The sequence below is a fragment of the Caulobacter sp. 602-2 genome (assembly GCF_011043625.1).
In the GTDB taxonomy this organism is placed as follows: Bacteria; Pseudomonadota; Alphaproteobacteria; order Caulobacterales; family Caulobacteraceae; genus Caulobacter.
Genome location: NZ_JAAKGT010000001.1, coordinates 900,151 through 957,821 on the forward strand (window position 1 = coordinate 900,151; position 57,671 = coordinate 957,821).

General features: G+C 70.0%; 46 protein-coding genes (2 of these 46 only partly in view). 19 read left to right on the top strand and 27 right to left on the bottom strand.

Features of this window, described 5'->3' with window-relative positions; translation table 11 throughout:
• From G5B46_RS04105 to G5B46_RS04150, 10 genes are all read left to right on the top strand, one after another.
• Positions 1–191, top strand: partial view of an acyl-CoA dehydrogenase family protein gene (locus G5B46_RS04105; protein WP_346764867.1) — the final stretch only. The gene continues 985 nt to the left of window position 1, outside the view; the window shows 191 of its 1,176 coding nt (coding positions 986–1,176); its start codon lies off the left edge, out of view; the stop codon is at positions 189–191.
• Positions 188–1,138 carry a D-isomer specific 2-hydroxyacid dehydrogenase family protein gene (locus tag G5B46_RS04110; protein WP_165256286.1) on the top strand — a complete coding sequence of 317 codons (951 nt, stop codon included), beginning with the start codon at positions 188–190 and terminating at the stop codon, positions 1,136–1,138. Before G5B46_RS04105 ends, G5B46_RS04110 begins: the two co-directional genes overlap by 4 nt.
• Positions 1,139–1,156: 18 nt before the next feature.
• Complete coding sequence (locus G5B46_RS04115; RefSeq protein WP_165256288.1) at positions 1,157–1,996, top strand: class II aldolase/adducin family protein; 840 nt, start codon at positions 1,157–1,159, stop codon at positions 1,994–1,996.
• On the top strand, positions 1,996–3,009 hold the full coding sequence (locus G5B46_RS04120) for an ABC transporter substrate-binding protein (protein WP_165256290.1): 1,014 nt from the start codon (positions 1,996–1,998) through the stop codon (positions 3,007–3,009). Before G5B46_RS04115 ends, G5B46_RS04120 begins: the two co-directional genes overlap by 1 nt.
• A gap of 132 nt (positions 3,010–3,141) precedes the next feature.
• Entirely contained in the window at positions 3,142–5,325 is a 2,184-nt protein-coding gene (locus G5B46_RS04125) for a TonB-dependent receptor (RefSeq protein WP_165256292.1), read from the top strand.
• A 4-nt stretch (positions 5,326–5,329) separates the two neighbouring features.
• Entirely contained in the window at positions 5,330–5,944 is a 615-nt protein-coding gene (locus G5B46_RS04130; protein WP_165256294.1) for a cysteine dioxygenase, read from the top strand.
• Complete coding sequence (locus G5B46_RS04135) at positions 5,941–7,521, top strand: rhodanese-like domain-containing protein (RefSeq protein WP_165256296.1); 1,581 nt, start codon at positions 5,941–5,943, stop codon at positions 7,519–7,521. Before G5B46_RS04130 ends, G5B46_RS04135 begins: the two co-directional genes overlap by 4 nt.
• Before the next feature lie 9 nt (positions 7,522–7,530).
• Positions 7,531–8,178 (top strand): glutathione S-transferase family protein, encoded by a 648-nt coding sequence (locus G5B46_RS04140; protein ID WP_165256298.1) that lies wholly within the window; start codon positions 7,531–7,533, stop codon positions 8,176–8,178.
• Between the two features lie 32 nt (positions 8,179–8,210).
• On the top strand, positions 8,211–9,305 hold the full coding sequence (locus G5B46_RS04145) for an LLM class flavin-dependent oxidoreductase (RefSeq protein ID WP_165256300.1): 1,095 nt from the start codon (positions 8,211–8,213) through the stop codon (positions 9,303–9,305).
• 4 nt (positions 9,306–9,309) lie between these two features.
• On the top strand, positions 9,310–9,813 hold the full coding sequence (locus tag G5B46_RS04150) for a flavin reductase family protein (RefSeq protein ID WP_165256302.1): 504 nt from the start codon (positions 9,310–9,312) through the stop codon (positions 9,811–9,813).
• A gap of 149 nt (positions 9,814–9,962) precedes the next feature.
• Here the strand turns inward: G5B46_RS04150 and ribH are convergent, their stop codons facing one another.
• The 4 genes from ribH to ribD are packed head-to-tail and all read right to left on the bottom strand — an operon-like array spanning position 9,963 to position 13,182.
• The gene (gene ribH, locus G5B46_RS04155) at positions 9,963–10,415 is read right to left on the bottom strand and encodes a 6,7-dimethyl-8-ribityllumazine synthase (protein ID WP_165256304.1); all 453 of its coding nucleotides are present in this window, start codon (positions 10,413–10,415) and stop codon (positions 9,963–9,965) included.
• 14 nt (positions 10,416–10,429) lie between these two features.
• The gene (ribB, locus tag G5B46_RS04160; RefSeq protein ID WP_165256306.1) at positions 10,430–11,620 is read right to left on the bottom strand and encodes a 3,4-dihydroxy-2-butanone-4-phosphate synthase; all 1,191 of its coding nucleotides are present in this window, start codon (positions 11,618–11,620) and stop codon (positions 10,430–10,432) included.
• Positions 11,587–12,210, bottom strand: coding sequence for a riboflavin synthase (locus tag G5B46_RS04165; RefSeq protein WP_165256308.1), 624 nt, complete (start codon positions 12,208–12,210; stop codon positions 11,587–11,589). The genes ribB and G5B46_RS04165 overlap by 34 nt, the downstream gene beginning before the upstream one ends.
• 9 nt (positions 12,211–12,219) lie before the next feature.
• On the bottom strand, positions 12,220–13,182 hold the full coding sequence (gene ribD / locus G5B46_RS04170; protein ID WP_165256310.1) for a bifunctional diaminohydroxyphosphoribosylaminopyrimidine deaminase/5-amino-6-(5-phosphoribosylamino)uracil reductase RibD: 963 nt from the start codon (positions 13,180–13,182) through the stop codon (positions 12,220–12,222).
• A 144-nt stretch (positions 13,183–13,326) separates the two neighbouring features.
• On the opposite strand from ribD, the gene G5B46_RS04175 reads away from it, so the two are divergent.
• Both G5B46_RS04175 and G5B46_RS04180 read left to right on the top strand, forming a co-directional pair.
• Positions 13,327–14,001 (top strand): GntR family transcriptional regulator, encoded by a 675-nt coding sequence (locus G5B46_RS04175; RefSeq protein ID WP_165256312.1) that lies wholly within the window; start codon positions 13,327–13,329, stop codon positions 13,999–14,001.
• Positions 14,002–14,102: 101 nt separating this feature from the next.
• Positions 14,103–16,151, top strand: a complete 2,049-nt coding sequence (locus G5B46_RS04180) for a TonB-dependent receptor (protein ID WP_165256314.1) — start codon at positions 14,103–14,105, stop codon at positions 16,149–16,151.
• 344 nt (positions 16,152–16,495) lie between these two features.
• Here the strand turns inward: G5B46_RS04180 and G5B46_RS04185 are convergent, their stop codons facing one another.
• From G5B46_RS04185 to G5B46_RS04205, 5 genes are all read right to left on the bottom strand, one after another.
• The gene (locus G5B46_RS04185; protein WP_165256316.1) at positions 16,496–18,796 is read right to left on the bottom strand and encodes a family 20 glycosylhydrolase; all 2,301 of its coding nucleotides are present in this window, start codon (positions 18,794–18,796) and stop codon (positions 16,496–16,498) included.
• 23 nt (positions 18,797–18,819) lie between these two features.
• Positions 18,820–19,449, bottom strand: a complete 630-nt coding sequence (locus tag G5B46_RS04190) for a DUF1349 domain-containing protein (RefSeq protein ID WP_165256318.1) — start codon at positions 19,447–19,449, stop codon at positions 18,820–18,822.
• The gene (locus G5B46_RS04195; protein ID WP_165256320.1) at positions 19,439–20,767 is read right to left on the bottom strand and encodes a gluconate:H+ symporter; all 1,329 of its coding nucleotides are present in this window, start codon (positions 20,765–20,767) and stop codon (positions 19,439–19,441) included. Before G5B46_RS04195 ends, G5B46_RS04190 begins: the two co-directional genes overlap by 11 nt.
• 223 nt (positions 20,768–20,990) lie before the next feature.
• The gene (locus G5B46_RS04200; protein WP_240903299.1) at positions 20,991–23,912 is read right to left on the bottom strand and encodes a TonB-dependent receptor; all 2,922 of its coding nucleotides are present in this window, start codon (positions 23,910–23,912) and stop codon (positions 20,991–20,993) included.
• A 558-nt stretch (positions 23,913–24,470) separates the two neighbouring features.
• Complete coding sequence (locus G5B46_RS04205; protein WP_165256324.1) at positions 24,471–25,409, bottom strand: MurR/RpiR family transcriptional regulator; 939 nt, start codon at positions 25,407–25,409, stop codon at positions 24,471–24,473.
• Positions 25,410–25,592: 183 nt separating this feature from the next.
• Here G5B46_RS04205 and G5B46_RS04210 point away from each other — a divergent pair, with 183 nt between their 5' ends.
• From G5B46_RS04210 to G5B46_RS04220, 3 genes are read left to right on the top strand one after another with little or no spacing between them, the layout of a single operon-like run.
• A complete protein-coding gene (locus G5B46_RS04210) occupies positions 25,593–25,982 on the top strand; it encodes a RidA family protein (protein ID WP_165256326.1) in 390 nt (129 codons plus the stop codon).
• A 5-nt stretch (positions 25,983–25,987) separates the two neighbouring features.
• A complete protein-coding gene (locus tag G5B46_RS04215) occupies positions 25,988–27,271 on the top strand; it encodes an amino acid deaminase (protein ID WP_165256328.1) in 1,284 nt (427 codons plus the stop codon).
• A gap of 33 nt (positions 27,272–27,304) precedes the next feature.
• Positions 27,305–28,756: a D-aminoacylase gene (locus G5B46_RS04220; protein WP_165256330.1), complete on the top strand. Its 1,452-nt coding sequence runs from the start codon at positions 27,305–27,307 to the stop codon at positions 28,754–28,756.
• An 18-nt stretch (positions 28,757–28,774) separates the two neighbouring features.
• Here the strand turns inward: G5B46_RS04220 and G5B46_RS04225 are convergent, their stop codons facing one another.
• The 13 genes from G5B46_RS04225 to G5B46_RS04285 form a co-directional block, all read right to left on the bottom strand.
• Positions 28,775–29,659, bottom strand: a complete 885-nt coding sequence (locus G5B46_RS04225; protein ID WP_165256332.1) for an RDD family protein — start codon at positions 29,657–29,659, stop codon at positions 28,775–28,777.
• Entirely contained in the window at positions 29,656–30,663 is a 1,008-nt protein-coding gene (locus G5B46_RS04230) for a stage II sporulation protein M (RefSeq protein WP_165256334.1), read from the bottom strand. Before G5B46_RS04230 ends, G5B46_RS04225 begins: the two co-directional genes overlap by 4 nt.
• Entirely contained in the window at positions 30,660–31,973 is a 1,314-nt protein-coding gene (locus G5B46_RS04235; protein WP_165256336.1) for a DUF58 domain-containing protein, read from the bottom strand. The genes G5B46_RS04230 and G5B46_RS04235 overlap by 4 nt, the downstream gene beginning before the upstream one ends.
• Positions 31,970–32,926: a MoxR family ATPase gene (locus G5B46_RS04240; RefSeq protein ID WP_165256338.1), complete on the bottom strand. Its 957-nt coding sequence runs from the start codon at positions 32,924–32,926 to the stop codon at positions 31,970–31,972. Before G5B46_RS04240 ends, G5B46_RS04235 begins: the two co-directional genes overlap by 4 nt.
• A complete protein-coding gene (locus tag G5B46_RS04245) occupies positions 32,913–34,136 on the bottom strand; it encodes a hypothetical protein (RefSeq protein WP_165256340.1) in 1,224 nt (407 codons plus the stop codon). Before G5B46_RS04245 ends, G5B46_RS04240 begins: the two co-directional genes overlap by 14 nt.
• Complete coding sequence (locus G5B46_RS04250; RefSeq protein ID WP_165256342.1) at positions 34,133–34,759, bottom strand: DUF4129 domain-containing protein; 627 nt, start codon at positions 34,757–34,759, stop codon at positions 34,133–34,135. The genes G5B46_RS04245 and G5B46_RS04250 overlap by 4 nt, the downstream gene beginning before the upstream one ends.
• A gap of 135 nt (positions 34,760–34,894) precedes the next feature.
• A complete protein-coding gene (locus G5B46_RS04255) occupies positions 34,895–35,671 on the bottom strand; it encodes an energy transducer TonB (RefSeq protein WP_165256344.1) in 777 nt (258 codons plus the stop codon).
• Complete coding sequence (locus tag G5B46_RS04260; RefSeq protein WP_165256346.1) at positions 35,671–37,167, bottom strand: surface lipoprotein assembly modifier; 1,497 nt, start codon at positions 37,165–37,167, stop codon at positions 35,671–35,673. Before G5B46_RS04260 ends, G5B46_RS04255 begins: the two co-directional genes overlap by 1 nt.
• Before the next feature lie 46 nt (positions 37,168–37,213).
• Positions 37,214–37,978 carry a Slam-dependent surface lipoprotein gene (locus G5B46_RS04265; RefSeq protein WP_165256348.1) on the bottom strand — a complete coding sequence of 255 codons (765 nt, stop codon included), beginning with the start codon at positions 37,976–37,978 and terminating at the stop codon, positions 37,214–37,216.
• Between the two features lie 112 nt (positions 37,979–38,090).
• Complete coding sequence (locus G5B46_RS04270; RefSeq protein ID WP_165256350.1) at positions 38,091–41,066, bottom strand: TonB-dependent receptor; 2,976 nt, start codon at positions 41,064–41,066, stop codon at positions 38,091–38,093.
• Positions 41,067–41,205: 139 nt separating this feature from the next.
• Positions 41,206–42,177 (bottom strand): FecR domain-containing protein, encoded by a 972-nt coding sequence (locus G5B46_RS04275; RefSeq protein ID WP_165256352.1) that lies wholly within the window; start codon positions 42,175–42,177, stop codon positions 41,206–41,208.
• 58 nt (positions 42,178–42,235) lie between these two features.
• Entirely contained in the window at positions 42,236–42,781 is a 546-nt protein-coding gene (locus tag G5B46_RS04280; RefSeq protein WP_165256354.1) for an RNA polymerase sigma factor, read from the bottom strand.
• Between the two features lie 259 nt (positions 42,782–43,040).
• Positions 43,041–43,952, bottom strand: coding sequence for an aldo/keto reductase (locus tag G5B46_RS04285; RefSeq protein ID WP_205691444.1), 912 nt, complete (start codon positions 43,950–43,952; stop codon positions 43,041–43,043).
• Between the two features lie 214 nt (positions 43,953–44,166).
• On the opposite strand from G5B46_RS04285, the gene G5B46_RS04290 reads away from it, so the two are divergent.
• Positions 44,167–45,378, top strand: coding sequence for a dipeptidase (locus tag G5B46_RS04290; RefSeq protein ID WP_165256356.1), 1,212 nt, complete (start codon positions 44,167–44,169; stop codon positions 45,376–45,378).
• A gap of 122 nt (positions 45,379–45,500) precedes the next feature.
• Here G5B46_RS04290 and G5B46_RS04295 read toward each other — a convergent pair whose 3' ends face one another.
• Positions 45,501–46,817 (bottom strand): PLP-dependent transferase, encoded by a 1,317-nt coding sequence (locus G5B46_RS04295; protein ID WP_165256358.1) that lies wholly within the window; start codon positions 46,815–46,817, stop codon positions 45,501–45,503.
• A 148-nt stretch (positions 46,818–46,965) separates the two neighbouring features.
• On the bottom strand, positions 46,966–48,822 hold the full coding sequence (gene ilvD, locus G5B46_RS04300) for a dihydroxy-acid dehydratase (protein WP_165256360.1): 1,857 nt from the start codon (positions 48,820–48,822) through the stop codon (positions 46,966–46,968).
• Between the two features lie 96 nt (positions 48,823–48,918).
• Here ilvD and G5B46_RS04305 point away from each other — a divergent pair, with 96 nt between their 5' ends.
• Entirely contained in the window at positions 48,919–49,815 is an 897-nt protein-coding gene (locus G5B46_RS04305) for a LysR family transcriptional regulator (protein WP_165256362.1), read from the top strand.
• 29 nt (positions 49,816–49,844) lie between these two features.
• On the opposite strand, the gene G5B46_RS04310 is transcribed toward G5B46_RS04305, so the two are convergent.
• The gene (locus G5B46_RS04310) at positions 49,845–52,649 is read right to left on the bottom strand and encodes a TonB-dependent receptor (RefSeq protein WP_165256364.1); all 2,805 of its coding nucleotides are present in this window, start codon (positions 52,647–52,649) and stop codon (positions 49,845–49,847) included.
• Positions 52,650–52,919: 270 nt separating this feature from the next.
• On the opposite strand from G5B46_RS04310, the gene rhaT reads away from it, so the two are divergent.
• A complete protein-coding gene (rhaT, locus tag G5B46_RS04315; protein ID WP_240903300.1) occupies positions 52,920–53,987 on the top strand; it encodes an L-rhamnose/proton symporter RhaT in 1,068 nt (355 codons plus the stop codon).
• Between the two features lie 29 nt (positions 53,988–54,016).
• Here the strand turns inward: rhaT and G5B46_RS04320 are convergent, their stop codons facing one another.
• A complete protein-coding gene (locus tag G5B46_RS04320) occupies positions 54,017–54,703 on the bottom strand; it encodes a DOPA 4,5-dioxygenase family protein (protein ID WP_165256366.1) in 687 nt (228 codons plus the stop codon).
• A gap of 230 nt (positions 54,704–54,933) precedes the next feature.
• On the opposite strand from G5B46_RS04320, the gene G5B46_RS04325 reads away from it, so the two are divergent.
• Positions 54,934–56,445 (top strand): DHA2 family efflux MFS transporter permease subunit, encoded by a 1,512-nt coding sequence (locus tag G5B46_RS04325; protein WP_205691445.1) that lies wholly within the window; start codon positions 54,934–54,936, stop codon positions 56,443–56,445.
• Here the strand turns inward: G5B46_RS04325 and G5B46_RS04330 are convergent.
• On the bottom strand, positions 56,442–57,671 hold the 3' portion of the coding sequence (locus tag G5B46_RS04330) for an MFS transporter (protein ID WP_165256368.1). It continues 12 nt past the right edge of the window; the window shows 1,230 of its 1,242 coding nt (coding positions 13–1,242); its start codon lies off the right edge, out of view; it ends in the stop codon at positions 56,442–56,444. The genes G5B46_RS04325 and G5B46_RS04330 overlap by 4 nt on opposite strands.

A 57,671-nucleotide genomic window follows, 5' to 3' on the forward strand; every position in this document is an offset into this window, starting at 1 on the left:
TCACCGAGAACGCCATCACGGTCGTCGAGAAGGCGCTGAAGCTGACCGGCAATCCGGGCCTGACGCGCAACAATCCGCTGGAGCGTCATCACCGCGACGTGCTGTGCGGCCGGGTGCACACGCCCCAGGCCGACGTGGTGCTGACGGGCGCCGGCAGGACGGCCTTCGCCGGACGCGAGGGCGCGCAATGAGCCGTCTCGTCGTCGCCAGCCAACTGCCCGAGGTGTTCAACAGCGTCTTCGCCCAGCATGCGGTGGACGCCGAGATCATCGCCGTGCCGCCGGGCCTGACCACGCCGCTGCCGCCCTCGGCCAAGGTTCTGGTCGCCGCGCCCTTCCGCAAGGCTGGCGGCGTGCTGCCCAAGACCCCGCCGCCGGGCTGGCCGTTCGACGTGCGCTGGGTGCAGCTGGTGTCGGTGGGCATCGACTTCTATCCGGACTGGCTGTTCGACGGCCCGGTGGTGACCTCGGCGCGGGGCTCTTCGGCGGTGGCGCTGGCCGAGTTCGCGCTGGCCTCGATCCTCGCCGAGGCCAAGCGCCTGCCCGAGATCTGGATCGACAAGGCCGAGCGCTGGACGCCCCAGCCCTTGAAGCTGATCTCGGGCACGACGCTTGGCCTGGTGGGCTTCGGCGCCATCGGCGAGGCCCTGGCCCCGCGCGCCCAGGCGCTGGGCCTGAACGTCATCGCCACCCGCCGCTCGGACAAACCGATCCCGGTTCCCGGCGTCGAGCGCGTGGCCGACCTGAAGACCCTGTTTTCCCGCAGCGACCACGTGGTGCTGGCCGCCCCGGCGACGCCGGAGACGCAGCGCCTGATCGGCCGCGAGGTGCTGGCCCACGCCAAGCCCGGCCTGCACCTGATCAATATCGCCCGCGGCGCGCTGATCGACGACGACGCCCTGCTGGCGGCGCTGGACGACGGCCGAGTGGCTCGCGCCAGCCTGGACGTGACCTTCCCCGAACCGCTGACCGACGGGCACCCGTTCTACGGCCACCCCAAGGTGCGGCTGTCGCCGCACACCTCGGTGCACACGCCCGACACCCGCATCAACCTGGCGACCCAGTTCGCCGAGAACCTCGCCCGCTTTCGCGCCGGCGCGCCCCTGGCCGACATCGTCGACCTGTCGCGCGGCTACTGACCACAAGGACCCTTCGCGATGACCGCGATCCCTTCACCGCGCGGCTTCGCCGCCGCCCCGCACCCCGCCAAGATCGAAAGCGTGCTGCCGCCGTTCGGCTCGCGCGAGATCCCCCAGCAGCCGACGATCGAGCTGGAGCGGCTCTATCGCAAGCAGCGCCTCGCCGCCGGCTACCGGCTGTTCGGCCGCTACGGCTTCGACATGGGCGGGGCGGGCCACATCACCGCCCGCGATCCCGAGCTGACCGACCACTTCTGGGTCAACCCGCTGGGCGTGCACTTCTCGCGCATCAAGGTTTCGGACCTGATGCTGGTCAGTCACGAGGGCGAGATCGTGCAGCCGCCAGAGAAGGCCCCGGCCCGCCTGAACCGCGCCGCCTTCGCCATCCACTCGCAGCTGCACGAGGCCCGCCCCGACGTGGTGGCCGCCGCGCACTCGCACTCGCTGTACGGCAAGGCCTGGTCGGCGCTGGGCCGGCTGCTGGACCCGCTGACCCAGGACTCGGCGGCCTTCTACGACGACCACGCCCTGTTCGAGGAGTTTTCGGGCGTGGTGCTCGACACCAGCGAGGGCCAGAAGATCGCCAGGGCGCTGGGCCCCAAGAAGGCGGTGATCCTGCAGAACCACGGCATCCTGACCGTCGGCCAGTCGGTGGAGGCCGCCGTCTGGCGCTATCTCGCCCTGGAGAACGCCTGCCAGGCGCAGCTGCTGGCCGAGGCCGCCGGCCCGACCAAGCCGATGCCGCCGGAAGTCGCCAAACACACCGCCGGCCAGGTGGGCACCGAACTGGGCGGCCTGTGGTCGTTCCAGCCCTACTGGGACATCGTCACCGAAGAAGAGCCGGACCTGTTCGACTGATGGCCGGCATTTCGCTTTCCCGCCGCGACCTGATGTCGGGCGGTCTTTCGATCGCGGGCCTGTCGCTGGCGGGCCTGACCACCGTGAACCTGGCGGCCTGCTCGCCCAAGGGCGGCGACAAGGCCGGCTCGCTGGCCGACCTGACCCTGCGCGTGGCGACCTATCGCGGCAATCCCGAGAGCTTCTTCAGCGAAGCCGGCATCGCCGACCCGCCCTACAAGCTGGCCCGCACCCAGTTCGCCGGCGGCAACCTGATCGCCGAGGCGATCAACGCCCGGGCTCTGGACTTCGGCGGCATGAGCGAGATCCCGCCGATCTTCGTCGCCGCCCAGCCGGGCAACCAGGTGCGCATCGTCGGCGTGCTGCAGGGCGACGTGAACAACCAGGTCGTGCTCGTGCCCAAGGGCTCGAGCGCCCGCGACTTCAAGGACCTGAAGGGCAAGCGCATCGGCTACGTGAAGGCCACGACCTCGCACTACATCCTGCTGCGCCTGCTGCAGGAGGCGGGCCTGGCCTGGAGCGACATCACGCCGGTGGCGCTGAGCCCGCAGGACGGCCTGGCCGCCTTCCAGAGCGGGGCGCTGGACGCCTGGGTGATCTACGGCGTCATCGTCTACCAGGCCCGCGAGGCCGGGGCGCGGGTGCTGCGCACGGCGCTGGGGATCCTGTCGGGCAACTACCTGATCACGGCGGCCAAGGAGGCGCTGGACGATCCCGTGCGGTTCCAGGCGCTGGGCGACTATGTCGGGCGCTACAAGCGGGTGTTCGACTGGATCAACGCCGACGGCGAGCGCTGGGCGCTGGCCCGGGCCAAGGTCACCGGCGTCAAGGCCGAGTACTACGCCCAGGAGTTCCGCGAGAAGTCCTCGCCCAGTCTGCTCGGGCCGATCAGCCAGGCGGCCATCGCTTCGCAGCAGGCCGTGGCCGACACCTTCGCCGCCGCCAAGATCATTCCCGCGCGGGTCGACGTGCGCCCGCTGTGGGATGATCGCCTCTCATCGTTTCTGAAATAATGACAAGCAACGCAAATATATCCGATGACTTCGGACGATATGAGCAGAGCTATCCGCTGGATCATTTTATATTCGTTGAGATAAGCGCCTTCACGAAGACAAATCCCCATCGAACAAGTCGGGGATAGATCCGTGCAGACCTTCAAGCTTCAACTTCTCGCCTTCACTTCGGGCCTCGCTGTCGCCGGCGGGGCCTTGGCGGCCGAACCGGCGCCGGCCGCCAATACCGACGACAGCGGGTCGGCCGCCGTCGAGCAGGTGATCGTCACCGCCGAGCGCCGCGCCACCGACCTGCAGAAGACCGCCATCGCCATCTCGGCCTTCGGCCCGCAGGTGCTGGCCGACCGCAAGGTCGACAACATCCGCGACCTGGCCGGCCAGATCCCGAACCTGTCGATCAGCCGCGTCACCATCAGCCACACCACCCAGACCTATGCGCTGCGGGGCGTCGGCGAGGCCGATCCGATCCAGGAGCCGGTGCTGGCCGTCTATGTCGACGACGTCTACGTGCCTCGCCAGATCGGCTCGATGATCGAGTTCAACGACCTGGAGCGCATCGAGGTGCTGCGCGGCCCGCAGGGCACGCTGTACGGCCGCAATTCCAGCGCCGGCGCGCTGCGGATCATCACCCGCGATCCGGGCCAGGACTTCCGCGCCAAGGCCGAGGTTGGCCTAGGCAGCTACGGCGCCGTCGACGTGCGCGCCCTGGTCGAAGGCCCGATCGTCGAGGGCAAGCTGGCCGGCAGCCTGTCCTACATCCACCACAAGCGCGACGGGGTGACCTTCGACCCGACGCTGAACCACGACGTCAACCGCATCGACCTAGACGCCTACCGGGCCAAGCTGCGCTGGACGCCGACCGAAAAGCTGGACGTCCTCTTCACGCTGAACGCCCTGCGCGACCGCAGCGACACCCGCAGCTACATCCCGGTCAGGCAGCCGGGCGGCGGTTTCGACAAGCGCCGGTCCTATTCCGAGGTCGAGCCGACGCAGGACCTGGACCAGATCAGCGGCTCGATCCGCGTGCAGTACGCGCTGAACGACAACCTCAAGATCAAGTCGATCACGGCCTACGGCGGCTTCAACCTCAATCCCGTCAACTACGACAACGACGGCGAGGCGGCGCTGATCCAGAAGAACCTGATCCACTACAACGACCAGTACGTCACCCAGGAAGTCCAACTGAACGGCGACTATGGCCGCCTGACCTTCACCAGCGGGCTGTTCTACCTGCACGAACGCTTCTTCGTGGAGCGCGACGGCTACAGCCGCCGCAACGCGCAAGGCACCGATCCGACGGTGACGCCCGGCAACTACAACTTCGCCCGCGCCCACAACGTCACCAATACCGACGCCTACGCCCTGTTCGGCGAGGCGACCTATGCGGTGACCGATCGCTTCAGCCTGACCGGCGGCCTGCGCTGGACCAACGAGGAGAAGGAATTCACCTTCGACAACAAGGTGCTGAACCTGGCGGGCCAGGTGATCGGCCAATCGATCGCGGGTCGGGCCGACAAGACCTGGTCGGCGATCACGCCCAAGCTGACCGCGCAGTACCAGTGGACCCCGGACGTCTCGCAGTACGTCAGCTACTCCAAGGGCTTCAAGTCGGGCGGCTTCGACAACCGCGCCACGCGGCTCGATCTGGCCACCCTGCCCTTCGCGCCCGAGGACGTGACCACCTTCGAGGCCGGCCTGAAGACCCAAGCCTTCGACCGTCGCCTGCGGGCCAACCTGGCGGCCTTCTACAACGACTACCAGGACCTGCAGGTGTCGTTCTACGACCCGGCCTATGTGGGCAGCCGCCGCGGCAACGCCGGCCAGGCCCACACCTACGGCGTCGAACTGGAAACCGAGGCGCGGCCGACCGAGCGGGTGGGCCTGAACTTCAACGTCGGCTGGCTGTACGCGGTCTATGACGACTACAAGGGCGCCGGCGGCGCGGGCGTGAACGCCGACGGCAACCGCCTGCTCAACTCCCCGCGCTGGAACCTGTCGGGCGGCGTCACCTGGGACGTGCCGGTGCAGATCCCGGGCGCGGTGCGCGTCGGCCTCGACGCCCAATGGCAGAGCGGCGTGGTCAGCAGCGCCACCCCGGCGGCAGGCGGCCAGAACAACATCCCGTCGCAAGGCTTCCTGAACGGCACGATCACCTGGACCGCGCCCGACCCGCACTGGGCCGTCCAGCTGTCGGCGCGCAACATCCTCGACAGCGACAAGCCGGTGAGCTCGACCTACACGCCGTCGACTGGGGTCTACTACCTGAACTTCCCCGATCCGCGGACCTGGCTGGTCACGCTGAAGTACGCGCTGTGACGTCATGAGCAGCGCGCCCAATCTTTCCCGCCTGGCCCAGTTCGTCGGAGACCTCGGCGCCCTGCTCGACCGCACGGGCGACGAGGCGCAGATCCTGCGCGAAGGCCAGGCCCTGCTGGCCGGCCTGATCGCTCAAGACGACTGGCTGCCGCCGGCCTACGCCGAGCCGAACCCGGCCCGCTACCAGCAGTACCTGCTGCATTGCGACAGCCGCGAGCGGTTCAGCGTGGTCAGCTTCGTCTGGGGCCCGGGCCAGGCCACGCCCGTGCACGACCACACGGTCTGGGGCCTGGTGGGCGTACTGCGCGGGGCCGAGCTGTCGCAGCCCTATCGCCGCGACGGACAGGCCCTGGTTCCCGACGGCCCGCTCCACCGGCTGGAACGCGGCCAGGTCGAGGCCGTCTCGCCGACGGTGGGCGACGTGCACCAGGTCACCAACGCCTTCGACGACCAGGCCTCGATCAGCATCCACGTCTACGGGGCCAATATCGGCGCGGTCCGCCGCGCCACCTACGACGCCGAGGGACGCGGGAAGCCCTTCGTCTCCGGCTACTCCAACGACACCCTCCCCAACCTGTGGGACCGGTCCCGGCCGGTCCCCGTCGAGGCCGCGCCATGACCTTGCCCGTCGTCACGCCCCGCGAGGTCCGCCAGGACCTGATCGCCCGCCGCGAGATCGCCCTTCTGGACCTGCGCGAGGAAGACCCCTTCGCCAAGGCTCACCCGCTGTTCGCCTCGCAACTGCCGCTCAGCCGGCTGGAGGTCGAGATCCTCGACCGCGTGCCGCGCAAGGAGACGCGGATCGTGCTGTACGACGACGGCGAAGGCCTGGTCTCGCCGGCCGGCAAGCGGCTGGCGGCGCTGGGCTACGGCAACGTCCGGGCGCTGGCGGGCGGCCTGCAGGGCTGGCGCGACGCCGGTTACGAGCTGTTCCAGGACGTGAACTCCTACAGCAAGGCGTTCGGCGAACTGGTCGAGGCGCGGCGGCACACCCCCTCCCTGCCCGCCCAGGAGGTGCAGGCCCGCATCGACGCCAAGGCCGATCAGGTGATCCTCGACGCCCGCCGGTTCGAGGAATACGCCACCATGAGCATCCCGGGCGGCGTCAGCACGCCGGGCGCGGAACTGGTGCTGCGAGCACGCGAGTTGGCACCGGATCCCGCCACCACGATCATCGTCAACTGCGCGGGCCGCACCCGCAGCCTGATCGGCGCCCAGTCGCTGGTGAACGCCGGCGTGCCCAACCCGGTCTTCGCCCTGCGCAACGGCACCATCGGCTGGACCCTGGCCCAGCAGAGCCTGGAGACCGGCCAGAGCCGCAGGTTCCCCGACGTCTCCAACCAGACGCTGGAGGAGGCCCGCGCCAAGGCCCGCGACGTGGCCTATCGCGCCGGCGTGCGCCGCATCGACGCCGAGGGGCTGGCCGACCTCTCCACCGACCGCAAGCGCACGCTCTATCGCTTCGACGTGCGCACGCCCGACGAGTACGCCAATGGCCACCTGCCCGGCTTCCGCAGCGCGCCCGGCGGCCAGTTGGTGCAGGAGACCGACGTCTTCGCCCCTGTGCGCGGCGGCCGCATCGTGCTGGCCGACGAGCTGGGGCCGCGCGCCGACATGACCGCCTCGTGGCTGGCCCAGCTGGGCTGGGAGGTCTACGTGCTGGAAGGCGGCTTCGAGGGCGAGCTGGAGGTCGGCGCCTGGACGCCGGCCCAGCCGCCGCACCTGCCGGTGGTCGAGACTATCCTGCCGCGCGCCCTGTCCGAAGCCCTGGCCGATGAGGCGGTCGTAGTGCTGGACCTCGCCTCAAGCCCCGTCCATCGCAAGGGGCACGTGCCCGGCGCCTGGTTCGCCATCCGCGCCCAGCTGGCCGAAGCGCTGGAGCGGATCCCCGAAGACAAGCCGATCGTCCTGACCTCACCGGACGGGGTGCTGGCGCGCCTGGCCGCGCCGGAGCTGGAAGAGATCACCGACCGGCCCGTGCGCGTGCTCGACGGCGGGACCGCCGCCTGGATCGCCGCCGGCCGGGCGCTGGAGACGAGCCTCGCCCGCGCCGCCAGCGATCCGACCGACGTCTACAAGCGCCCCTACGAGGGCACTGACAACGCCGCCGAGGCCATGCAGGCCTATCTCGACTGGGAGTTCGGCCTGGTCGACCAGCTGGCCCGCGACGGCAGCCACGGCTTCTTCGTGATCTGAGGCCCCGCCATGACCCTCACCCTCTACATCGCTCCCGGCAGTTCCTCGCTGGCCCCGCTCGTGGCCCTGGAGGAGATCGGCGTCGCCTACGAGGTGCGCCGGCTGGACCTGGCGGCCGGCGACCAGCGCAAGCCGGAGTACCTGCGGGTCAATCCCAAGGGCCGCATCCCCACCCTGCTGGTCGGCGAGGAGCCGGTCACCGAGGTGCTGGCGATCCTGACCTTCCTGGCCCACCGCTACCCGCACAGCGAGCTCCTACCGCTGCTGGAGCCGCTGAAGCTGGCCCACGCCTATGAGGTGATGAGCTGGTTCGCCAGCACGGTGCACGTGGCCTTCGCCCAGATCGCCCGGCCAGAGCGCTATGCCGACGACGAAGCGGTCAAGGCCGCGCTGGCCACGCCCGGCGAGGCCCGCTTCGCCCGCACCCTGGCGGACATCGAGCGCTTGGCCCAGGCGCCCGGCCCCTGGCTCCTGGGCGAGCATTTCAGCGCTGTCGACGCCTACGCCCTGGTGATCTGGCGCTGGGCCGAGCGCCGCCAGATCGACCTTTCGACCTATCCCGCCTGGAGCGCCAAGGCCGCCCGCGCCTTCGCCCGCCCGTCCGTCGTGCGCGCCCTGCGCAAGGAGACGGCCCAGGCGCCGACCCACGCCCACTGACCCCTTTTCATCCGCACATCGAGGACCATCCCATGAGCGTCGAATTCATCGGTATCATCCACACCCAGAACGTCTCGGAGATCCATCCGCCGGCCGGTCCGGTGATCGACGTCGACTATGTCGAGAAGATCGCCCGCGCCCATGACGAAGGCGGCTTCGATCGCGCCCTGGTGGCCTTCCACTCGACCGGCCCGGAAAGCCAGCTCGTGGTGGCGCATGCGGCTTCCGTCACGAAGAACCTGAAGTTCATGATCGCCCACCGCCCGGGCTTCACCCAGCCGACCCTGGCGGCGCGCCAGCTGGCGACGCTGGATCACTTCACCGGCGGGCGCGTGGCCGTGCACATCATCACCGGCGGCTCGGACGAGGAACTGGCCAAGGACGGCGACCACCTGACCAAGGACGAGCGCTACGCCCGCACCAGCGAGTATCTCGACATCGTCCGCGCCGAATGGACCAGCGAAAAGCCGTTCGACTACAAGGGGCAATACTATCAGGTCGACCAGGGTTTCGGCGCGGTGAAGCCCCTGCGCACGCCGCAGATCCCGGTCTATTTCGGCGGCTCGTCGGACGCGGCGATCCCGGTGGCGGGCAAGCACGCCGACATCTTCGCCCTGTGGGGCGAGACCCAGGCCCAGGTGGCCGAGACCATCGCCCGGGTGCGCCACGCAGCCGTCAAGCACGGTCGGCAGGTGAAGTTCTCGCTGTCGCTGCGTCCGATCATCGCCGACACCGAGGAAGCCGCCTGGGCCCGCGCAGACGAGATCGTCGCTCGCGCCAAGGTCCTGCGCGAGGCCGCCGGCCTGCCGACCAGCGGCCATCGCCCGCCCAACGCAGGCTCGCAGCGCCTGCTGGACGCGGCCGCGCAGGGCTCGCGCCTGGACAAGCGCCTCTGGACCGGCGTGGCGGCGGTGACCGGCGCGGCCGGCAACTCCACGGGTCTGGTCGGCACGCCCCAGCAGGTGGCCGAGGCCCTGCTCGACTATTACGACCTGGGCGTGACGACCTTCCTGATCCGGGGCTTTGATCCGGTCGAGGACGCCGTCGCCTACGGCCGCGACCTGATCCCGCTGGTGCGCAGGCTGGTGGCCGAGCGCGAGGCCGCTCCGGCGGCCGCGGCGAGCTGACGCCATGGCCCCGTACGACGCCGGCTCGCCGGCGCAGGCGCCCGAGATCGACTTCCGCGACGTGCTGGCCCACCTGGCGAGCGGCGTCGCGATCATCGCCTGCTGGGACGGCGAGGCGCCGCGCGGCCTGCTGGTCAGCTCGATCACCGGCCTCTCGGTCGCCCCGCCCCGCTTCCTGTTCTGCGTGCGCAGGGAGGCGGGGTGCCACGATGCGCTGCTGCGACGCCCCGACCTGTCGGTGGCGCTGCTGGGCGCGGCCGACGAGGAGGAAGCTCTGCGCTTCGCCTCCGGCTCGCGGGCCCACGAGCGGTTCGATCCGGGCCGCTGGCGACTGCGCCGGCCGACCCCGCCGGTGTTCGCCGGCGGCGTGGCCCGGGCGGTGTGCCGGGTGGACGCCGTGGTCGACGCCGGCGGCCACTCGATCTTCATCGTCGAGGCCGAGCACGTGGGCTTCTCGCCCGGGCCGGCGCTGGTGGCCTGGAACCGGGGCCTGACGGCGGTGGGGTGACCCCCTCCGGCCCGATCATCGAGATGCTCCCCCTGAAGGGGGAGCTGTCGCGGAGCGACTGAGGGGGAAGTGCTGGCGGGGACGCCGACCTCTTCAGTCACTTCCCCCTCCGGCCCTTCGGGCCACCTCCCCCTTCAGGGGGAGGGTCTTCAAGCCACCGCCCGGATCCTCCGCAGCGCCGCGACCGCCCCCAGACACGCCGCGGCGGCTTCGCGGCCCTTGTTGGCGGCGTCGTCGCGGCTGCGGACGAGGGCCTGGTCGTCGTCATAGGTGGTGAGCACACCGAAGGTGATCGGGGTCTCGGTGGAGAGGCCCGCCTGCATCAGGCCGACGCTGGCCGAAAGGCTGATGAACTCGAAGTGGGCGGTGTCGCCCTTGATCACGCAGCCCAGGCAGACGACGCCGTCGTAGCGGCCAGTGCGGACCAGCGCCTGGGCCAGCAGCGGCAGCTCGAAGGCGCCCGGCGCGTCGATCAGGTCGCCCTCGGCCACCGGCGCGCCGCCTTCCTGCAGTTCGGCGAGGGCGCCGCGCAGCAGGCCGCCGGTGACCTCGGGGTTGAAGCCGCTGACGACGACAGCGATGCGGGGAGCAGAATGGGTCATGGAAGGGGTCCGGGTCAGGAGGCGCGAGCCAGGCCGTGGCCCAGCTTGTCGCGCTTGGCGGCGAGATAGGCGGCGTTGTGCGGGGTGACGGGCGCCAGCAGCGGAACCTGCTCGACCACCGTGATCCCGCCGACGCGCAGGGCGGCGGCCTTGCGCGGGTTGTTGCTGAGCAGGCGCAGGCGATCGACGCCCAGACTCCTCAGCATGGCGACGGCGGCGGCGTAGTCGCGCGGATCGTCGGCAAAACCCAGGGCGTGGTTGGCCTCGACGGTGTCGAGCCCCCCGTCCTGCAGAGCGTAGGCGGCGATCTTGTTGGCGAGGCCAAGGCCCCTGCCCTCATGGCCGCGCAGATAGACCAGCGCCCCGCCCTCCTCGCCGATGCGGCGCATGGAGGCCTGCAACTGGGCGCCGCAGTCGCAGCGCTGGGAGCCGAGGGCGTCGCCTGTCAGGCATTCGGAATGCACCCGCACCAGCGGCGCCTCGCCCAGCGGCCCGTTCAGCAGCACGAGATGCTCGACGCCGCCCGTCCGATCGCGGAAAGCGCGGACCTCGAACCGGCCGCCATGGGCCGACGGCAGATGCGCCGCGGCGACCGGCTCGACCGTCTCCCCGCGCAGATGCTCGACCAGTTCGGCGATGGTCAGGATCGGCAGGTCATGACGGGCGCCGAAGACCTCAAGGTCGTCGCGGCGGGCCATGGTCCCGTCGTCGTTCATCACCTCGCAGATGACCGCGGCGGGAGTCAGGCCGGCCAGCCGCATCAGCTCGACCGAAGCCTCGGTGTGGCCCGCGCGGGCGAGCACGCCGCCGGGCACGGCCCGCAGCGGGAAGACGTGGCCGGGCGAGACGATATCGGCGGGCTTTGCGCCCGGCGCGACGGCGGCCTGGATGGTCAGCGCCCGGTCGAAGGCCGAGATGCCGGTGTCGACGCCGACCGCCGCCTCGATCGAGACGGTGAAGGCGGTGCTGCGCCGGGTCCTGTTGTCGGCGACCATCGGCGGCAGGCCCAGGCGGTCGACGGCGTCCGGCTCCATGGCCAGGCAGATCAGGCCGCTGGCCGCCTTGGCCATGAAGGCGATGGCGGGGGCGTCGGCGAACTGGGCGCCGAGCACCAGATCGCCCTCGTTCTCGCGGTCCTCGTCGTCGACGAGGATGATCATGCCGCCGGCCTTCAGGCGTTCGAGGGCGTCAGATAGGCGTGACATAGCCGCTCCACGTATTTGGCCAGCACGTCGACCTCGACATTGATCGGGGCGCCGAGCGCGGCGTGCTGCAGGTTGGTGTGGGTCCAGGTGTGGGGGATGATCGTGATCCCGACCGCAAAGCGCCCCTCGGCGTCGGCCGGGCCGACGTGGTTGAGGGTCAGGCTGATCCCGTCGAGGGCGATCGAGCCCTTCTCGACGCAGAAGGCGCGCAGGGCGCCCGGCAGGCTCAGGGTCAGGCGGCGCGAGCCGCCGTCGTCGACGGCTTCGGAAAGGCGCGCGACGCCGTCGACATGGCCCTGCACGAGATGGCCCGACAGGCGGGTCGACAGGGTGACTGCCCTTTCGAGGTTGAGCACCGTTCCGACGCCGGCCGCGCCCAGGCTGGTGCGGGCCAGGGTCTCGGGACTGACGAAGAAGTCGGCCCCGCCGCCAGGATCGTGGCGCACGACGGTCAGGCAGACGCCATTGACCGCGACGCTCTCGCCCAGCGCCAGGTCGGGAAAGCCGGTGGCCAGCGACAGGCGCAGCGCGCCGTCCTCGGGGGCCACGGCGACGACCTCGCCCAGGGTTTCGATGATGCCGGAGAACATGGGGCTCCTTCAGGCGGCCTTTGCGCGCGGGACGATCTCGACGGTGTCGGGATCGCCGGCGCGGGCGGCCTTGGTGATGACGACGCGCTCGTCCCAGAGGTTGGCGGCGAGGAAGGCGGCCGACAGGGTCGGACCGGCCTCGACCAGCGCCTCCAGCGCGCCGCCTTCGGCCAGGTCGGCCAGCAGCGCGGGGATGTCGGCGTGGAGGGAGGGGTCGAGGCCGCGCTCGCGGGCGGCGGCCAGATAGGCGGCGGGCGTGCGGCCGCGGCGGTCGAGGATGGCCAGGCGGCGCGGCGCGCGGCGGGGATCGGCCACGCGGCGGACGGTCAGCAGCGGGGCGTCGGCCAGGATCGTGCCCGAGCCGGTGATCACCGCGTCGGCGCGGCGGCGCAGGGCGTGGGCGAGATCCAGCGAAGCCTCCGAGGTGAAGGTCCGCTCGCCCGGTGGCGGGATCATCGAACCATCGGCGGTGAAGGCCTGCTTGATGGTCAGCCACGGACGGCCTTGCGTGGCGCGCATGGCGAAGGGGGCGATCAGGCGGGCGCTCTCGGCAGCCAGGGGACCGACGACGAAGGCGACGTCCAGGCCGGCGGCGGACAGGCGCTGCGCCCCGCCGCCCTCGACGGCGGGGTTGGGATCGCGGGCGCCGATCCAGACGGCGCGCGCGGGACCGGCCAGGATCGCCTGGCTGCACGGCGGCGTGCGGCCATGGTGGTTGCAGGGCTCCAGGGTGACGACCAGGGTGTGGACCGCATCCCAGCGGTCGCGGCAGGCGGCCAGGGCGGCGGCCTCGGCGTGCGGCAGGCCAGCGCCCTGGTGAGCCTCCACCGCCAAAACGGAGCCGTCGGCGGCCAGCACGGCGCAGCCCACCGGCGGGTTGGGCGCGGTGGCGCCGGCCAGGGCGCGGGCGGCTTCAAGGGCCAGGCGGAAGGCCTGGGCGATGGCCGGTGGTGGAGGCGAAAGAGCCGTCATGCCAAGCAGTTAGGCCGTGCTTCTCACCCTCGCCAAGCGTTGGTCGCTTTTCGAAACTCTTACATGTTAGAGGCCATGGGAAATGACGGCGGCGCGTTTTGCGCCTACGAGCGTGAGCATGCGCGCGCAGCCATCGAGCCGGCCATGAAGGGCCCCCTGAACAGCGTCGAGCCCCATGGCGACTGGGCGCCGGGACTGCAGAAAGCCCGCCTCTACGAGCTGATCCTGCAGGACATCATCCTGGGCGAACTGCCGCCGATGCAGGTGCTGGAGGAAAAGGCCCTCGCCGCCCGCTACGCCGGCGGGGTGGCCGGGGTGCGAGAGGCGCTGGGGCGGCTGGCCATCGAGGGGCTGGTCGTGCGCCGGCCCCGCGTGGGCACCATCGTCGCGCCGATGGACGTCACCGAGATCGAGCACGCCTTCGAGGTGCGGCGGATGCTGGAGGGGCGCACGGCCGCACTGGCCGCCCGCAACCGCCGCCCGGCGGACCTGGTGGCCATCACCGCCGCCTTCGAGGGAGCGGAGGCGGCGATCAAGGCCGGCGACTTCCGGGCCATGCTGGCCATGGACCACGCCTTTCACCGGGCCGTGGCCTTCGCCGCCCAGAACCCCACCCTGGCCCGCTTCGTCATCGCCCTGCAGAACGTCGCGACGCGGTTCTGGATCTGGCAGATGGAGAAGCAGACGCCAGAGGAGCAGATGGCCGACGTGGTGCTGCACCGGGCCCTTGCTCAGGCCATCGTCGAGCGCGATCCAGCCGCCGCCGAAGCCATCTGCGCCCAGCTGATCGGCGAGCCGCCCAGCGCCCAACGCGCCTGACATCACCCATGATGGGCGAAAAATGGGCCGACCTCGGGTTGCGCATTGTTACGTTATAACATAGTTGACCTGCGATCGTTTTCAGATGGGGTCAGCGTTCCATGCAACTTCGAAGCATCCTTCTCGCCGCCGGCAGCCTTACCGCCCTCGCCGCTCCGACCTGGGCGCTGGCGGCGCAATCGGGACCGGGCGGGACCGACGTCGAGGGCGTGGTGGTGACCGCCGACCCGCTGGGCCGGTCGGGCAAGGACGTGATCTCCAGCGTCGCGGTGCTGACCGGCGAGGCGTTCGTGCAGCGTCGCCAAGCGACTTTGGGCGAGACGCTGAACGGCCTGCCGGGCGTCAATTCCGACACCTTCGGCGGCGGCGCCAGCCGGCCGGTGATCCGCGGCCAGACCGCGCCGCGGGTGAAGGTGCTGAGCGAAGGCGCGGCCCTGATGGACGCCTCGGAGGTGTCGCCCGACCACGCCGTTTCCGGCGAACCGCTGCTGCTTGAGGGCGTGGAGATCCTGCGCGGCCCCAGCGCCCTGCTCTACGGCGGCGGCGCGATCGGCGGCGCAGTCAACCTGATCGACCGCAAGATCCCGACGCAGATCCCGCCGCTGGGCGGCGACGGCGTGGCCGAAGTGCGCTTCGGCTCGGGCGACAACGAGCGGGCCGGCGTGCTGGGCCTGACGGCCGGCGTCGGTCAGTTCGCCGTGCGCATCGAGGCGGCCGGCCGCAAGACCGACGACTACGAGGTTCCCGATTTCGACAGCTCGACGGTTCCCGGCACGTTCAACCGCACATCGACGGCGACCCTTGGCCTGTCGTGGATCGGCTCGCGCGGCTATCTGGGCGCGGCCTACACCCAGCAGGACAGCAAGTACGGCCTGCCGGGCCACAGCCACGAGTACGAGTCGTGCCACCCGCACGGCGCGACCCTGCACTGCGGCGGCCATGACGACCATGAGGACGAGGACGACCACGATCACGACCATGAGGGCGAAGAGCACGGCGCGCCGGTCGTCGACCTGCTGAGCAAGCGCGTCGACGTGCGCGGCGAGATCAACGATCCGTTCGCCGGCGTCGAGCGCATCCGCCTGCGCGGCGGCTACACCGACTATCGTCACCACGAGATCGAGGACGGCGCGATCGCCACCACCTTCGGCAACAAGGGCTACGACGCCCGGGTCGAGGTGCAGCACGCGCCGATCGGCGGGGTGCGCGGCGTGGTCGGCGTGCAGGTGGGCAAGAGCGACTTCTCGGCCGTCGGCGAAGAAGCCTTCATTCCGGAAAGCCGGACGCAGACCCGGGCCGTGTTCGTGGTCGAGGAATACGTGGCCGGCGACTGGCGCTTCGAAGGCGCCCTGCGCCAGGAGTGGCAGGAAGCCAGCGCCCAGGGCCGCGTGGACGCCGACCACAAGCCGTTCTCGGCCTCGGCGGCGGCCAGCTGGACCTTCACGCCGGGTTATGTGGCCTCGCTGTCGGTGGCCCGCTCGCAGCGCGCGCCCAGCGCCCAGGAGCTCTATGCCCGCGGGGTGCACCTGGCGACCAACACCTATGAGATCGGTTCGGCCGACCTGGACGTCGAGACCGCCGCCTCGGCGGAACTGGCGCTGCGCAAGACGCAGGGCGCGACGACCTTCTCGGCCAGCGTCTATCGCTATGAGTACGACGGCTACATCTATGCCGACACGCTGGACCGCTACGAAGACTTCCGCCTGGTGCGCTACAGTCAGGACGACGCCCGTTTCACCGGTGTCGAGGGCCAGGTGACCCAGAAGCTGAAGCCCTGGCTGTCGGTGACCGCGTTCGGCGACTACGTGCGGGCCAGGCTGAAGGACGGCGGCGGCGACCTGCCGCGCGTTCCGGCCGGCCGGCTGGGCGCGCGCAGCGACCTGAAGGACGGCGCCTGGAGCGGCAATGTCGAGTACGTGCGGGTCTTCGACCAGGACCGCACGGCCGCCTTCGAAAGCCAGACGCCGGGCTACAACATGATCAACGCCACGGTGGCCTACGACCTGCCCATGGGTCCGGTGATCGGCCAGGTGTTCCTGCGCGGTACGAACCTCCTGGACGAGCGCGCGCTGAACCACGCCTCGTTCGTCGCCACCGCCGCCCCGCTGCGCGGGCGCAACGTGGTGATGGGTCTGCGGGCGCTGTTCTAGGACAGCGCCCGAAAGGCGGCGCCACGGCCCCCTCCCAGCGCCGCCCAGGCGCTCGTCATCCCGGCCCTCGCCCGGGATGACGAGCTAGGGGCCGTACTCAATTGGAAACTGGAAACGCTTGTCATCCCGGCCGTAGGAGCGCGTCAGCGGTCCGTAGAGCCGGGACCTCCCACGTCGGCGGGGTCTGGACGGTGGGAGATCCCGGCGCTCCCGCCCGCCTTCACGGGCGTACGGCCGGGATGACAAGAGTATAAGCCTTTGAGAATATCAACTATTTCAGCTCGCCCTTTCCCCACCTTCGCGGGGAAGGACGGATTGAACGGGCCGCGGATTACCGCACCAACCTAGTCCGCCTTGGCCACCACCCACGGCGTGATCCGCACGCTGTGCACGGCCCACATCGGCTCGATGGCCTTGCTGGCGAAGGTGAAGCAGATGTCGCCCTTGCCGCGCGGCGGTGCGTCGATGACGATCTCGGTCAGGGCCGAGTTCTTGGCGGCCTGCGTCAGCGGCACGGTGGCCAGGCGCGGACCCTTGCAGCCGAAGCGCACCTCAAGCTCGCCCTCGGGCCGCGAAGGCGGACGCACCGGCAGCGGCTCCAGCTTGTTGCCGAGCTGGAAGTTGTAGGGCAGCTGGCCGACGGTGACGGTCAGCTTGGCGCCGGCCGAGAGATCGGCGTCCTTCCAGATCCAGCACGGGTTGAGGATGTCGAGCAGGAAGGTCGCGCGTTCGCCCTTCTCGTTCGCGCCGTCATCCTCGAGGTTGAGGATCAGGCCCTCGGTGCAGCGCGTCAGCTGGTGCGAACGGCGCGTCAGGGCGGTGTCGGCCGTGACGTTCCAGGCCCGCACGCGGCCCAGCGGATGCTTGCCCTGGAAGGTGCGGGCCTTCAGTTGCGCGCCGGCCGAAAGCTTCAGCGGCCCGGCGTAGCGCGGCGAGGCCGCCGTCGGCTCCGAACCATCGGTGGTGTAGCGCACCTCGCCGACCTGCAGGCCGGTGTCGAGGCTGGCGCCGATCTCGCCGCCCTTGGGCCAGTCGAAGGCGGCCTGCGGTTCGAACGGCACGGCATCATAGGCCAGGCCCAGGTCCGACAGGCGGCCGAGCGTCGCCGGCAGGCGATCCTCGAAGCCCGCCCAGCCCTGCTTGTCGCGCGGGGTCCAGGCGTTTTCGGCCAGGGCCGCCAGACGCGGGAACAGCATGGTCACGGCCCGCTCGTCGGTGCGGATGTGCTCGCTGAACATCGTGGCCTGCATGCCCAGCACATGCTTGTGCTGCTCGGGCGTCAGCTCGGACGGCTCGGCATTGAAGGCGTAAACGCTCTTCAGCGTCGAGAGCTTGCCGCGGCCGGGCGGCTCGTCGGGCGAGGTGCTCTGGCGATGATCGAAATAGAGAACCGGCCCCGGCGCCAGCACGGTGTCGTGGCCCTGCTTGGCGGCCGCCACGGCGCCTTCCAGCCCGCGCCAGGACATGACGGTGGCGTTGGGCGCCAGGCCGCCTTCGAGGATCTCGTCCCAGCCGACCAGGCGACGGCCCTTGGCGTTGAGGTGCTTTTCGATGCGCTGGATGAAGTAGCTCTGCAGGGCGTGCTCGTCGGCCAGGCCCAGTTCCTTCATGCGGGCCTGGATCTTGGGGCTGGCCTCCCACTGGGCCTTCAGCGCCTCGTCGCCGCCGACGTGGATGTACTCCGACGGGAAGATCGCCATCACCTCGTCGAGCACGTCCTCCAGGAAGGCGAAGGTCGCATCGTCGACGTTGAAGATGTCGGGATAGACGCCCCAGTCGGCCATGACACGCTCGGCGGCCGGGCGCGTGCCCAGCTGCGGATAGCTGGAGATCGCCGCCTGGGCGTGGCCGGGCATCTCGATCTCGGGCACGACGACGATGTTGCGGGCGGCCGCGTAGGCGACGATCTCGCGCGCCTGGTCCTGGGTGTAGAAGCCGCCGTAGCGCACTTCCTCGCCGGAGGCCTTGTAGCCCGCCGCCCCGGCCGGACGCCGCCAGGCGCCGTGGTCGGTCAGGTTGGGGTACTTCTTGATCTCCAGCCGCCAGCCCTGGTCGTCGGTCAGGTGCCAGTGCAGCGTGTTGAGCTTGAGGCTGGCCATGCCGTCGATGATCCGCTTGATCGTCGGCAGGCTCTGGTAGTGGCGAGTGCTGTCGAGCATCAGGCCGCGCCAGGAGAAGCGCGGGGCGTCCTCGATGCTGACGGCCTGGACCCGGACCGGCGCGCCGGCCTTGTCCTGACCCGCCAGCTGCCACAGCGACACCGCGCCGTAGAACAGGCCGGCCTTGTCCTTGGCGCGGATCTGCGCGCGCTGGGACGAGACGTCCAGAGCGTAGGCCTCGCCTTCCGGACCGTCGCGCGACAGCACCACGCCGCCGGCGCCCGTGGGCGCGCCTTCCTTGATCGCCAGGCGCACGCCGCGCGTGGCCGCCAGGGTGTCGACCAGCCACTGGGCCGCGCCGCGGGCCTCGGCGTCGCCCGGCGCGATCCAGACGGCGTCGCCCGCGCGCAGGGCCAGCGCGCCCTTGGCCGGCGCGATCTTGGCCGGCGCCGGGGTGACGGCGAAGGCCTGGGCGGCCAGGGCCGGCGCGGGCAGCACGGCGGCGAGCGCGACGGCGGCCGCAATGGGTCGGAGGGTGAAAGGCATGGTCAGCTCCCAGCGGCCTCTTCTCAGAGACTCTTGATCGTTATGTTCGAGATGCGGGCGGCAAAGCCCTTGCCGGCCGGCGAGGCGGCCATGACGCCGAGGTCCACCGTCTGCGGCATCGGCAGGTGGCCAAGGCGGGTGTCGACGAAGGCGCCCTCCCCCACGGCGTGAGCGCAGAACAGGGTCTGGCCCGAGCGACGCAGCTTGACCCGCACGGCGGGTGCGTCGGGGATCTCGAGCGACGAGCCGTCCGACCAGTCGCGGGTGAAGACGGTGGCCGAGTGCAGATGTCCGCCCAGCCGCTCGACCCCGGTCTTCATCCAGAGGTCGGGCGCCAGGCGCAGCATCAGGCCGGTCTGGTCGGCGTCGGCGGCGTAGTCGCCGGCCAGGGCGGCGGTCATCTCGAAGTCGCCGGTCTGGCGACGGAACCAGAAGTGGCCGTTGTCGATCAGCGGACCTCCGGCCGTGCGGCGCCAGAAGTCGGTTCCGGGGCCGGCCTCGCAGGCCAGGGTCCCGTCCTTCCAGGCCCAGGTTCCCGGAGCGTTGAGCCATGACCAGCCGTCGGCGGCGCGGGCCAGGGCGGGCGTCGCCAGCATCGCGGCGGTTGCCCCGGCCAGGACGCTGCGGCGGTCGAAGGCGCGATCAGACGACAAGACTGAGCCCCAGCACGCAGATCAGCCCGACGATGCCGACCAGGCTCTCCATCACCGTCCAGGACAGCAGGGTCTCCTTCAGGGTCAGGCCGAAATACTCCTTGAACAGCCAGAAGCCCGGGTCGTTGACGTGAGAGAACATCAGGCTGCCGGCGCCGATGGCCAGGACCATCAGGTTAGGGTCGACGCCGGTGGTGGCCATCAGCGGCTGGATCAGGCCGGCGGCGGTGAGGCCCGCGATGGTGGCCGAGCCGAGGGCGACGCGGATCACGACGGCGATCAGCCAGCCCAGCACCAGCGGGTGCAGCGGCAGCGAGCCGAGCCAGCCGCCGAGGGTGGCGCTGACGCCGCTGTCGACGAAGACCTGCTTGAGCGCCCCCGCCCCGGCCAGGATCAGCAGGATCGAGGCCACGTCCTTCAGCGCGTCGCCGTAGCGCTGCATCTGCACGGGGATGCCGATCCCGCGCAGCACGCCCAGGCTGAAGGTGGCGTAGATCAGGCACAGCGTCAGCACGACGGCGGGATTGCCGAGGAAGCCGATCAGGTCGTGGGTCGGCGACGGGTTCTTGAAGGCGACCAGCAGCGCCGTGGTGGCGGCGATCAGCACCACGGGCAGCAGCGCGGTCGTGAAGCTGTTGATCGGTCCTGGGGCCTTGGCCTCGGCGGCCTCCTCGGCGGCGAAGGGCGAGTCCGCGGGCGGTCCGCCCAGCGGCAGCAGGTTGACGCGCTTCAGAACCAGGGTCAGCAGCGGGCCGCCCACCATCAGGGCGGCGATGGCGACGATCAGGCCGTAGCCGAGGGTCAGACCGGTGTCGGCGCCGAACAGGGTGACGAGGGCCGCGGGCGACGGGTGCGGCGGCAGGTAGCCGTGGGCCACCGAGAGGCCCGACAGCAGTGGCAGGCCGACATAGACCGGCGGCAGGTTGGCCCGCTTGGCGATCGAGAAGATCAGCGGGATCATGACCACGAAGCCGACGCTGTAGAACAGCGGGATGCCGACGATCAGGCCGGTCATGGCCATGGCCAGCAGGATGAAGCGCAGGCCCACCGCGCCGATCAGGGCGCGGGCGATGCTCTGGGCGGCGCCGCTGTCGGCGATGGCGCGGCCGAACATGGCGCCCAGGCAGATAATGGCGACAAGGCCGCCGAGCATGTCGCCGACGCCCTTCTCCAGGGACTTGGGGATCTGGGCCAGCGGCATGCCGAACAGCACAGCCCCGCCCAGCGCCACGACCAGGAAGGCCAGGAACGGCGGAACCTTGCCCCAGGCGATCAGCACGACCAGCAGCGCGATCAACGCGACAACGGCGAGCACCATCATGACGAGACCACCACCCTACTAGAGGCGGGCGACGTTTCGCTCCGCGGGCGCCAGGAAAGAGCGATTCCCCGGCGCCGTGGGGTTTTGTGGCGCCGGGGAATCTAAAGCCGGACAAGGCAGGGGATCCGCCTTGGGGCTGAGGCCCGGCCGCTTACCGGGGAGGGAGTGGCTTCGCGGCCGGTGATGGGCGCGCTCGCAGAAGCGCGCCCGAGGACAGCGGTCAGAACCGCAGGCGAACGCCCGCGCGGTACATCCGGCCGATGGTGTCGTAGAGGTAGGGGTTGACGCCCGGGCTGACGTTGGTGGTCGGCGCGGCGACGGGATCCTCGTCGAACATGTTGTCGATCTTGAAGTAGGCGGTGACGTTCTGGTTGACGTCGTAGGTGCCGCCGAGGTCGACGTAGGTCGCCCCCTCCATGTGGTTGTTGTCGATGGTGCGGCGCTGCACGGTCGAGACCGGGCAGTTGGTCTGACACTCGATGTATTCGTTGTTGTAGACGCCGTCGCTGATCCAGCGCTGGTAGAGGGTCAGGCTGAAGCGATCCAGCGCCCAGGTCTGGCTGAAGGTGGCCTTCCAGTCAGGGGTGTTGGACAGGTTCACGCCGGCGCTCTCGACCGGGATCGTGCCGAGCACGCCCGAGGTGGTCTTGAAGCTCATGACGTGGGTGGCCAGGGCCCGGATCGACAGCGTGCCCGGCAGGCCCCAGTCTTCCAGGTTCTTGCGGTAGATGGCCTCCAGGTCGACGCCCTTGGTGCGCATGGTGGCCACGTTGAAGGCCTGCACCCGCACGAAGTTGGTGTTGGGCTGGGTGCTGGTCAGCAGCATGGCCCCGCAGATCTCCTGGTTGCCGGCGACGCACAGGTCGACCAGGTCCTGGGCGGCCAGCGAGTTGATGGCGCCGTCGACCTTGATGTCGAAATAGTCGGCCGAGAAGCTGAAGCCCGGCAGCCAGGCCGGCTCGGCCAGGACGACGCCGATCTCGGTGTTGCGGGCCTTTTCGGGACGCAGGTTGCTGTTGCCGACGATCTCCTGGAGGACGTTCACCGCCGTGCCGCGATAGAGGACGGTGGCGTTGGTCACCACCGGCGGCGCGAACAGTTCGCCCAGGTTCGGAGCGCGGATGTCGCGCGAGGTCACCGCCCGCAGGCGCAGGCCCTGGACCGGGGTCTTCCAGACGCCGCCCAGCTTCCAGGTCGTGACGTTGCCCGAGGTGCTGTACTTGGTCTGGCGGACCGCGCCGTTGATGTTGGCCTCGCCGAGGGTCTCCGACTGCAGCACCGGCACGTTGGCTTCGAGGTAGCCTTCGGTGACGCTGTAGGAGCCGTGACCGCCGTGATAGTTGCCGGCGTACCAGTTGTTGCCCGCCGTGCGCAGCAGCGGATCGGCCTTGTAGTCGTCGGTGTAGCCGTTGTCGGCCGTCGCGCCGTCGCCGTAGGGGTCGCCGATGGTGCGGTACTTCTCTTCACGCCATTCCAGGCCGGCGGCGATGGCCACCGGGCCGGCCCACGACTGGAAGGGCTCGCCGGTGACGTTGAACGCGGCGACGGACTCGTTCTGCTTGGAGCGCTGGCGCGGCCCGTTCTTGGGCATCACATAGGCCAGGGCGGCCGGGTCCTGGGTCACGTTGCCGATGATGTTCAGCGGCACGCAGCCGTTGGCGCGGGCGACCGGGTCGCGGCAGATCACCGTGCCGTTCGGGCCGGCGATGGCGTCGATGGCGGCGTTGTAGCGCGGCGTCAGGGTGATGTTGTCGACGTCGATGCTGATGCGGTTAACGCCGTAGGCGTAGTAGGCGTCGTAGGTCCACGACGTGCCGAACAGCTCGCGGCTGCCGTTGGCGCCCAGCACGAAGCGTTCCTGCTCGCGCTTGACGTTGACGTCGATGGGACCGAAGGCGCCGTTGCTGGTGCCCATCTGGAAGCTGGTGATGTTGTTGTTCACGCAGGCCGTACGGATGGCGGCCGGCACGAACGGGTTCTCGCACTGGATGGTCAGGCCGGTGCGCTCGGCGCCGACATTGGGCTGGTTGAGCGAGTTCACCTGAGCGAAGTTGGTGGTCAGGTAGATCTCGTCGTCGTCGCCCCACTTGTAGCTGACGCGGCCGTAGGCGACTTTGCGCTTGAGGCGCGCGGCCAGGGTCGGCGAAGCGCCGATGCCGCCCGACAGGTCGCCGCCGACGCAGAACGGGGCGAAGCAGCCGGTGACGCCGCCGGCGCCGTTGGGCGTACCGCCCGAACCGTACTGAAACTGATAGGGCGCGCCGCCCGGACCGAACGCGATGCCCTGCAGCGGACCGTTCGTGATCAGGCCGTACTTGGCGTACTGGATCTGCTGGGCGCCCTTGATGACGCGGTACTGCGGCAGGCCGTCGGTGGTCGAGGCCAGCGGACGCACCTGGATGGCGGGGGTCTCGTACCAGTCGCGACCGCCGGCCTGCTGCTCGCCGAAGCCGCCGGCCAGGACGCCGGCCTCGCGGCTGTATTCGACGCTGCCGGTGACGCGCAGGCGATCATCGAGGAAGGCGTCGCCGAACGCGGCTTGGGCCACGAAGGTGTCGTTGTCGCGATACTTGCTCTCGCCGCCTTCCAGACGGGCCTTGAAGCCCTCGAAGGTCTTGTCGGTGACGAAGTTGACCACGCCGCCGATGGCGTCCGAGCCGTAGGAGGCCGAGGCGCCGCCGGTGACCACGTCGACCTGCTTGATCAGCAGTTGCGGGAACTGGCTGACGTCGGAGACGCCGTTGATGTTGGCCGGCGTGACACGCTGGCCGTCGAGCAGGGTCAGGGTGCGGATGGGGCCAAGGCCGCGCAGGCTGAACGAGCTCAGGCCCTGCATGCCGCTGCTGGTGCTGTTGACGAAGACCGTCTTGCCGGTGCTGCCCTGCAGGGCCGGCATCTGAACGATGGCCTGGAAGACGTTGGGCTGCGAGGCCTTTTCCAGGTCCTCGGCGGTGACGGTGGTGGTCGGCGTCGGCTGGGTGAAGCCGCGCGAGGCGATGCGCGAACCGGTGACGACGACTTCGGAGACCGTGGCGTCGGCCTCGGCGGCCTGGGTCTCGGCCTGGCCTACGGCGTGCGCGACAGCCCCCCAGGACAGCAGTGCAAGAGCCGAGACCGTGCCGGCATAGGTACGGCGATTCAATTTCAACAACTTCCAGCCCCCTTGCTCGAGGAGTGCGAGCCCGGGCGCACTGTTGGCGCTCGCTGAACCCGACTCCAGCTAAGTGTTATTACTTCCCCACTGACGCAGGGATGCTCTTTATGTTTTCGAATGCCGGACACTCATGCACGGATACTGTTGCGAACCGCGCCGACGCCTTCATTTCCCGCCCTGTTCAGGACGCAGGAAGGATTGTCACAGGCCCTATATAACGTCAATCACAAAACATTCATTTATGTAGCAATCATAAAACGATTGCCTAAGGAGCCACCCCTGAATCCAAAAATACCTTTTATTTTCAGCGCTCAGAGAGGCGCCCACAAATGCGGCGCCGATGAAAGATACGCTTTCCACGCGACGCGAGCAGCCCCATCCACACACGCGGAGCGCATGAGACCGCTATCAAGAGATGGATCAAATTCCGATCGCCGTCTTAGGCGATACGCCGCGGCCGCGAAGCATAGGACGACGAAGCCTCCAGAAGAGAGCCGCCCCTCGCCCGCCACTCACCCGCCACGCCGCCAACAGGCCGTCAGAGGATCAGTCGCCGATCGGCTGCTGCGGCGCGATTCCGTGCAGCCAGGCCACGCTGCCGCGCGCGCGGCGCAGCATCTGGTGGGCCCGCTCGCCGAGCGAGGCGGCCACCGCATAGGCCAGCCGGTCGATAACGAACAGCTGGGCGAAGCGCATGGGGTTGGGCTGAAACTCTTCGACGCCGGACGGCGACAGGCCCACATGCAGGCAGATGTCGGCGTCGCGCCCCAGCGGCGAATCCGCGTCGGTTATGGCGATGCAGACAGCCTTGTAGTGCTTGGCCAGCTCCATGCTTTCCTGCAGTTCGCGCGGACGGCCGGTGGACGACAGGAACAGCGCCACGTCGCCCGGCGACAGGATCGCGGCCGACATCCGCTGGGCGTAGCCGTCGGTGAACACCATGGCCGGCACGTCCAGCCGGAACAGGCGGTTGTGGATCTCGCTGGCCAGGGCGGCCGAGCTGCCGCCGATGCCGTAGATCACCACGCGCGCGGCCTTGGCGACGGCCAGGGCGGCGGCCTGCAAATCCTTTTCGTTCAAGGTCTCGCGCGTGCGCCCCAGGGCGTCGATGATGGTGTCAAACAGGCGATCGCCGACCGCGGCGTCAGCCCCCAGGGCGACATGCGGCTCGGGCCGCGCCGGCGCCGGACGGGCCGCGCGCTCACGCTGGTCGGTCACCGCCTGGGCGTGGGCCAGCTCCTGGATCAGGCGGAACTTCAGGTCCTTGAAGCCCTCGCAGCCGACAGTGCGGCAGAAACGCAGGACCGTCGGCTCGCTGACTCCCAGGTCGGTGGCGACCGACTTGACGCTGGCGCGGACGAACTCGTGCGGCGACTTCAGGATCAGCTTGGCGATCTTGAGATCCGACCGCGTCATCGCCTCCATCATCGCCTCGATGCGCGGAAGGATGTCACCGTCGTCGACGGCGCTTTCAGACTGACTCATCCCCCGATCCCTTCACCAGACAACGCTCGCCCGACGACAGATACCGACAACGATGTCGCGCCGCAATCAAGGCCGAGCCCTCACCAACATCAAGAATGATAGTTTTGCTACATTTTCGTTGACACGATTACATCCGACGTGGCTCCTGAAGGTCGGAACTCGACCTTGAGTCAGGAGAATTTCGTGTCCATCCAACGCATCGGCGCGGCCACCACGGGCACCGGCGGCAACGCCCTGCCCTTCTGCCAGGCCACGGTCGCCAACGGCTTCGTCTTCGTCTCGGGCCAGGTGCCGATGGACGAGAACGGCGTACTGGTCGACGGCGGCGTCGTGCCCCAGACCCACAAGGTCATCGAGAACATCGTCGGCATCCTGGCCAAGACCGGCTGCACCCTGAAGGATGTGGTCAAGGCCAATGTCTGGCTGGACGACGCCCGCGACTTCCACGCCTTCAACCGCGTCTACAACAGCTATTTCGGCGACGCCCTGCCCGCTCGCGCCTGCGTGCAGTCGCCGATGATGGTCGACTGCAAGGTCGAGATCGAGGTCATCGCCCTGGTTCCGCAGGCCTGACGCCGATGATGTCGCCCGCCGATCTCGACACGCTGGTCCTCGCGCCCGGAACCAAGGCCGTCCCGCTGGACGGCTCGGTGCGCACGCTGGGCGACCTGGCCGGTCGCGGCCTGTCGCTGCTCGGCGGCGACATCCCGATGCCGGCCGCGGTGCTGAAACGCCCCGCGATCGACAACAACCTGGCCGTCATGCAGGCCTATGTCGACGCGGCGGGCGCCAAGCTGGCCCCGCACGCCAAGACCACGATGTGCCCGCAACTGCTGGCGCGCCAGATCGACGGCGGCGCCTGGGGCCTGACGGCGGCGACCATGACCCAGCTGAAGCTGTGCCACCAGATCGGCGCCCCGCGCCTGATCCTGGCCAACCAGTTGGTCGGCCGCGCCGAGATCGAATGCCTTCGCGACCTGACGACCCAGGCGCCCGACCGGCCGGTCTACGTGCTGGTCGACGGCGAGGCCGGCGTGCGGGCGATCTCCGACATCTTCGCCGCCGCGCCCGAGGCGCCGCCCGCCCGACTGCTGATCGAACTGGGCATGGCCGACGGCCGCTGCGGCGTGCGTTCGGCCAGCGAGGGCCTGGCGCTGGGCCGGCTGGTTCATGCCCTCCCCGGCGTCGAACTGCACGGCGTCGAGGGCTATGAGGGCCTGGTCTTCAGCGACCACGCCGTGCGCGACGCCACCGAGGTGGACGCCTATCTCGACGGCCTGATCGGCCTGCACCACGCCCTGCGCGCCGAAAGCCTCTATGCGGTGGGCGAGGTGGTGCTGACCGCCGGCGGCTCGGCCTATTACGACCTCGTGGCCCGGGCCCTGGCCGGCGAGGCGCCGGGCGCGGAGATCGTGCTGCGCAGCGGCTGCTACGTCACCCACGACAGCGGCTTCTATCGCGAGCTGCTGAGCCGCATGGACGCCCGCGAAGCCGTCGGCGCCCCGCCGCGCCTGCGGCCGGCGCTGGAGGTCTGGACCCGGGTGATCTCGCGTCCGCAGCCGGACATGGCCATCGTCATGATGGGCAAGCGCGACGTCTCGTTCGACATCCACCTGCCGACGGCCCGCCGCTGGTTCCGTCTCGGCCTGCACGACGCCGCGCAGGCCGTCGACGGGATCGTCACCGCCAAGCTGGCCGACCAGCACGGCTTCCTCACGATCGCCCCCGACGCCGACCTGGCCGTCGGCGACCTGCTGGGCTTCGAGATCTCCCACCCCTGCACGACCTTCGACAAGTGGTCGGTGCTGCTGGAGGTCGACGAGGCCTACGGCGTGCTGGGCGGCCTGAAGACCTTTTTCTGAGTGACCCGTCCCTTGAGCAGCCCGACCCACGACATGGCAAGCGCCCTCCCCGCCGCCGACATCGTCCTCAAGGGCGGCACGGTCATCGACGGTAGCGGCGGCCCGGCGTTCGTCGCCGACGTCGCCCTGGCCGGCGACATGATCGTCGCCGTCAGCCCGTCCCTGCCGGTGGGCGGCGCCCGGGCGATCGACGTCTCGGGCCTGGTGGTGGCGCCCGGCTTCATCGACGTGCACACCCACGACGACCTCGTCTGCATCACCCAGCCCGACATGCTGCCCAAGATCAGCCAGGGCGTGACGACGGTGATCGCCGGCAATTGCGGGATCTCGGCGCCGATGCTGCGCTTCGACGAGGCCGTGGCCGAGCCGTTCAACCTGCTGGGCGCGCGCGAGGACTTCGCCTACGCCGCCTTCGCCGACTATCGCCGGGCAATCGAGGCGGCCTGCCCGCGCATCAACGTGGCCGCGCTGGTCGGGCATTCGACCCTGCGCGTGCTGTGCATGGACGACCTGGAACGCCCCGCCACGGCGGCCGAGCGCGAGGCGATGGACGCCCTGCTGCGCGACGCCCTGTCGGAGGGCGCGCTGGGCATGAGCTCGGGGGTGTTCTACGCCCCGGCCTGGGCGGCCGACATGGAAGAGCTGCAGGCCCTGGCGCGCACCGTCGCGCAGGCCGGCGGCGTCTATACCGCCCACATCCGCGACGAGCGCGAAGGCATCATCGAAGCCCTGAAGGAGGCCTTCGCCGTGGCCGCGCCCAGCGGCGCGCCGCTGATCCTGTCGCACCACAAGTGTGCCGGCGTGCGCAACTGGGGCCGCGCGGCCGAGACCCTGGGCCTGATCGACCAGACCCGCCAGAGCCAGCCGGTGCACCTGGACTGCTATCCCTACACGGCCGGCTCGACGATCATCCGGCCGGACCTGGCCGACGGCGAGGTCGAGATCCTGGTCAACTGGTCCGAGCCGCATCCGGAAATGGCCGGCCGCACCCTGGCGGCGATCGCCGCCGAATGGGGTCTGTCGCAGCCGCAGGCGGCCGAGCGGCTGATGCCCGGCGGCGCCAGCTACTTCCAGATGGCCGAGGCCGACATGCGCTCGATCCTGGCCCATCCGTGCTGCATGGTCGGCTCGGACGGCCTGCCGCACGACAAGCGTCCGCATCCGCGCCTGTGGGGCGCCTTCCCGCGCGTGCTGGGCCACTACGCCCGCGACGAGAAGCTGATCAGCCTGGAGGCGGCGGTGCACAAGATGACGGGCCTGGCCGCCGACACCTTCCGCCTAGCGGGACGCGGCCGGGTGGTCGTGGGCATGAAGGCCGACCTGACGGTCTTCGACGCCGAGACGATCATCGACCAGGCCACCTACGAGGCCCCCACGCGCCCGGCCAGGGGGGTCGAGCACGTCTTCGTCAACGGCGCCCTGGCCTGGAGCGACGGCGACGTCGTGGGCGAGCGCGCCGGCCGCTTCCTGCGCTCGGCCGCCTGATCACTCCAGCCTTACGCCTCAGCGCGCGGTGTCGTGCTTGTCGCGCCGACGCACGCCCATCAGCAGGCGCGCCTCGAGCCGCCTGCGCAGGGCCGCGTAGTAGGCGCTGAGGAAGTCGTAGTCGTCCTCCTCGGGCAGGCGGGTCCAGCCCACCTTGCCGGCGATGCGGTCTGCCACCGCGCGCATGGTCTTGCGGTCGCGCTGACGCAGCACGTCTTCCAGCACATGCAGCTCTTTGGCGCCGTAGGCGTCGATCTGCTCCAGGGTGAAGGCGTAGCGCTGCAGGCGCTCGGCCCCCTCGTCGGCCATGTCGCGCATCAGCTTGCGCTTGGGCGCGCGGACGACCCAGGTGCCGCCGATCAGGTCGCCGGCCCGCAGGCGGTCCTTGTTGAACAGCGGGAACAGCACGAAGACCGCCGCCCAGGTGATCCCCAGCAGGTACATCCATCCTTCGATCCCGCCCTCGCCCATGGTCGGGGCGAACAGCATGCTGATCGGGATAAAGACCTCGAGCTCGCGCATGGCGTTGCGGGCGAAGATCGCGCCGGGCCGTAGGCGGCCGCCGTCGCGCGCCGCGACGCGAATGCCCATGACCCGCTTGCCCGGCGTGGCGGCCGCGGCGCTGAGCTCGAAGCCGACGAAGTAGAAGTTGCGCAGCAGGAAGAAGCCAAGCAGCCACAGCACGGCGATCACCTCGCCGCCCTTCAGGCCTGCCGCGGCCAGGGCTCCGATGCCGAGGATGGCGATCAGGATCGAGGCGACGGTCAGCACGGCGAACATGATCGCCGCGTCCAGCAGGAAGGCGCCGGCCCGCTGGCTGGCGTCGGCCAGCTGCAGCCGCAGGTCCACGCCCTCGGGCGTGACAAAGGGCCGGGTCAGCTTCAGCGTGGCGGCGTCGCTCATGCCTTGGCCCTCCGGCGCGGGCCATAGAAATAGAGGCCCCAGACCAGAGCGGTGGCCGCCGCCACGCCGTAGCGAGCGGGCGTGAAGGTGATCAGCTGGCGGCCGAAGCCCTCCAGCAGGCCGGCGAAGAACAGCATGACCACGACCCCGCCCATGACGGTCGCGGCCAGACGGCCGGCCTCGGCGGCCGCGTCCAGGCGGCTGCGCTCGCCCGGGAAGGCCACCGACCAGCCGATCTTGAGGCCCGCAGCGCCGGCCAGGCAGACGGCGAAGAGCTCGGTCACGCCGTGGATCGCCAGCCAACCCCCGGCCTCGACGCCGAGACCCCGGCTGGCGAACAGCGAGAAGAACACGCCCAGCATCACGCCGTTGTAGATCACCAGCATGGCGGTCGGCACGCAGAGCGCGAAGCCCAGCGCGAAGGCCAGCAGCGCCACCTGGGCGTTGTGGGTGAACAGGAAGGTGGCGAACATCGACAGGCCGCTGCTGCTCTTGCTGCCGTCCAGGGTCGAGCGGAGCATCTCGGTGGTGGCCGCCGGATCACGTCCGCCGGTCATCTCCTTGGGCATGAAGGCGTAGTACCACTCGGCGTCCTGGCCGAAGAGCCAGGCCCCGACCAGCGCCCCGATCACCAGCAGCGCCACGCTGACCAGGGTCTCGCGCCACAGGCTCCGCACGGCCGCCGGCCACCCGCCGGCGAAGAACGCCGCCAGCTGGCCGCGAAGGGTCTCGCGCGAGCCGTAGACGAAGAAGTAGGCCCGGGCGCAGAGCATTTCCAGATAGTCGATCATGCCCCGGTCGAGCGAGGTGGCGCGGGCCACCGACAACGACGACAGGGCCGAACGGTAGAGCACCGGAGCGGCCAGGATCTCCTCTTCGGAAAGGCTGGCCATCGAGCCTTTCTCGACCTTCTCCATCAGCCGTTCCAGGCGCTTCCAGTCGGCCTCGCGCTCCTGGCGGAAGCGCTGGCTCTTCAGGCGACCATCGACCTTGACGTCGATCACAGGAGATCCCTCCGCTTGAGGTCGACATAGGCGTTGATCAGCGCCGGACCGATGCGCGCGGCCGGGGCCTCGACGATGTGGGCGCCCAGGCGGCGCAGGCGGGCGACCACGGCCTCACGTTCGCGCAGAAGACCAGCCGAGACCACGGCGCGGGAAATGTCGGCCGGCTCGAAGGGCTCGGCGGCCGTCATGGCCTCCAGCTCCTCGTCCTGCATCACCACGAACAGCACCAGGTGGCGCCGCAGCAGGTGGGTGCAGGCCTCGATCATCAGCTCGGCGGCGGTGGGGTCGGTGAAGTCGGTGAACACCACCACCAGCGAGCGCCGGCGCAGCTTGGCCGCCAGCGTGTTGAGGGCCAGGGTGTAGTTGGTCTCCTCGGTCGAATAGTCGATGCGGCCGGCGGCGTGCTGCAACTGGCGGAAGGCGTCCAGGCCGCTGACCACGCCGGTGAGCAGGCGCGGCGCGGAGTCGAAGGCGTAAAAACCCGCCCGGTCGCCCGAGCGCAGGCAGGCATAGGCCAGAAGCAGGCCGGCGTTGATGGCCCGGTCGACCTTGGGCGCACCGCCGACCGGCTCGCACATGGCCCGGCCGCCGTCGATGGCCAGGACGACGTGGTGGTTGCGCTCGGTGCGGAACTCCTTGGCCAGCAGGTGCAGGTGCCGCGCCGACTGCTTCCAGTCGATGGCGCGCGGGTCCATGCCGGTCTGGAACTCCTTCAGGGCCTCGAACTCCGAGCCCTCGCCGCGATCGACCTGGGTCTTGCTGCCGATCATGGCGTCGCGGGCCAGCATCCGCACGGCTTCCTCGCGCACGCCCTGCAGGTCGGTTCCCGTCGGTGCGTCGATCTCGAGGGTGAAGGTCTGCTGCTTCCAGACAAGGCCCAGCGGCCCGGTCCAGCGCACCCACAGGCGATGCAGCCGCCCCTCCCCGCGCCGCTCGGGCGTCAGGGAGAAGTCGAAGACGGCGGCGCGCTGCTCGACCTGCGCCCGGGCGAAGCGAGGCTGCAGGCCCAGGCGCTCGTCGGCGTCGAGGGCGGCCTCGGCGCGGCCTGGTACCGGCCCCTTGCCGAAGCGCGTGACGAAGGCGATGGGCGCCGTGCGGGCCACCGACAGGAACGGCCGCTCGGGCTCGTCGAGGACCAGACGCGAGCGCGAGCCGCCCGACAGCGCGTCGGCGGCCATGGCCAGCAGCATGACCCCGATCCAGATCGGTCCGGCCAGCCACCCGGCCGGCGCGAGCACGCCGACGACCAGCGCGCCGGGAACCCCGGCGGCTAGGGCGACGACGGCGCGGCGCGTGGGATAGATCACCGGGGGGCCGCCACCCGCTCGACCAGGCCCGAAAGCACGTGGTCGACCTTGCGGCCCTCGATCTCGGCGGCGGCCGAGAGGATCAGGCGGTGGCGCAGGGCCGGCGCGGCCAGCGACTTGACGTCGTCGGGGATCACGTAGTCGCGGCCGTCCAGCGCCGCGCGGGCCCGCGAGGCGACGGCCAGCATGGCGCCGGCGCGCGGGCTGGCGCCGGTCTCGATGTCGGTGGACTCGCGGGTGGCCCGCACCAGGTCGACGATGTAGCCGACGACCTCGTCGGTCAGGCGGACCTTGGCCACCGTGTCGATGGCCGCGTCGATGGCGGCGCGCTCGGCCACGGCCTCGACGCCGAAGCTCTTAGGATCCATCTGGCCGGTGCGCGAGCCGTGGCCGACGATGATCGCCCGCTCCTGCTGGGCGCTGGGATAGTCGAGCACGTGCTTGAACAGGAAGCGGTCGAGCTGGGCTTCCGGCAGCGGATAGGTGCCCTGCTGCTCGATCGGGTTCTGGGTGGCCACCACGGTGAAGCGCGGGCTGAGCGGATGCGACTTGCCGTCAATGGTGACGTGGCGCTCCTGCATGGCTTCCAGCAGCGCGGCCTGGGTCTTGGGCGGCGTGCGGTTGATCTCGTCGGCCAGCAGCAGCTCGCAGAACACCGGACCGCGCGTCAGGCTGAAGGTCGAGGTCTGGAAGTTGAACAGGTTGGCCCCGATCACGTCGCCGGGCATCAGGTCGGGCGTGAACTGGATGCGGCCGTAGTCGAGCGCAACGGTGCGGGCGAAGCTCTGGGCCAGCAGGGTCTTGGCGGTGCCGGGCGGGCCTTCCAGCAGCACGTGGCCGCCGGCGAACAGCGCCGTCAGCAGCAGGTTGACGGCGTCGTCCTGGCCCACGACGGCCTTGCCGATCTCCGAGCGGATCCGCGCGGCGAGCGCCCCGACTTCACTGACGTCCACGGATGAGCTCCTGCTTCCAAGTATGGAGATCGCGCGCCACGGCCATCAGGTCGGACGGCGTCGCCGTCAGCGCCCGATCGGCCAGGGCCGAATAGGTGTTGGTCGCGCCGACGGTGCGGCTGACGCGATCGAGAAAATCGACGAGATCCTGGCCGTCCAGGCCGCGCGGCGCGCCGATGGCGCGGGCGGCCGAGGCCTGGATCAGGCGGGCGTAGAGCCGCGCCATGCGGTGCTCGCGACCGGCAAGTCGCACGAGGCCGGCGGTGTTGTCGGCCAGCGCCGCCTTGCCCAGAGCAACCGCCCGGCGCGAGCGCAGCGGCGGACCAAAGCGCGCGAAGGCCTGGGCGCCGGCCAGCAGGGCCAGGGCCGCGGCCACCAGGGTCGCGCCGACCAGCGGCGGTTCCAGGATCAGGCGCATCAGGCTGCGCGTGCGCTTGAAGCCGTGCAGGGTGACGTCGAAGACCACGGGGGAGTCTTCGTCGCGGATCAGGTTCAGCATGGCCACGGCCGTGCGCGCGCCGTCGGCGGTCTTCAGGCCCTGGGTGTTCAGGTAGTCCGGATCGGCCAGCACGTAGGTCCAGCTGTCGGCATGCATGGCCAGTACGGTCGCACCGCCCTCGTCGACCAGCACCGGCGTCCAGCCCGGCCCCGATAGGCTGCGGGGCTGGTCGATCTGCACCGGCGCGCCGAAGGCCTCGCCGCTGGGCCGGCGCAGGCGCACCATGCGCTTGCCCTTACCCTGGTTCAGCTTGAGGTCCTTGCGCAGCGACACGGGCAGGACCGACAGGGTCTCGCGGAAGTCGTTGTCGCCGAGGATCGTCACCCAACCCCGACGCTTGGGATGCCCGCCTACCACCCATTTGGGCAGCACGATCAGCGTCGGGCCGATGTGGTCGTTGCGCTCGAGCGGCGCGGGCGACATGCCCGTCGACGGCGTCAGGACCAGCAGCCCCTCCTCGGCCGAGGCCGGCAGGTCGCCACGGCTGGTCAGGACGGGCTCGCCCATCAGGCTGAGCAGGCGCGAGACGGCGCCGAACCCCACCGACGAGCGCGACAGGGCGTGCTCGCCGCCGTTGTCGCCCTTGCGCAGTTCGGGCGCGTAGGCCGACAGCACCGCCAGGCCCGTGAACGAGATAACGCCGACGAGAACCAGCACCAGCATGGTCATCGGCGAGAACATGCCGGCGGACTTGGACTGAGACGCGCTCATCCGCGCCAGCCTTCGGGCAGGGCGAAGGCCTCGTAGGCCGCGCGGCATTCGGCGAAGTCGGCCGCGCCGACCGGGCGGCCGCCGAACAGGCCGCGCTCGACCAGGCGGGCAATGCCCACGAAGGCCGGGCGCGCGCCCTCAGGAATGGCCGGCAGCTGAGCGATCTCGCGCGCCGTCAGCGAGATCTTCACCGCCCGGGGGCGGCGCTTTTCGATGTCCTGGACGCTGCGCAGCAGGATCAGGTGGGCGGCTTCGACGAACAGGCCCTTGGCGGCCAGCTCGTCGGCGGCGGCCAGCAGGTCGCGGGCGTCGGCGGCGTCGGGCCGCCAGCCGGCCTCGGCCACCACCAGCGGCTTGATGGCCCGCGGCGCCGGGGCCCAGATGCGCAGGAGCTCGCGAACGATGGCGTAGATGATCAGCGCCGCCAGCAGCGCCAGCGCGCCCCAGAACACCCACTTGAGGTAAGGCGCGATGAGCTCGAAGAACTTGCCGACGTAGCGCAGCCACTCGGGAACCTTGGGCGGCGTGAACACCGCCCGGTCGAACTGGAACCCGGCGTCCTGCGCCAGCCGCGCGTGCGCCGCGACGACCGCGTCGTCCGACGCCCCTTTCGAAACTGTCACGCCCCGGAAACCCGCATTCGCCCCTCGCCGCCAAGCCCCTGCCCAGCCGCGAACACTCGACTCAACTCTACAGCGTGGCGCCGGCTTGGCTAGCCGTAACCGGTGACAATCGATGCTTTGGCCGACCCGCGAAGCTCATCCGACGAAGAACTCGATCGGCGCCAGCACCTCGACCGGGTCGCCCGGCACGTCTTCTGGCGGCGGCGGCATCGGCGAGGCGCGGCGCACGGTGGCCAGCGCCTCCTCGTCGAGCAGCGGGTAGCCCGAGCCCTTGGCGATCCTGGCGGCCAGCACCCGGCCGGCGCGGTCGACGGTGAAGGCGACGTGGACGACGCCCTCCTGCCCGGCGCTCTGCGCGCGACGGGGATAGCGCCTGTAGGCCTTGAGCCGCCCGAGGATAAGCCCCCGCCAGCTGACCGCCGCGTCGCGCGCGGAAGCGGCCGAGGTGCGCGGCGCGGCGACGACCGGCGCGGGCGGCGCGGCGACGGCCGGCGGCGCGGTCGCCTCGCTGGGCGTGGAGGGCCTGGCCGCAGCGTCGCCCTCGACGGCCCGGGCGGCGGACCGCTGCTGCGGCGGCAGCACGCCGCGTGGATCGGGCGGGCGATCGATCGCCTTCGGCGGCGTCGGCGCGGCGACGGCGGCCGGACTGGCCTTGGCCTCTGGCCCCGGCGGCCGCTCGTCCTTGGGACGCGCGGGGGCGACCGGCTCGACGGCGAACTCCACGGCGATGGCCTCGATCGGCGCCGCCGGCGGCATTTCGGGCTTGGCCAGCCGCAGATAGGCGCCCAGCAGCAGAGCCACGTGCAGCACCACCGCCCCGGACAGGGCCAGGCTCCAGCGGCGCTTGCGTCCCGTGGCGGCGAGCGGCTCGCAGGGGATCTCGAGCACGGTCATGGGCAGCGCCTGCAGCATCAGAACACCCGCTCCAGCTTCAGGCTGGCAGCCGTCTTCTCGTAGGAGAACAGCCAGTCGATGCTGCTGGCGACCTTGGCGTACTGCAGGGTCAGGCTGGGCGTGAAGCCGCCGGGCGCCTTCCAGCGCGGGGCGCGGACGATGGCGGTGAAGCTCTGCTCGTCGTCGCGGCGGCGGGCCTCCAGAGTCTCGTTGACGGCCTCCCAGCGCTTGCGCCGGGCCGAGGCGAACAGCGTGCCGTTGAAGCCCTTCACGGTCGGCGTCGCCGCCCCCAGCCGCAGGCCGGCCTGGCGGTAGGCGTTGACCGCGCGGTCGGCGTCCTTGTCGAGCAGGTCCATGCCGCCGAACACCGTCCAGCCGCCGGAAAGGCCGCGCCAGGCGGTCAGGAACAGCGAGGCCTGGCCGCCGTCCAGCGAGGCGAACGAGGCCTGCCGGTAGCGCATCGTCTTGTAGTCGCCCTCCAGCTTGACCAGGGTCGAGGCGCCGACCACGCGGCTGACCTCGGCGTGCAGGCCGGGGGCCTCGTACAGCCGCTCGGCGCCCAGCGTGCCGACGTCGAGCGACGGCGCGACGCCGAAGGCCAGCTTGGCCGTGCGATAGTCGAGCCCGGCCTGGGCGACGAAGGTGGCCTGGTTGTAGCGCCCCTCCTCGGGATAGAGCTCGCCATAGGCCATGCCCCGGAAGGTCAGGCCGCCCGATCCGCGCAACGGCAGCCGGCGGTTCAGGACCGTCTCGAAGTTCACCGTCGCCGCGCCGACCGGATCGGGCGTCTTGCGATCGAAGAAGCAGATCCCGTCAGGTCCGGGCAGCAGGCAGGCATAGCTGCCCGAGGCCTGGTTGACGTTGGTGCTCCAGCCGGGCCCCAGCGCGAACTGGCCGGTCCAGGCGCGGCGGCGCTTCAGGGCCGCCAGGAAGGTCTCAATGCTGCGGCGCACCCCAGCCGCACGGGGATCGTCCTTCGGCAATTGGGCGAGCACGGCGCGGAAGGTCGCCTCGGCCTCGCGGTCGCGCTGGTTCTCGAACAGCACCCGGGCCAGTTCGATGCGGCCAGGCTGGAAGTCAGGCTGCAGCGCCAGCAGCTGGCGGAAGCTGCGCTCGGCGCCGCGCAGGTCGCCGTCCTGCCGCGACAGCTGCCCCTGGGCGTAGTGGACCAGCATCGGATCCTGGTCGGGCAGCGCCAGATAGGCCTTCAGGAAGCGACGTGCGTCGGCCCACTGGCGGCGGGCCAGGGACAGGTACAGCGCCTTGCCCACGTCGTCGGCGCCGGGTCCCACCGTGTAGGCCTGGCCGTCGATGACCAGCACGTCGGGGGCGGTCTCCTGCCGCGTCCTGGCCTCGCGCCCGGCGGCGCGGCGCGACAGGTCCTGGTCGAGGCGCAGGCGCGTGTCCTCGTCGACCTGGGCGTGCGCGGCGCCGGCCAGGGCCAGAACGACAAAAGCCGCGCAGCCGGCGGCGACGCGGAACGGAGCGGGCTTGAAGCGTGACGACCTGAGCATCGGGGGGCTTGGGGCGAGGACCGACCGGTCCCCGCCCCTCGCGTCCTCAGTTCTTCGTGCCGCCGAAGGCGGTGTCGTAGCGGCTGTTGCCGCCGAAGGTGACCAGACCGGCCAGGGCCGCGGCGTTGGCGCCGAAGAACTGGCCGCTGACCGCGCCGCCCGAGGCCAGGGTGGTGGTCCCCTGCGTCGCCGTGGCGTTGTCGACGGTGCTGGCGATCGTCAGGCCCGAGATGCCGACCGAGCCGATGTCGACCTGGTAGCCGTTCGAGGCGCTCTGCACGAAGCCGGTCAGGGTGCCCGCGCCGAAGTCGGCGTCGAACGTACCGGTCAGCACGCCGTTGGTGGCGTAGTCGCTGAGGCCCTTGACCGAGTAGCTGGCCGTGCCCGAGCCGGCGGTCGCGCCGGTGTCGTCGCCCACGTAGTAGACGGTGTGGGTGCCGTCATTGGCGTTGGCGGTGTCGGACCATTCGCCGAACCAGAAGTCGCCGGTGCTGATCTTGGCGAAGTTGAACACGCCCATGCCGTTGTGGCTGCCCGGCGCGGTCGACGGGTTGTTGATCGTGCTGACGCCGTTCACCGGCGGGGCCGAGGCCGAAAGGCCCTGGAAGTCGACATAGGCCGACAGACCGATCGAGGCGACGGCGACGCCGGCCTTGCCGGCGGTGTGCGGACCCGCGTTGATCACGCTGGCGCCCACCTTCAGGTGGGTCTCGTCGGTGGACTCGCCGACGATGCCGGCGTGGGCCACGCCCGCCAGGGCGACGGCCGTGACGGAGGCCAGGATCAGCGTCTTGAAGGTCGAACGGGACATCTCGTCTTCTCCGATGCTTGTTTGACCGAGCCTCGGTCGAGGCCCGGGGTATCCAGCGGCCGCCGCCGCGCCGGTTGGGGCGCCGGCGCGACGAAAGCCGTGAATTGGGGGATCAGTAGCGGGCGGTCATGCTGAGCTTCAGCGTGCGCCCGGGGGCCGGCTGAGCCGTGCGGGTCAGGGGATCGGTGTAGTAGCGGTCGTTGAGATTGGTTCCGACCAGCTCGAACCGCACCTTCTCGTTGAGCTTGAAGTTGGCGTAGGCGTCGACCGTGACGATGTCGTCCCACAGGTAGGGCGTGTTCAGCGCCCAGCCGTCGACGCGGGTGGCGGTGGCCCCGCCGATGAAGCGGTCGAGCTCGGGATTGTCGTAGCCGCTGTAGTAGACGCCGCGCACGCCCACCTCGAGCCGGCGCTGCAGGAAGCGGGCGCCGAGGTTCAGGTTGGCCGAGTTCTCGGGCGTGGCCTGGGTCAGCAGGTAGCCGCCGACGAAGCCGAAGTTCACGCAGTCGGGCACGATGCCGGTGTTGGGCTGCTTGAGGATCGCCTGCTGGCGGTCGCAGACCTTGTTCTTGAAGTTGTGGGCGGCGGAAAAGTCGGCGAACAGCCGGCCGTTGTCGTAGCGGGCCTGCAGCTCGATCCCCTCGATGATCTGCTTTTCCATGTTGGACAGCTGCAGCTGCGTGCCGCGCTCGATGACGTTGGTCGTACGGTTGCGGAACCAGGTCAGCCTGAAGTCGGCCCGCTGGCCCTCGGGCAGCGACAGCAGCGCCGACAGGTCGTGGATGTAGGCGACCTCCCAGGTGCGGGCGTGCTCGGGCTTCAGCGGCCGGGTCGGATCGATGGCGGCCGAAAAGCCGACCGTGCTCTCGAACAGGCTGGGGAAGCGATAGGCCTCGGCGTAGCGCACATAGGCCCGGGCGTTCGGCGTGAAGTTGAAGGTCGCCGAGGCCGCCGGCGTCCAGCCGTCGCCACGCTGGGTGCGGCTGACGGCGGTGACCGGCGCCTGGTTCAGCGAGGCCACGCAGTAGCCGGTGGCGTTGGCCACGCTGTTGAGGAAGCCGTTGACGCAAGGATTGGTGGCGCGGGTGAACTTGCCGGTGCTGTCGCGCTCCCAGGCGATGCGATTGTTGACCGTGCGGCCGTTGACCAGGGTGCGATAGAGCACCGTGCCGTCGGTGAAGACGTAGTTGGTGAACACCACGCCCTTGGCCAGCTGCTCGGCCAGGAAGTCGTCGAACGCCCAGTAGTGCGAGTAGCGCGCGCCGGCGGTGAGGGTCAGCTCGCTGACCGGCCGCCATTCGAGATTGGCGTGGACGTTGTACTCCTCGCGCCGGCCGGCCCGGGGGTACTGGCGCCAGCCGTCGAACGTGCCGCCCCACTCGTCGGGCGAAGTCAGCTTCTCGTGCTGCCAGTCGCCGGCGACGACGAGGTCGAGGTTCGGCGCAAGCCGCATCTTGTTGCTGGCCGACAGGCCGTAGCGGTCGTTCTTGGCGTTGGCGAGCGCGGTGTTCTTGATGATCGGATTGGCGGCGTTCTGGGCCCAGTTGGGGAAGCCGCCGGCGCTGTAGGTGTGACTGTTGGTGCGGGTCAGCCAGACCGACGTCTTCAGGTCCACCCAGCGGCCGCCGGGCTTGAGGCGGTAGTCGACGTTCCAGGCGGTGGCGTGAACCTCGCTGAGCGGCCACTGCACCTTGCCCATGCCGTTGTTGCCGACCGAGATGATCCGCGAGGGCATGACCTCGCCATAGGTCGAGACGGTGTCGCGCACGCCGAACTTCAGTTGCTGGGCGTCGCTGATCTTCCAGACCAGCTTGCCCAGCCAGGAGCTCATCTCGCTGGAGGTGTTGGGGACCTCGTTGCCGGGCTGATAGTTGAAGGCCAGCCGCTTGATCAGGTCCTGCGGGCCCGACGGCGTGGGCAGGTTGGTCTGGCGGTAGTAGTCGGCCTCGCTCTCGCCGGCGAAGTAGTTGCCGCGCTCGCGCCAGGCGTAGGCGGCCAGCCATTCGAAGTCGTCGCTGCGGCCGGCGATGGCCAGGCGCGCGGCGCGATCGCCCAGCGACAGGGTCTCGTTGTCCGACGAGGTGCGCGGCGTCACCTGCACGTAGGGATCATTGTAGGGACTGTTGGGAAAGCCCGTGGTCCCGGTCGAGCCGGGAAAGCCCGGCACGTTGCGATAATCCTGGCCGGTCAGCAGGGTCGGCAGGCGCGGCTTGGTGGAGTTGTTCCCGCCCTCGATGCGGACTTCCGCGCCATAGCGCTCGCCCTCGCGCAGGATGTCGCGCGGGGCCAGGGTGTCGATGACCACCGCCCCGCCCACCGAGGTATGGACGCCGGCGGTCAGGGACGGGCCTTTCAGCACCTGCACGCCGCCGACCAGGCTGGGGTCGATGTAGCTTCTGTTGTTGGCCCCGTTGTAGCCGCGCCAGACGGTCAGGGCCTGCTCGCCGCCGTCGATGATCACCGGCACGCGGCCAGGCCCCTCGACGCCGCGGACGCTGGGATCGAGCGCGCCGCTGTTGCGGGCGTCGCCGCTGAACACCCCGACCATGCCCTTGAGCACGTCGGCCGGGCTGACGCCCTTGTAGCGCTCGACCTGGCTCTTGCCGGCGTAGGTGGACGCGCCGTCCAGGTCGTAGACGCCGTCGTAGCCCAGGGCGTCGCGGGCGCTCAGCGCATCGCCGCCGCTCGCGCCCTCGACCCGCAGGACGTCGGTGACCACCGCGCCTTTGGCGACGGGCGCGGCCTCCAGGGTGACGACGCCGGGGCGCACCTCGCGCCAGGTGACGCCGCTGCCGGCCAGCAGGCGCGACAGGATCTCGCCCTGGCTGAAGCGGCCGCGCACGGCGGGCGCGCGGCGCCCGTAAGGGGCCTCGACGGCGTAGACGATCTGGACCTTGGTCTGCAGCGAAAACTGGCTCAGCGCCTGGGGCAACGCCTGGGCGGGAATATCGACGGCGTAGGCCGAGGCTTCCTGGGCGGCCGCGGGAAGCGCGCCCAGCGCCAGCGGGCTGGCCGAGGCCAGGGCCAGACACAGCGACAGCCGGCGGATACGCGGAAGCAGGCCGGGGCGGTTAGCGGGCGTCGTCATGTCTGCGGTCGGTCTCGTCTCATGGGTCGCTCTTTATTGCGAGCGACACTCAATTGCATCTTATGATGGAGAGACGAAACCCGACGGCGAGATCCCCTAGCGACCTCGGCGATTTTTTTGCGGAGACGTTACGAGCCGGTCAGTAGAGCAGGACGAAACCGCCCAGGCGCGCGGTGCGCAGGTCCAGCGAGGCGGCAAGGGCGTCGATGGCGGCGTCGGGCCGGGCGACGTCGAAAACCCCCGAGACCGGCCGGCCGGCCAGGGCCTGCCCGCGCACGAACACCTTGCCGCGGCGGTAGCGGCCGATCTCGTCGACCACTTCCGACAGCGGGCGATGATAGACGACGAGCCGTCCCTGCCGCCAGGCGTCGACCGCGGCCGGATCCTCCAGCGCCAGGGCCTTGGGCGCCGCGCCGTCGAGCCAGGCCCCCTGCCCGGCCCGCAGCACCGCCATCCCGCCGCCGCGCGCCGGCTCGACCCGCACCGCACCGCGCAGGACGCTGACCTTGGCGCGATCGCCCTGCAGGCGGACGTCGAAGGCCGTGCCCAGCACCCGTGCGCTGCCGGCCCGGCTCTCGACCACGAAGGGCCGCGAGGGATCATGCGCCACGTCGAAGAAGGCCTCGCCCTTGACCAGCCGCACGCGGCGGCCTTCGGGGCCGTAGCGGACGTCGAGCACCGCGCCGGTGTTGAGGGTCACGACGCTGCCGTCGGCCAGCACCTGGCGGCGCACTTGCCCGACCTCGGCGACGAGATGGTTCGGGTCGGCGGGCGCGAGCGTCTCGAGCGCGGCGCCCGTTCCGAGCGCCAGCACCAGGCAGGCGGCGACGGCCGCGGGGATCTTCCAGGTCCGGCGACGCGGAACGGCGACGGCGGCGGCCCCCCGCCGTCGTCGCGGCTGGGACTGCGCGCCCTCAAGAGGCGCCGTAGCCGCGCCGATCAGCGAAAGAATGTGGTCGGCCTCGGCCATCGCCTCGGCGCGCTGCGGCTCGGCGGCCAGCCAGGCGGCGTGCTCGGCCGCGTCGGCTCCGTCGCGCAGGCGCAGCGCCCGGCGCGCGGCCGCGTCGAACAGCGCTTGGTCTCCGCCCCCGGTTTTGTCCTTGTCGCTCATGTGGGCTTTTGGTCCTCCCGATGGACAGGACGAACCGGCGCCCGCGCTTCCCCTAGTCTCATCCATCGCCGCGCGCTTCCTTCAGCCGGCGACGGCAGTGGCCCATGGCTTTCGCCAGATGGTTCTCGACCGTGCGCGGCGAGATCCCCAGGCGGTCGGCGACCTGCTGCATGGTCAGGTCGTGGCCGCGATAGAGCAGGATCACCTGGCGGCACTTGTCGGGCAGTTCGGCGATGGCGGCCTGGACGACGGCGATCTCCTGACGGCCGGCCAGCACCTGGAAGGCCGAGGGCGCGTCGCTGCCCGCCTCCAGCGGCAGCTCGCCCGGCGCGATCCGCCGGGCCTGGACGGCCGCCTGGCGCTGGCGGTCGACGACGAGGTTGGCGATGATCCGCCGCAGGTAGCTCAAGGGGTTGCGCACCGCCGAACCGTCGAAGCCCGGCGCGCGGGTCAGGTCCGACAGCTTCAGCCAGGCGTCCTGCATGACGTCGTCGGCGAGGCTGGCCGAGCGGGCCTTGCGAGCGGCGAAGCGGCGGAGGTCCTCATAGTGGGCCTCCAGCAGGCCGGTCAGGTCGGAAGCCGTTCCCCTCTGGCCAGATCGCATCACGCCACCCCGAATGAGAACGATTCTCATTACCGCGCCATGATCTAGCGATCTCGCCGCCCCCCGTCAAAGGCGACCGCTTTCGAGACAGCCAAGATTAGCCGCCCTCCCAAGTCCGCTCATCCCCCGCGAAGGCGGGGCCCAAGCTGATTTCCGGAATGTGGCTCAGCCGCGGATCGTCCGCGATCTCGGCTTGGATCCCCGCCTTCGCGGGATACTCGGGGAAGATCGGCCCAAACAAATGACGCCCAGTCCCGACCTAGGGCAGCGGAACGCCCCGGCTGGCGGTCAGGATCGCGTACCACTGGGCCCTGGTCATGTGGACGTGCAGGGCGTCGGCGGCGGCCTTGATCCGCTCGGGGGTCTGGGAGCCGACGATCGGGATCGGCCGCGACGGGTGGGCCATGATCCAGGCCAGGGCGACGGCGGCGCGGTCGACGTGCTGAGGCCGGGCCACGGCGTCCAGAGCGTCGATCACCGCCCGGCCGCGATCGTCGATCCCCTCGCCCGTCAGGCGCCCGCCGCCCAGGGGCGACCAGGCCAGCACGGCCATGTCGCGCTCCAGCGCCTGGTCGAGCACGCCGTCCGACAGCGGCTCGATGGCCAGGGGCGAGAACTCCGGCTGGATGCTGGCCAGCGGGAACGGCAGGTGCGCCTGCAGAGCGGCGACCTGGCTGGGCAGGTAGTTGGAGACGCCCACGGCGTCGATCTTGCCCTGCTCGCGCAGCTTGACCAGCGCAGCGGCCACCTCGGCCGGATGGGCCAGAACGTCGGGACGGTGGACCTGGTAGAGATCGATCTTCTCGACGCCCAGGCGCTGCAGCGAGGCTTCGCAGGCCGACACCAGATAGTCGGCGCTGGAGTTGTAGGGCACGCCCAGGATGATGCCGCCCTTGGAGGCCAGCACGAACTTCTCGCGCAGGTGCGGGGCGTCGTGCAGCACCTTGCCCAGCAGCACCTCGGCCGAACCGAAACCGTAGGGCGTGTCGGCGCCGTAGATGTCGGCGGTGTCGAGCAGGGTGATCCCGCTTTCCAGCGCGGTCTCGACCAGATGGCGGGCGTCGGCGACGGATTCGCCCTTGAAGCGCCACATGCCCCAGGCCAGCGGCGACACGGAAAGGCCGCTCTTGCCGAGCGGACGGTTTTCGTGGGGCTTGCGGTCGTCGAGCATGGGGAAGCGCACTCTCGGTTCGAAAAGGACGCCGAGATGACCGGCGAGCGGGGCCGAGCGCAAGCTTTACCGGCGGCAATATCGAGCATGAGAACACCGCGTTGGTCGGCGCGGCCCGGCGGCGGCTAGCGTCAGTCCGCCTTCACGAACGCGCCAAGGGGCCCGGCGCGCGGCGAGGCCGCCCTCCCCGATCAACGACAAGAAAGTCGACGCCATGCTTCGCCCCATCCTCCTGGCCACGGCCGCCGCCCTGGCGCTGGCCAGCGCCGCCGCGGCCGCCGATCTCGACGCCGCCGCCGTCCATGCCCGCACCCTGGTGCTCGACAGCCACGTCGACGTGCCGGCCGACCTGGGCGTCGGCGCGCACGAGGCCGCCGTCGACGGCGACGGCCAGGTCGACCTGCCCAAGCTGGAGCGCGGCGGGGTCGACGCGGCCGTGCTGGCGGTCTTCGTCGCCCAGGGCCCCCGCACGCCGGCGGGTTACGCCCAGGCCCGCAAGGAGGCCGACGCCAAGCTGGCCGCCATCCGCGGCGTCGCCGAGCGCCACCCCGACCGCGCCGTGCTGGCCCTGAAGGCCGACGACGTCGAAGCCGCCGCCAAGGCCGGCAAGCGGGCGATCGTGGTCGGCTTCCTCAACGCCTATCCGTTCGGCGACGACCTGGCGCCGATCGACGCCTACTACGCCGGGGGCGTGCGCAGCTTCGGCTTCGTACACGCCGGCAACAACGCCTTCGCCGACTCCTCGCGCCCCAGCGGCGGGACCAAGGTCGAATGGGGCGGCCTGTCGCCCCTGGGCAAGCAGGCGGTGGGTCGGCTCAACGACCTGGGCGTGATCATCGACGTCTCGCAGCTGACGCCCGATGGGGTGAAGCAGGTGCTGGCGATCAGCCGCGCGCCGGTGGTGGCCAGCCATTCGGGCGTGCAAGGCGTCGTCGACAACCCGCGCAACCTGTCGGACGCCGAACTTGACGCCATCGCCGCCAAGGGCGGGGTCGTTCAGGTCGTGGCCTTCGGGCCCTATCTGGTGGCGCTGACGCCCGAACTTCGCCCGAAGGTGGCGGCGCTGCGCGCCCAGTACGGCCTGCCGGCCGCCTTTACCCGCGCGGCCGACGGGACCGAGGCGCTGTCGCCCGACAAGCGCAGGGACTACAGCCACGCCGTCACCGACCTTCTGCCCAAGGCGACGGTCAAGGACCTGGTCGACTCCGTCGATTACGCGGTCAAACGCGTGGGGGTCGATCACGTGGGACTGTCGTCGGACTTCAACCACGGCGGCGGGGTGATCGGCTGGGCCAACGAGGGCGAGGCCGGCAACGTCACGGCCGAACTGGTGGCGCGCGGCTATTCCGAAGCCGACATCGGCAAGCTGTGGGGCGGCAACTACCTGCGCGTCTTCCGGGCCGTGGAGCAGAAAGCCAAGCGATAGCCTCCTGACTGTCATACCGGCCGTAGCGAAGCGGAGCGCCGGGATGACAGATTACGGGTAAGCAGTGCTCAAAAAATGAATGAAGAAAGACCGCCAGATCGCTGATCTGGCGGTATTTTTCGTCACTCGGCTGCGACGCGCAGACCAGCCGAGGCGGCCAGGGCCTGGTCGAGGTCGGCCAGGATGTCGTCGATGTGCTCCAGGCCGATCGACAGGCGCACATAGCCTTCGGAGACGCCGGTCGCTGCCTGGTCTTCGGCGCTGAGCTGGGAGTGGGTGGTCGAGGCCGGATGGATGGCCAGGCTGCGGGCGTCGCCGATATTGGCCACATGGTAGAACAGCTTGAGCGCGTCGATGAACCGCTTGCCGCTCTCGCGCCCTCCCGCCAGTTCGAAGCCGACCAGACCGCCGTAGCCGCCCGACAGGTAGCGGTCGGCCCGCTCGCGGCGCAGACCGTCCTGGGCGGTGGGATAGATCACCTGGATCACCTCCGGGCGCTTGGCCAGGAAGTCGACCACGCCTTGCGCGTTCTGCGAATGGCGGGCGATGCGCAGCGGCAGCGTCTCCAGCCCCTGCAGGATCTGGAAGGCGTTGAACGGCGACAGCGCCGCGCCCAGGTCGCGCAGCAGCACGGTGCGGGCCCGCAGGATGTAGGCGATCGGCCCCAGCGGCTTGGCCGCCTGCGCCCAGACCGCGCCGTGATAGCTGGGGTCGGGCGTGTTGAGCAGCGGCTGGCGCTCGGGATGGGCCTCCCAGTCGAAATTGCCGCCGTCGATGATGACGCCGCCGATCGAGGTGCCGTGGCCGCCGATATACTTGGTGGTCGAATAGACGACGATCGCCGCGCCGTGCTCCAGCGGCCGCGCCAGCAAGGGGGCGGCGGTGTTGTCGACGATCAGCGGGATCCCATGGGCGCGGCCGATGGCGGCGACCTCGGCGATCGGAAAGACCGTCAGCTTCGGATTGGGCAGGGTCTCGGCGTAGTAGGCGCGCGTGCGCTCGTCGGTGGCGCGGGCGAAGGCCTGGGGGTCTTCCGGATCGACGAAGCGGACCTCGATCCCCTGGTCGCGCAGCGTGTTGGCGAACAGGTTCCAGGTGCCGCCATAGAGGTCGGTGGAGCTGACGATGTTGTCGCCGGCCCTGGCCAGGTTCTGGATGGCGAAGGCCGAGGCCGCCTGCCCCGAGGCCACCGCCAGGGCCGCCGCTCCGCCCTCCAGCGCGGCCAGGCGCTGCTCCAGGATGTCGATCGTGGGGTTGCCGATGCGGGTGTAGATGTTGCCCAGCTGGCGCAGGGCGAAGAGGTCGGCCGCGTGCTCGGCGCTTTGGAACTGGTAGGACGTGGTCTGGTAGATCGGCGGGGCCACGGCGCCCGTGGTCGGATCGGCCCGCCAGCCCGCGTGCAGGGCCAGGGTTTCGGGGTGGAGCTTGCGGTCGGACATCGGCTTCTCCTGAAGCTTTTTACGTCGATGTCGAAAACCTGACCCGTCCCGTCCTCCTCCGCACGACCGATATTCTCGCCGTGCGGGCAGAAAAACTCACCCCAGGATTGCGCGGCCGAGCTCCAGCAAGCCCGGCCGCGATCTCACGTCAGTTCTGGCGCTCGACCTGGCTGACGTCGCGCACCGCGCCGCGAGCGGCGTTGGTGGTCATGGCCGCGTAGGCGCGCAGGGCCGGCGAGACCTCGCGCTTGCGGTCCTTGGGCTTCCAGGCGTCCTTGCCGCGGGCCAGCTGGGCGGCATGGCGCTGCGCAAGCTCCGCGTCGGAGACTTCCAGCTGGATGCCGCGGTTAGGGATGTCGATCAGGATGCTGTCGCCGGTCTCGACCAGGGCGATCAGGCCGCCCTCGCCGGCTTCGGGCGAAACGTGGCCGATCGACAGGCCCGAGGTGCCGCCCGAGAAGCGGCCGTCGGTGATCAGGGCGCAGGCCGCGCCCAGACCCTTCGATTTCAGGTAGGTGGTCGGGTACAGCATCTCCTGCATGCCCGGGCCGCCCTTGGGGCCTTCATAGCGGATGACCACGACCTCGCCGGCCACGACCTTGCCGCCCAGGATGCCGCTGACGGCGTCTTCCTGGCTCTCGAACACCCGAGCGGTGCCGCGGAAGGTCAGGATCGACTCGTCGACCCCGGCCGTCTTCACGATGCAGCCTTCCGGCGCCAGGTTGCCGAACAGCACGGCCAGACCGCCATCCCTCGAGAACGGGTGCTCGACCGAGCGGATGACGCCCTTCTCGCGATCCAGATCCAGCTCCTCCCAGCGGGCCGCCTGGCTGAAGGCGACCTGGGTCGGCTTGCCGCCCGGGGCGGCGCGGAAGAACTCCTGGGCCGTGCCGCTGTTGGTGCGGCCGATGTCCCAGCGGGCCAGGGACTCGGCCATGGTCGCGGCGTGGACGGTCGGCTGGCTGGCGTCGATCAGGCCGCCCTTCTCCAGCTCGCCCAGGATGGCGGGCACGCCGCCGGCGCGGTGGACGTCTTCCATGTGCACGTCGGACTTGGCGGGCGCGACCTTCGACAGGCACGGCACGCGACGCGACAGCCGGTCGATGTCGGCCATCGAGAACTCGACCCCGCCCTCGCTGGCGGCGGCCAGCAGGTGCAGCACGGTGTTGGTCGAGCCGCCCATGGCGATGTCCAGGCTCATGGCGTTCTCGAACGCTTCGCGCGTGGCGATGCCGCGCGGCAAGGCCGTGACGTCCTCCTGCTCGTACCAGCGCTGGCACAGGTCGACGATCAGGCGGCCGGCCTCCTTGAACAGGGCCTCGCGGTCGGCGTGGGTGGCCAGGACCGAGCCGTTGCCGGGCAGCGACAGGCCCAGCGCCTCGGTCAGGCAGTTCATCGAGTTGGCGGTGAACATGCCCGAGCACGAGCCGCAGGTCGGGCACGCGGCCTTCTCGATCGCCTCGACTTCCTCGTCGGTGTACTTGTCGTCGGCGGCCACGACCATGGCGTCGACCAGGTCCAGCGAGCGGATCGCGCCCTTGATCTGCACCTTGCCGGCCTCCATCGGACCGCCCGAGACGAAGACCACCGGGATGTTGAGGCGCATGGCGGCCATCAACATCCCGGGCGTGATCTTGTCGCAGTTGGAGATGCAGACGATGGCGTCGGCGCAGTGGGCGTTGACCATGTACTCGACCGCGTCGGCGATCAGCTCGCGGCTGGGCAGCGAGTACAGCATGCCGCCGTGGCCCATGGCGATGCCGTCGTCGACGGCGATGGTGTTGAACTCCTTGGCCACGCCGCCGGCCGCCTCGATCTCGCGGGCGACCAGCTGGCCCAGGTCCTTCAGGTGCACGTGACCCGGGACGAACTGGGTGAAGCTGTTGGCCACGGCGATGATCGGCTTGCCGAAGTCGCTGTCCTTCATGCCGGTGGCGCGCCACAGGCCGCGGGCGCCGGCCATGTTGCGGCCGTGGGTGGAGGTGCGTGAGCGATAGGGAGGCATGGGAAAATCTCAGTGTCGGCTGTGGGGTTATTACCGCCGCTGACGACGCGAGCAAAATATATTAAAAGGCGATCATTAGGTCGCATGGGATATCAAATGGACGTCCGGCAGTTTCGCCACTTCGCCGCCGTGGCCGAGACCTTGCATTTTGGCCGGGCCGCCGAGCGGCTGCGCATGACCCAGCCGCCGCTGAGCCAGTCGATCATGGCCCTGGAAAAGGAATTGGGGGCTGCGCTGTTCGTGCGCACCAAGCGTAACGTGCGCCTGACCCCGCTGGGCGAGCAGTGGCTGCCGCAGGTGCAGGAGGCGCTGGCGGCGCTGGACGCCCTGCCCGGGGCGGCGCAACGGATGCGCGACGGCCAGAGCGGGTACCTGGCGCTGTCGTTCGTCAGCACCGCCGACTACAGCGTCCTACCCTCGTTGGTGCGGCGCTACTCCCAGGCCTATCCGGAGGTGGAGATCCGGCTGTTCGAGGCGACCAGCGACGTGCAACTGCCGGCCCTGGTCGAGGGCGAGCGGCACGCGGGGATCATCATTCCGCCGACCGACCAGCCGCTGCCTTCGGCTCTGGCCTACCGACGCCTGCTGCGCGAGCCGCTGGTCGCGGCCGTGCCCAGCGCCTGGATCGACGAGGGACGGATCGCGGGCGATGCGGTGCTGTCGGCCGACGAGTTGCTGGCCTCGCCGCTGATCCTGTTTCCCAAGCACGTGGCGCCGAACTTCCACGACCTTGTCACCGGCCACTATCGCGCGCTGGGCGGCGAGGCGCGCATCGCCCAGGAGGCCATCCAGATGCAGACGATCATCAGCCTGGTGTCGAGCGGGCTGGGCGTGGCGCTGGTGCCCGCCTCGCTGCGCAACCTGGCGCGCACGGGCGTCACCTACGTGTCGCTGGCCGGCGCCGCCCCGGAACTGGAGACGGGCCTGGCCTGGCGCAAGGGCGAGATCAGCCCGACTCTGGCCAACTTCCTGAAGCTGACCGAGCCGGGCTGATCCTGCGTCGTTCCTAGAACTTCGCGCGCCTAGAACTTCGCGCGGACGCCGAAGTAGTAGCGCGAGCCGAAGGTCTCGTTGCCGATCTGGCGGGCGTCGGCGTTGTATTCCTGGCGGACCTCGTCGGTCAGGTTCACGCCCTCGACGAAGACGGTGATCTTGTCGTTGACGTTGTAGCTGGCCGAGGCGTCGAGGGTGCCGAACGCCTTGTTGAATTCCGGCCAGTTGCCGCGGCCGACCGGGGTGATCAGCCAGTCACTGCGCCAGTTGTAGGACGCGCGGGCGCTGACCTTCTCGTTCTCGTAGTAGAGCGAGACGTTGTAGCTCTTACGCGACAGGCCCGGGAACGGCAGGATCTCCTTGGTGACGAGGTTCTCGCCCTTGTAGCCCTTGTCCTTCTGGTAGGTGAAGTTGGCCAGGACGCCGAAGCCCTGGAACGGCGCGGGCAGGAAGTCGAAGGCGTACTGGCCGCCGATCTCCAGGCCGTTGATCGTCACCTGGTCGTTGCCGTTGACCGGCGTGGTGATAACGTAGTTCTCGCCTTCCACGTCCTCCTGGACGGCCTGGTTGACGATGAACGACGAGATCTCCTTGCGGAAGTAGGTCGCCGAAATGAAGCTGTCGCGGCTGAAGTACCATTCCAGCCCGGCGTCGTAGGCGGTGGCCTCGAACGGCTGCAGGTCCGGGTTGCCGCGCGAGCCGGTCAGGCTGTTGCGGTCGATCGAGCGGCGCAGGGCCAGTTGCGACGGTGCGGCGCGGGCCATCACCTTGCTGGCGGCGGCGCGGCCGATCAGCTTGCCGGGGATGAACTCGGCGCGGATGTTCAGCGACGGCAGGGTCTTGGTGTAGCCGCCCTCGGCCTCGCCCTTCACGAAATTGACGATCTCGTTGGGCGTCGTTCCGGTCTGGACGCGGTTGTAGCCGGTCGACAGGGTCTTGGTGTCGACGACCCGCACGCCCAGCGTACCGCTGATCGGCACCGGCAGTTCCTGGAAGTCGAAGCTGGCCTGGACGTAGCCGCTCTTGGTCTTCTCCTCGACCGACCAGGTGTCCAGGAAGTTCTGATAGCTGCCGGGATTGCCGTAGACCTCGGCCGTGTTGCGGTTCGGATTGACCGCGAACACGTCGTCGTTGCGACCGGCCGTGGCCAGGATCGCCGCATAGGTGGCCATGGTGTTGTCGTTCCATTGGCGCACGCCGCCGGAATAGCCCAGGTCGCCGGTGTGGAAGAACGGGATGTTCTGCACCGTCGAGTTGATGTTGACGATGTCCGCCAGCGTCGAGCAGGAGGCGGCCACGGCGTTGATGGCGTTGCTGCTGGCGTCGTTGCGGCAGTTCAGGCGCGTGGTGCGCTGGTAGAGAACCTGGTCGGTCTCGAACTGGCGCGCCTGGAAGCCGGCCTTGATCGCCGTCAGCCAGGAGATGTTCGGCTTGTAGGTGACGTTGACCTGCTGGGCGGTCTCTTCGGCCGAGTTGTTGCGCGGGTTGAACACGGCGTCGAGGCGCTGGACGTTCTGGCCGGAAGTCACGTCGAGGCCGGGGAACGAGAAGTTCGGCGAGCCCTTGCCGCCCTTGTAGTCGACGATCACGCGCGGCAGGCCGAAGGCCACGGCGGTGGCGTTGATCTCGTTGTTCTGAACCTCGGCGTTCGAGTAGTCGAAGCGCGCGTCGAAGATCCAGTTCTCCAGCTTCCATTCGCCGCCGACGGCGGTCGTGTACTGGGTGCGCTCCAGGTTGCCCAGGATGTTGCGATAGGTCAGGTCGATGGGGAAGCTGGTGCTGCTGACCAGTTCGATGTGGTCGACGGTGTTGCCGTCGGCGCCGAGGGTGGTCTTGCTGTAGTCGATGAGGCCGCTGGTGCCCGACAGCTGCAGGAAGGAGCTGTTCACCTCTTCCCGGGCCGTGGCGTAGGTGGCGTCGAAATAGGCCTTGAAGTTATCGGTCGGACGCCATTCGACGACGCTGCTCAGCGCCTTCCGCTCGGTCTCGCGGCGGTCGATGATCAGGCGGGGGATATCGGGAATGTAGTCGGCCTTGCCGTCGCCGTTGATGTCGGTGGGACGCCCCGGCGAGCCGTCGGTGGGCTTGGTTCCGGCCCGCGTCGTCCAGCCCGTGGTGCGGGCGTTGTTGCTGTTGAGGTGACGGTTCTCCCAGGTGCCGGAGACCAGCACGCCCAGGGTGTCGTTGAAGAAGGTGCGGCTGCCGATCAGCGCCAGCTTGGGGTCGTACTCCTTGGCCAGGTTCGAGTAGACGCCCTGGATCGAGCCGGCGACGAAGGGCTTCTTGCTGTCGAACGGACGGCGGGTGATGACCCGCACGGTGCCGCCGATGCCGCCCTCGGCCATGTCGGCCGTCGGCGACTTGACCACGTCCAGGCGCGAGACGAACTCGACGGGGATGTCGCGGAAGTCGACCGCGCGGTCGGTGCCGCCCACGGTCAGCGACAGGGCCGACGAGCCGTTGATCTCGACGCGGTTGAGGCTGGGATCGGCGCCGCGGATGCTGACGCCCCGGCCCTCGCCGTCCTGGCGGCTGATCTGCACGCCGGTCACCCGTTGCAGGGCTTCGGAGAGGTTCTTGTCGGGGAAGTCGCCGATGTCCTCGGCGGAGATGCTGTCGACCACCTGGAGGGAGTTGCGCTTGACGTCCATGGCGCTGCGCAGCGAGGCGCGGATGCCGGTGACGACGATTTCCTCGACGGCGTCGGGCTCGACGGTCTGGCCCGCGGCGGGCGCGGCCTGGGCATGGGCGATGGCGGGGGCCGAAAGCAGGACGGCCGCGACGGCGAGGCGCGAGGCGCTGGCGCGCAGATGGGCGCTGATGGGGGTCTTCATGGTTTCCTCTCCAGTTGCGACTTGCCGTTGCTCAGGGTCGGGGGATGACGCCAAGGTCGACAAATTTCATATTATGGGATAGATTCCCTATAATCGGGACGATAACCGCTAATTCGCACCAATGTCGAGCGCCACACAGTGTTTCGACGCGGAAATGGCTCTGACCGTGTCCCGGCGGCGACGCCCGGCACGGTTCGTTGACAAAGCCCCGCCCGGTCGCAATGATCCCAATAATTAGAAAATCATTTTAATATGTGGGAGTTGACGCCGATGAATCCGCTTTTGGGCGTTTTCTTCCATTGGCTCGGCGGCCTGGCCTCGGCCAGCTTCTATGTGCCCTTCCGTGGCGTGCGGCGCTGGTCGTGGGAGATCTACTGGCTGACCGGAGGCGTGTTCTCCTGGCTGCTCGCCCCCTGGTTCTTCGCCTCGCTGCAGACCCGCGACCTTCTGGGCGTCATGGGCCAGGTTCCCCCGCACATCGCCGGCCTCTGCATCCTGTTCGGCGTGCTCTGGGGCTTCGGCGGCCTGACCTACGGCCTGACGATGCGGTATCTGGGCCTGTCGCTGGGCATGGCCGTGGTGCTGGGCCTGTGCACCGTGTTCGGCACGCTGATCCCGCCGCTGGTGCGCGGAACCTTCGCCGACGCCCTGCTCACCTCGACCTCGGGCCGGATCATCCTGCTGGGCCTGCTGATGACCGTCGCCGGCATCGTCGTGGTGGCCTGGGCCGGCGCCAAGAAGGACGGCGACCTGTCGCCCGAGGAAAAGCGCGCGGCCGTCGCCGAGTTCGACTTCAGGAAGGGCCTGGCCGTGGCGATCTTCTCGGGGATCATGTCGGCCTGCTTCGCCTTCGGCCTGGCCGCCGGCGAACCGATCAAGGCGATCTCGGCGGCGGCCGGCACCGGCCCGCTGTGGACAGGCCTGCCGGTGCTGTGCCTGGTGATGTTCGGCGGCCTGATCACCAACGGCGTCTGGTGCGCCTTCCTGATCGCCAGGAACCGCAGCTCCGGCCAGTGGATCGGCCGCGCCTCGTCCGGCAAGGAGGCCGCCGACAAGCCGCCGCTGCTGGCCAACTACCTGCTGAGCGCCCTGGCCGGCGTGGCCTGGTACTTCCAGTTCTTCTTCTACACCATGGGCGAGAGCCAGATGGGCAAGTTCGGCTTCTCCAGCTGGACCCTGCACATGGCCAGCATCATCATTTTCGGCACGCTCTGGGGCTTCGCCTTCAAGGAGTGGAAGGACGCCCGCCCGGCCGTGCGCAACATGGTCTGGGCCGGCGTGGCCCTGCTGGTGGGCGCCACCGTGGTGATCGGCTACGGCAACATGCTGGGGGCGTAAGGCCCCCTTCCCTCACGTCTCGATGGCCCTCACGTCTCGATCGGCAGGAACGGCTTGGTGTTGGGATAGATCAGCTCGACCGGCGGCTCGCCCTCGCCCGGCTTCTTCATGCCGTAGCCGTTGACCGGCTGCGAGCGGTTGATCCAGGCAGTGTAATAGAGGTGGTCCGATCTGGGATCGTCCGTGTTCGGATGCAGAAGGATCGTCAGGCCCAGGCTGTTGAGCTGCAGCCAGGGCAGGATCACGTGCAGCAGGTCGTTGGTGAAGCCGAAATAGAACGACGGCGTCACGTGCGGGCCGCGCGGGGTCAGGTTCCAGTCGCCCAGTTCGACCACGAAGCGCTCGGACACCAAGCGGCGCAGCAGGGCCGCCTTCTGCGAGGTGTCCTCGTCGAAATAGACGTGGGCGTGATAGCTCTTGATGTCGGTATAGGCGCGCGGGCGCTCGGGCAGCGGCGCCTCGCCGGGCCGGATCGAGACCGGTTGCGGCGTGGCCTGCTTCCAGGTGTCGTAACCCCACGGGCTCTTGCCGCCGGCCGGCGCACGCGGCTGCCGCGCGGGCGGCGGCACCTGGGAGCCCTCCTGCGCCTTGGCCGCCCCGGGTGCGACGACGCCGGTCGCCGCGGCCGTGACGCCGCCGGCCAGCAGCAGGTCGCGGCGCTGGATCTCCGGTTCGCCGCGAACGGCGGCGTGGGCGGAAGGGGTCGGATCACTCATCGGAGACTCGCACGAACGAAGCTTGGCCTGCGCCCATCAGGCCTCCCGGCGCGCCCAGCCACAATTCAGATCAATTCAATAGGAATTCAGAAAAGCTGACGGTTGCTTGACCCGGCTTGCCGTTACGCACGAGTTTGCGCCCGCCCGTTCGACCTTTCAGGACCGCCCGTGCCCGTAAGCTTGCTCCTCCCCGCCGCGCCGTCCACGACTTCATTCCGGGAGCCGGGCGCGTGACGAGGCTGAGGCGGCGGGGTCTGGCCTCGATCAATGCCGAGGTTCGTGACGGCATCCTGCCCGCCGCCGACGGCGTCACCCGCGCTCCCGCCGCGCCCGAGACTGATACGGCCGGGCGGCCGCCCTATCGCCTGGTCGCCGTCATCATCGCCTGCGCGCTGTTCATGGAGCAGATGGACGCCACGGTGCTGGCCACAGCCCTGCCGACCATGGCGCGCGATTTCGGCGTGCCGGCCACCAGCCTGAGTTCGGCCCTCACCGCCTACCTGCTGGCGCTGGCGATCTTCATTCCGGCCAGCGGACGCCTTGCCGACCGCTTCGGCTCCAAGACCGTGTTCCGCCTGGCCATCGCCGTGTTCGTCGGCGGATCGGTGCTGTGCGGACAGGCGACCAGCCTGCCCTTCCTGATCTTCGCCCGCTTTCTGCAAGGCGTGGGCGGGGCGATGATGATCCCGATCGGACGCCTGGTTCTGCTGCGCTCGGTGGCCAAGCAGGACATGGTCTCGGCGATGTCGTGGCTGATCATTCCGGCCCTGATCGGCCCGATCCTGGGGCCGCCGATCGGCGGCTTCATCGTCACCTATCTGGACTGGCGCTGGATCTTCTACCTGAACATCCCGATCGGCGTGCTGGGCATCGTGCTGGTCACCCTGTTCATCGACGAGGTGCGCGGCGAGGCGCCCGTGCGGGCCGATCCTGTCGGCTTCCTGCTGTCGGGCGTGTCGCTGGGCTGCCTGCTGTTCGGCTTCGAGATGACCAGCCGTGACGGCGAGCTGCCCATGGCGCTGGCGTTGATCGCCGTCGGCCTGGTCGCGGGCGGGCTCTACCTCCGCCACGCCAAGCGAAGGGCCGACCCGATCCTGGACCTGTCGCTGATGGCCGTGCCGTCGTTTCGGCTGTCGGTGATCGGCGGTTCGCTGACCCGCATCACCCAGGGCGCCCAACCCTTCCTGCTGCCGCTGATGCTGCAGCTGGGCTTTGGCATGACGGCGGCGGCCAGCGGCACGATCACCATCGCCGGCGCCATCGGCTCGCTGGCGATGAAGAGCCTGGCGCCGCGCATCCTGCGCCGGTTCGGATTTCGCAACAGCATGATCGTCGGCGGCCTGGCGGCCAGCGCCGGCTACGCGGTCTGCGGCCTGTTCCGGCCAGGCTGGCCGACCTGGCTGATCTTCCTGACGCTGATGGTCAGCGGCTTCTGCATGTCGTTCCAGTTCACCGCCTACAACACCATCGCCTATGACGAGATCCCGCCCGAACGGATGAGCGCGGCGACCAGCTTCTACGCCACCTTCCAGCAGCTGATGCTGTCGCTGGGGGTCTGCGCCGGGGCCCTGGCGCTGCACGTGGGCATGCTGGGCGGCGGCCACGCCTCGCCAAGGCTGGCGGACTTCACCCTGGCCTTCCTGATCGTCACCGCGATCTCGGCCTCGGCGACGATCTGGAACCGGCGGTTCGCGCCGGACGCCGGCGCCGACCTTTCGGGCCGGCGCCGGGACGAGGACTAGCCGCAGGCCTGGCAGGCGGCCTCCGGCGCGGCGCGCGAGGAGGTCCGGCGCACCGCCAGCACCAGGACCACCCCGGCCAGGGCGGCGCTGACGGCGTAGCCTGGGGCGCTGAGCGGGCCCAGGCGGTCGACCAGAACGCCGCCCAGCACCGCGCCAAGGGCGATGGCCACCTGGAAGGTCGAGGTCAGCAGGCCGCCGGCCAGTTCGGCCTGATCGGTGGCCGCCGAGGTCGCCCAGGCCTGGAAGCCGACGGGCAGCATGGCGAAGGCGAAACCCCATACGGTGAGCGCCAGGGCCGCGACCCAGCCGACGCTTCCCAGGGCGACGATGGCCGTGGCGGCGAGCGCGATCAGGCCCGCCCCGCCCAGCACCGACAGGCGCGGATCGCGGCCGACCAGCGCCCCGCCGGCCAGGTTGCCGAAGAAGCCGGCGACGCCGAAGGCCAGCAGGCTGAGCGAGATCGCCGCGACGTCCAGGCCCGCCACCTGCTCCAGCACCGGACGCACATAGGTGAAGCCGGCGAAGTGGCCCGAAATGACCAGCAGCACGCCGACCAGGGCGGCGGCCACGGCCGGGCGCCGCGCCACCTCCACCAGGCCGCCGAGGCGCGGGACCGACGTCGGGGCCAGTCGCGGCAGGGTGAAGGCCTGGGCCGCCAGGGCCGCGAGCCCGACGACACCGGCGATGACGAAGGCCGCACGCCAGCCCAGTGTGTCGCTGACATAGGCGCCGACGGGCGCGGCCGAGACGGTGGCCACCGACACGCCGGTGAAGATCAGCGACATCGCCTTGGGGATCGCCGCCTTGGGCACCAGCCGCATGCCAAGCGCCGCGGCCATCGACCAGAAGCCGCCCAGGCTGGCGCCCAGCAGCACCCGCGCGACCAGCAGCACCGGCAGGTTGGTCGCGAAGATGGTCAGCAGGTTCGACACCGCCAGGACGACCATCAGGCCCAGCATCACCAGCCGGCGGTCGAAGCGGCCCGTCAGCACCGGCGTCAGCGGCGCCGCGAACGCGCCGACCACGGCCGTGGCCGTCACCGCCTGCCCCGCCGCCCCGACGCTGACCCCGAGATCGGCGGCCAGTGGCGTCAGCACGCTGGCAGGCAGGAACTCCGACGTCACCAGGGCGAAGACGCCCATCGTCAGGGCGATCACGCCCGGCCAGAGGGCGGGCGGCTCGGCCTCCGTCGCCGCCTCGCCGTCGTCGACGCGTTCGGCCAATCT

What these genes read in the sequence shown, in the direction of transcription:
- G5B46_RS04110 (WP_165256286.1), top strand. Translation starts at nt 188, where the DNA reads ATGAGCCGTCTCGTCGTCGCCAGCCAACTGCCCGAGGTGTTCAACAGC.
- G5B46_RS04115 (WP_165256288.1), top strand. Translation starts at nt 1,157, where the DNA reads ATGACCGCGATCCCTTCACCGCGCGGCTTCGCCGCCGCCCCGCACCCC.
- G5B46_RS04120 (WP_165256290.1), top strand. Translation starts at nt 1,996, where the DNA reads ATGGCCGGCATTTCGCTTTCCCGCCGCGACCTGATGTCGGGCGGTCTT.
- G5B46_RS04130 (WP_165256294.1), top strand. Translation starts at nt 5,330, where the DNA reads ATGAGCAGCGCGCCCAATCTTTCCCGCCTGGCCCAGTTCGTCGGAGAC.
- G5B46_RS04135 (WP_165256296.1), top strand. Translation starts at nt 5,941, where the DNA reads ATGACCTTGCCCGTCGTCACGCCCCGCGAGGTCCGCCAGGACCTGATC.
- G5B46_RS04140 (WP_165256298.1), top strand. Translation starts at nt 7,531, where the DNA reads ATGACCCTCACCCTCTACATCGCTCCCGGCAGTTCCTCGCTGGCCCCG.
- G5B46_RS04145 (WP_165256300.1), top strand. Translation starts at nt 8,211, where the DNA reads ATGAGCGTCGAATTCATCGGTATCATCCACACCCAGAACGTCTCGGAG.
- G5B46_RS04150 (WP_165256302.1), top strand. Translation starts at nt 9,310, where the DNA reads ATGGCCCCGTACGACGCCGGCTCGCCGGCGCAGGCGCCCGAGATCGAC.
- ribH (WP_165256304.1), bottom strand. Translation starts at nt 10,415, where the DNA reads ATGACCCATTCTGCTCCCCGCATCGCTGTCGTCGTCAGCGGCTTCAAC.
- ribB (WP_165256306.1), bottom strand. Translation starts at nt 11,620, where the DNA reads ATGTCACGCCTATCTGACGCCCTCGAACGCCTGAAGGCCGGCGGCATG.
- G5B46_RS04165 (WP_165256308.1), bottom strand. Translation starts at nt 12,210, where the DNA reads ATGTTCTCCGGCATCATCGAAACCCTGGGCGAGGTCGTCGCCGTGGCC.
- ribD (WP_165256310.1), bottom strand. Translation starts at nt 13,182, where the DNA reads ATGACGGCTCTTTCGCCTCCACCACCGGCCATCGCCCAGGCCTTCCGC.
- G5B46_RS04175 (WP_165256312.1), top strand. Translation starts at nt 13,327, where the DNA reads ATGAAGGGCCCCCTGAACAGCGTCGAGCCCCATGGCGACTGGGCGCCG.
- G5B46_RS04180 (WP_165256314.1), top strand. Translation starts at nt 14,103, where the DNA reads ATGCAACTTCGAAGCATCCTTCTCGCCGCCGGCAGCCTTACCGCCCTC.
- G5B46_RS04185 (WP_165256316.1), bottom strand. Translation starts at nt 18,796, where the DNA reads ATGCCTTTCACCCTCCGACCCATTGCGGCCGCCGTCGCGCTCGCCGCC.
- G5B46_RS04195 (WP_165256320.1), bottom strand. Translation starts at nt 20,767, where the DNA reads ATGGTGCTCGCCGTTGTCGCGTTGATCGCGCTGCTGGTCGTGCTGATC.
- G5B46_RS04205 (WP_165256324.1), bottom strand. Translation starts at nt 25,409, where the DNA reads ATGAGTCAGTCTGAAAGCGCCGTCGACGACGGTGACATCCTTCCGCGC.
- G5B46_RS04215 (WP_165256328.1), top strand. Translation starts at nt 25,988, where the DNA reads ATGATGTCGCCCGCCGATCTCGACACGCTGGTCCTCGCGCCCGGAACC.
- G5B46_RS04220 (WP_165256330.1), top strand. Translation starts at nt 27,305, where the DNA reads ATGGCAAGCGCCCTCCCCGCCGCCGACATCGTCCTCAAGGGCGGCACG.
- G5B46_RS04225 (WP_165256332.1), bottom strand. Translation starts at nt 29,659, where the DNA reads ATGAGCGACGCCGCCACGCTGAAGCTGACCCGGCCCTTTGTCACGCCC.
- G5B46_RS04245 (WP_165256340.1), bottom strand. Translation starts at nt 34,136, where the DNA reads ATGAGCGCGTCTCAGTCCAAGTCCGCCGGCATGTTCTCGCCGATGACC.
- G5B46_RS04255 (WP_165256344.1), bottom strand. Translation starts at nt 35,671, where the DNA reads ATGCTGCAGGCGCTGCCCATGACCGTGCTCGAGATCCCCTGCGAGCCG.
- G5B46_RS04260 (WP_165256346.1), bottom strand. Translation starts at nt 37,167, where the DNA reads ATGCTCAGGTCGTCACGCTTCAAGCCCGCTCCGTTCCGCGTCGCCGCC.
- G5B46_RS04265 (WP_165256348.1), bottom strand. Translation starts at nt 37,978, where the DNA reads ATGTCCCGTTCGACCTTCAAGACGCTGATCCTGGCCTCCGTCACGGCC.
- G5B46_RS04270 (WP_165256350.1), bottom strand. Translation starts at nt 41,066, where the DNA reads ATGACGACGCCCGCTAACCGCCCCGGCCTGCTTCCGCGTATCCGCCGG.
- G5B46_RS04275 (WP_165256352.1), bottom strand. Translation starts at nt 42,177, where the DNA reads ATGAGCGACAAGGACAAAACCGGGGGCGGAGACCAAGCGCTGTTCGAC.
- G5B46_RS04280 (WP_165256354.1), bottom strand. Translation starts at nt 42,781, where the DNA reads ATGCGATCTGGCCAGAGGGGAACGGCTTCCGACCTGACCGGCCTGCTG.
- G5B46_RS04285 (WP_205691444.1), bottom strand. Translation starts at nt 43,952, where the DNA reads ATGCTCGACGACCGCAAGCCCCACGAAAACCGTCCGCTCGGCAAGAGC.
- G5B46_RS04290 (WP_165256356.1), top strand. Translation starts at nt 44,167, where the DNA reads ATGCTTCGCCCCATCCTCCTGGCCACGGCCGCCGCCCTGGCGCTGGCC.
- G5B46_RS04295 (WP_165256358.1), bottom strand. Translation starts at nt 46,817, where the DNA reads ATGTCCGACCGCAAGCTCCACCCCGAAACCCTGGCCCTGCACGCGGGC.
- ilvD (WP_165256360.1), bottom strand. Translation starts at nt 48,822, where the DNA reads ATGCCTCCCTATCGCTCACGCACCTCCACCCACGGCCGCAACATGGCC.
- G5B46_RS04305 (WP_165256362.1), top strand. Translation starts at nt 48,919, where the DNA reads ATGGACGTCCGGCAGTTTCGCCACTTCGCCGCCGTGGCCGAGACCTTG.
- G5B46_RS04310 (WP_165256364.1), bottom strand. Translation starts at nt 52,649, where the DNA reads ATGAAGACCCCCATCAGCGCCCATCTGCGCGCCAGCGCCTCGCGCCTC.
- rhaT (WP_240903300.1), top strand. Translation starts at nt 52,920, where the DNA reads ATGAATCCGCTTTTGGGCGTTTTCTTCCATTGGCTCGGCGGCCTGGCC.
- G5B46_RS04320 (WP_165256366.1), bottom strand. Translation starts at nt 54,703, where the DNA reads ATGAGTGATCCGACCCCTTCCGCCCACGCCGCCGTTCGCGGCGAACCG.